Origin of the sequence: Kutzneria sp. NPDC052558 (assembly GCF_044547355.1) — a bacterium.
Taxonomy (GTDB): domain Bacteria; phylum Actinomycetota; class Actinomycetes; order Mycobacteriales; family Pseudonocardiaceae; genus Kutzneria.
The window spans coordinates 184307-240144 of record NZ_JBIUAG010000012.1 but is presented as its reverse complement, the minus strand read 5'-3'; the positions used below and the strand labels follow the sequence as shown (position 1 = coordinate 240144).

The window sequence follows — 55838 nt, the reverse complement described above, 5'->3', positions numbered from 1 at the left end:
ACGGCCCACAGTTGGGCGCGCGGGCCCCGGCCGCCGCCGCGCAGGCCGTCGCGGCGGACGATGTCCTGTGCTTCCAGGCGGGTCAGCAGCTGGGCGGTGGCCGGCTTGGACAGACCGATGATGCCTTCCAGTTCGGACCGGGTGAGCGGCCCGTTGCGCAGCAGCGCGTCGATCGCGGCGCGGTCGTTGATCTCGCGCAGCAGTCTCGGGCTTCCGGCTCGCACGGGGAACTCCTGTCTGTTAACTTTCCAGACGATTTCCGTGCCACGGTAGTGACCGTGCTCACCCAGGTCAATGGGTCGTTCACCGCGTATTCAGGTTGTAACGGTATGTGTAACGTACCCATTAGGTTTGCCTAACCTGGCAGGCTGGTGGGGTGATCGAGCGGGAAGAGACCTTCGCCCAGCTGCTCGGCGGGCGCGGCGCGGCCCTGGACGCGACGCTGCCCTCCATCGCCTTCGTGGCCGGCTGGCTGCTCACGGATCACTCGGTCGGGTGGGGCGCGCTGATCGCCGTCGCCGTGGCCGTGGTGGTCGGCGTGATCCGGGTGCTGCGGGGCGACAAGATCCGCGCCGTGCTGATCGGCGCGTTCGTGGTGTCGGTGGCCGCGCTGGTGGCCATGTACACCGGGCGGGCCATCGACTTCTTCCTGGTGCAGCTGCTCAGCAACGCGGCCAGCGGGCTGGCCTTCGTGGTCAGCTGGGCGGTCCGGTGGCCGCTGCTCGGCGTGATCGTCGGGGCGCTGCTGGGCCAGCGCACCGGCTGGCGGCAGGACCCGGACCTGGTGCGCGCCTACGGCCGCGCCACCCTGGTCTACGCCAGCCAGTACGTCGTGCGGGTCCTGGTGTTCGGCTACCTGTGGTGGCAGGACGACGTGGTCGCCTCCGGCATCGCCCGGCTGGTCCTGTCCTGGCCGTTGTACGTGGTGATGCTCGCGCCGACCTGGTGGGCATTCCGGGCAGCGCTGCCCTCGGACCACCCTGGTCCACGGCATCCGCGACGTAGACTGGCTGCCGATACCGACCCGGGGTAGGGGCATGGCGCGAGGCAGGTCCGAGGGCGCGGCGGCGCTGTTCGGCGGCGAGCTGCGGCGGCTGCGCCAGCAGCGCGGCCTGTCCCTGCGCGACCTGTCCAAGCTCATCGGCTTCACCCCCGGCTACCTGAGCAAGGTGGAGAACGGCCGCGCGCCCTCGCCGGAGCTGGCCCGCGCCTGCGACGACAGCCTGGTCGGCGGCGGCGCGCTGGTGGCGCTGGCCACCGCCGACGCCTCGGTCCGGCCGGCCCAGCTGCCCGCCGGCATCCGGCGCTTCGTCGGCCGTGGCGAGCAGTTGTCCCTGCTGCACACCGCCCGCGCCCAGGTGACGATCGTCGACGGGCCGCCCGGCAGCGGCAAGACGACGCTGGCGCTGCGCTGGGCCCATCACGCCATGGACCGCTTTCCCGACGGCCAGCTGTACGTGGACCTGCGCGGGCATTCCGCCCACGGCCGGCCGGTTGAGCCGCGGACGGCGCTGGCCGAGTTCCTCATCGCGCTGGGCGTGCCGGCCAGTGGAGTGCCGGAGGGCCTCGACCGCTGCGCGGCGCTGTTCCGTTCGGTCGTCGCGGACCGGAAGTTGTTGGTGGTGCTGGACAACGCCGCCGACGGCGATCAGGTGCGGCCGCTGCTGCCGGCCGCCCCGGGCTGCGCGGTCGTGATCACCAGCCGCGAACGGCTGTCCAGTCTTTCCGTGCAGACGAACGCGTTGCGGGTCACTCTCGGCCCGATGACGCCGGAGGACTCGAAGGCCCTGATCCGACGCGTCATCGGCGACCAGCGGGCCGACGCCGAACCGGCGGCGCTGGCCGAACTGGCCGCGCGCTGCGGTTTCCTGCCGCTGGCCCTGCGGATCGCCGCCGAGCGGGCGCTGGCCCAGCCGCACTACCTGATCCGCGACCTGGTCGACGAGCTGGACGCCGACGGCCGGCTGGAAGTGCTGTCCACCTTCGACTCCGTCGCGCTGCGGACCGCCTTCGAGTGGTCGTACCGCCGGCTGGACGAGCCGTGCGCGCACATGTTCCGGCTGCTCGGCCTGCACCGCGGGCCGCACATCGGCACCGGCGCCGCGGCCGCGCTGGCCGACCTGCCGATGGCCACCGCGCGCACGCTGCTGGAGCGGCTGGCCGGCTCGCACCTCGTGCAGGCCGTCGGCCGTGACCGCTACCAGCTGCACGACCTGCTTCGCGAGTACGCCGCCGAGCTGGTCACCGCCGAGGAGACCGGGCCGGCCGTGGCCCGCATGATCACCTGGTACCAGGCCACCGCCTACGCCGCCGGGCTCGCGCTGGCCCCGTTCCGCGTCGACGAGCTCGACCCCGATCCGGTCACGCCGCCGGTGATGGCCCTGGCCTTCGCCGACCACGACGCCGCCGTGCGCTGGTGCGACGCCGAGCTGCCCAACTTCGTGCCCGTCGTCCAGCTCGGGCTGGAACACCGGGCCTTCGGGCCGACGTGGAAGCTCGCGGTGGCGCTGTGGAGCTACTGGCTGCACCGCAAGCCGTGGACGATCTGGGTGCGGACCCAGCAGCTGGCGCTGACCGCCGCCGAACACACCGGCGACCCGCACGCCGAAGGCTGCGTGTCGATCAACCTGGCCGAGGCGTACCGGCGGATGGGCGACTTCGTCCAGTCCACCCAGCTCTACATGCGGGCCCTGCGGCTGCGGCAGCAGACCAACGACCGCCTCGGCGAGGCCTGGTCCCTGGCCGGCGCCGCCTTCCTGGCCGCCGACAGCGGCGACATGGTCCGCGCCGACGAGTTCGCCGCCCAGGCCCTTGCGCTGTTCCGGGAGTTCGACGACCAGGAGGGCGTCGGCCTCGCCCTCGTCACCATCGGCGACGTGCACCGGTCTCGTGGCCGCTTCGACGACGCCCTCGACGCCATGGCCGGCTCCCTGGCCGTGCAGGAAAGCCTCGGCGCTCGCGAGGCCCAGTCCTGGGTGCTGATGAAGATGGCCGCCGTGCACGCCGACCGCGGCCACCACGACATCGCCCTGCGTGAGCTGCGCCAGGCCCTGATCACCAGCCGCGGGGCCGGCGACCGCTGGGCCGAGGCCGAGGCCCTCTCCCGCATCGGCGACGTCCTCGCCGGCCTCGGCCGGCTGCCCGAGGCCCGCCCGGCCTGGGCCGCCGCCCAGGCCGTGTACGAGGCCATGGGCGACCCCACCCACGCGGCGGCCCTGCGCGCCCGCGCCAACCCCGAACCCCTGGGCGCCTGACCTTTCGCCACATGCGCTTCCCATGTGGGCTCAGACGCCACATGGGAAGCGCATGTGGCGTTTGCTCATGCGAAGGTGGCTGTGAGGCGGCACCCCTTTTTTTCACATGCGCTTCCCATGTGGCGTCTGGTGCCAAGTAGGAAGCGCATGTGGCGTATCAGGGGGTGAGGAGCTGGGGGCGGAGGGACAATGCGGCGGAGCCGAGCAGTTCCAGGGACGCCAGCCACGCGGCCCCGGCGGCGCCGTCGTTGGCCACGGACACCGGCCCGCCGCAGGCCTCGCCCAACGCCGCGAGCAGGCGTTCGCCCAGCACGCCGCCGGCCGCGGCGACGCTGCCGATGACCACCACGGGAGTCCGCTCACCGGCCGAGCGGGCGTCGCGGGCGGTGCGCACGAGCCAGTCCACGGCCTCCTCGACGATCTCGGTGGCGGCCGGGTCGTGGGCTTCGGCGGCCGCGGCGACCAGCGGGGCCAGCCGGGCGAGGTGGATCGGCGGCTCGGCGTTCACGGCGGTGATCAGGCGTGACACCACGGAGCGCCGCAGCATCGGATCACCGCTCACGTCCTGGATGCCCAGGGCGTTGGACAGCACGCTGCGGGCCAGGGCCCCGAGCGCCGCGCCGGTGGCGAGGGTCCTGAGCGTGGCTCGCACGGCCTGCCGCCCGAGCCAGAACGCCGAGCCCTCGTCGCCGAGCAGCCAGCCGAACCCGCCGGCGATCGCGACCTGGCGTCGGTTGACGATGCGTGCCGCGGCCGAGCCGGTGCCGGCGACCAGGACGGTGCCGTCGGACGACGCGGTGCCGGCGGCGAAGGCGGCCTCGGCGTCGGTGACGACTCGAAGCCCGCACTTGAGGCCGGCCCCGTGCCACGCGGCGTCGAACAGCGCGGCCACCCGGTCGTCGGCCAGCTTGCTGGCCCCGGCCAGCCCCAGCACGCCGGCCCGCACCCGGTCGGCCGGCACGGCGGCCGAGGCCAGCGCGGCGGCGATGGCCGCCGCCACCTGCTCGGCGGCCACCTCCGGCGGATGCGAGTTGGGGTTCGCGCCGCCGGCCCGCCCGGTGCCCACCCGGGCCCCGCCCAGGTCGGCCACGAGGGCCCGGGTCGTGGTCCCCCCGGCGTCCACGCCAACCAGGTAACCCTCGGTATTCGCCACAACCACCCCATGGAGTCATCGGATCAGTTCGGTCAATGTTCCCGCCGTGAGTCTGGACTTCCCCCGACTCAGCGGATATACATCGGATGTCTTTCGGTTCGAGCGAGGAGGAACCCTCCGTGCAGCTGCTGCGCCTCGGCGCTCCCGGTAGCGAGCGCCCAGCCGTCCGCACCGAGGAGGGCGTTGTCCACGACCTCCGTCCGGTGACGGCGGACATCGACGGAGCCTTCCTTGCCGGCGACGGCCTGGCCAGAGTCCGTACGGCCCTGAGCGCGGGGGAGCTGCCGGTCATAGACCCGGCCGACGAGCGCGTCGCGCCGCCGCTGGCCGGCATCGGCAAGATCATCTGCATCGGGCTGAACTACTCCGACCACGCCGCGGAGACCGGGGCCACCGCGCCGACCGAGCCGGTGCTGTTCCTCAAGACCCCGGACACCGTGGTCGGCCCGTACGACGAGGTCCTGGTGCCCCGCAAGTCCGTCAAGACGGACTGGGAGGTCGAGCTGGGCGTGGTCATCGGCAGGACCGCCCGCTACCTCGACACCCACGAGGAGGCGCTGGCCTGCGTCGCCGGCTACGTGCTCTCGCACGACGTCTCCGAGCGCGAGTTCCAGATCGAGCGCGGCGGCACCTGGGACAAGGGCAAGAACTGCGAGACCTTCAACCCGCTCGGGCCGTACCTGGTGCCCGCCGAGGATGTCGGCGACCCGCAGGACCTCGGCCTGCGGCTGTGGGTGAACGGCGAGCTGAAGCAGGACTCCTCCACCAAGAACATGATCTTCCCCGTGGCCGAGGTGGTGCGCTACCTCAGCCAGTTCATGGTCCTGCGCCCCGGCGACCTGATCAATACCGGCACTCCGGCGGGTGTCGCGCTGGGCCAGCCGGACCCCAAGCCGTACCTGCGCGCGGGCGACGTCGTCGAGTTGGAGATCGACGGCCTCGGCCGGCAGCGCCAGACCTTCGGGGCGGCCTGAGATGGCCCGTGTCGTCGCACTCGACGTGGTGGACATCCGTTTCCCCACGTCACGGGAGCTGGACGGGTCCGACGCGATGAACCCGGACCCGGACTACTCGGCCGCCTACGTCACCCTGCGCACCGACGACGGCCCCGACGGCTACGGCCTGGCCTTCACCATCGGCCGCGGCAACGACGTGCAGGCCGCCGCCATCCGCGCGCTGGCCCCGCACGTGGTCGGCAAGCCCGTGCCGCAGACCGCGGCCGACCTGGCGGCGCTGTCGGCGGAGCTGATCGGCGACTCGCAGCTGCGCTGGCTCGGCCCGGAGAAGGGCGTCGTGCACATGGCGATCGGCGCGGTGGTCAACGCCGCGTGGGATCTGGCCTCGCGCCGCGCCGGCCTGCCGCTGTGGCGGTTCCTGGCCGGCCTGACGCCCGAGGAGATCGTCGGGCTGATCGACTTCCGCTACCTGTCCGACGCGCTGACCCCGGACGAGGCGCTGGGCATCCTGCGCAAGGCCGAGCCGACCAGGGCCGGCCGCATCGCGCAGCTGACCGAGCAGGGCTATCCGGCCTACACCACCTCGCCCGGCTGGCTGGGCTACTCCGACGAGAAGCTGTCGCGGCTGGCCAAGCAGGCCCTGGCCGAGGGCTTCGACATGATCAAGCTCAAGGTCGGCGGCGACCTGCACGACGACGTGCGCCGGATGAAGCTGGCCCGCGAGGTCGTCGGGGCCGGCGTGCGGGTCGCGGTGGACGCCAACCAGCGCTGGGACACCGACGCGGCCATCCGCTGGATGCGGGAGCTGGCGCCGTACTCGCCGTACTGGATCGAGGAGCCCACCTCGCCCGACGACGTGCTGGCCCACCGGGCCATCGCCGACGCGCTGGCCCCGATCAAGGTCGCCACCGGCGAGCACGTGCAGAACCGCGTGGTGTTCAAGCAGCTGTTGCAGGCCGGCGCGGTCGACGTGGTGCAGATCGACGCCTGCCGGGTCGGCGGCGTCAACGAGAACATCGCGATCCTGTTGCTGGCGGCCAAGTTCGGCGTTCCGGTGTGCCCGCACGCCGGCGGCGTCGGCCTGTGCGAGCTGGTCCGGCACCTGTCCTTCTTCGACTACGCCGCGGTGTCCGCGTCCATGGACGGCCGGGTCATCGAATGGGTTGACCACCTGCACGAGCACTTCACGGATCCGGCCGAAGTGGTCGGCGGCCACTACCTCGCGCCGACCCGGCCCGGGTTTTCCGCGCAGCTGCGGGAGGAAACGCTGAGCCGGTACGTGTATCCGGACGGTCCGGTGTGGACGGAGAGTGTGGCATGACGGACTTCCAGGGGCTGGCGGCCATCGTCACCGGCGGCGCCTCCGGCATCGGGCGGGCGGCGGCGGAACTGCTGGCCTCGCGCGGCGCGCGGGTGGCGGCGCTGGACGTCAACCCGGACGAGGTCGCCGCGCCACTGGTCGCAATCCGTTGCGACGTCACCGATGACGAGTCGGTGCGGACCGCCGTCGCCGCCGCGGCCGAGCAGTTCGGCCGGCTCGACATCGTGATCAACAACGCCGGCATCGGGGCCCAGGGCGACGTCGCCGCCAACGACGACGAGCAGTGGCGCCGAGTGCTGGACGTCAACGTGGTCGGCATGGCCCGCGTCGCCCGGCACGCGCTGCCGTGGCTGCGCGAGTCGCCGTCGGCCGCGATCGTCAACACCTGCTCCATCGCCGCGTGGGCCGGGCTGCCGCAGCGCGCCCTGTACTCGGCGAGCAAGGGCGCGGTGTACGGGCTCACCCTGGCGATGGCCGCCGACCACGTGCGGGAAGGCATCCGGGTCAACGCCGTCGCCCCCGGCACCGTGGACACCCCCTGGGTCGGCCGGCTGCTCGACGCGGCGCCCGACCCCGCCGCCGAACGGGCCGCGCTCCAGGCGCGCCAGCCGTCCGGGCGGCTCGTTTCCGCCGGCGAGGTCGCACACGCCATCTGCTACCTCGCCAGCCCCCTGTCGGGATCGACCGCCGGCACCGTGCTCGCGGTGGACGGCGGCATGTACGGCCTGCGCCTTCGGCCGCCGAGCTAGACGAGAAACGAGGTACGATGGACAAGCGCAGCATCCTCACCGTGGCGGTGTGCGTAGCGCTCGCCGGCACGCTGGCCGCCTGCAACAGAGGTGACGCCGCCGGGGCCGGCGACAGCTCCGGCGTGGGTCCGATCGGCGTCGACTTCCCCCGCGCCGACTCGGACTTCTGGAACTCGTACAACAAGTACGTGCCGACCGAGGCCAAGGATCTGGGCATCAACCTGATGACCCCGACCAACTCCCAGAACGACGTCACCAAGCTGGTGTCCAACGTGCAGGCGCTGACCGCGCAGGGCGCCAAGGCCATCGTGATGGCGCCGCAGGACACCGGGGCCATCGCCAGCACCATCACCCAGCTCAACTCCCAGAAGATCCCGGTCGTCACGGTGGACACCCGGCCCGACAAGGGCGGCGCGTTCATGGTGGTGCGCGCGGACAACAAGGCCTACGGCGAGAAGGCCTGCAAGTACCTGGGCGAGCAGCTCAAGGGCAAGGGCAAGATCGTCGAGTTCGAGGGCGACCTGTCGTCCATCAACGGCCGCGACCGCTCCGAGGCGTTCGGCGACTGCATGAAGCAGAACTACCCGGGCATCACGGTGTTCGCCGAGCCGACCAACTGGGACGGGGCCAAGGCCTCGGCCGCGTTGCAGACCGACCTGACCGCCAACCCGGACATCAACGGCATCTACATGCAGGCCGGCGGCGTGTTCCTGGCCCCGACGCTGCAACTGCTCAAGTCCACCGGGCACCTGATCCCGGCCGGCCAGCCCGGGCACATCTCGATCATCTCCAACGACGGCATCCCGCAGGAGTTCGACGCGATCCGGCAGGGGCAGATCGACGCCACCATCTCCCAGCCGGCCGACCTGTACGCCAAGTGGGCGCTGTTCTACGCCAAGGCCGCCGTGCAGGGCCAGACCTTCAAGGCCGGCCCGACCGACCACAACAGCACGATCCTGGACGTCGGCGGCGGCCAGCTGGAGGACCAGCTGCCGGCCCCGCTGGTGACCAAGGACAACGTGGACGACAAGAGCCTCTGGGGCAACCAGGTAGCCAAGTGATGAACGCAGTCGAGGCCAGCGACATCACCAAACGCTTCGGGCAGACCGTCGCGCTCAACGACGTGCACATCACCGTCGCCGACGGGGAGACGCACGCGCTCGTGGGGCGCAACGGCGCCGGCAAGTCCACTCTGGTCTCCATGCTGACCGGCCTGAACCGGCCGGACAGCGGGCGGATCACGTTCCGCGGCGAGCCGGCGCCGGCGCTGTCCGACCGCCAGGCGTGGCGGACCAAGGTGGCCTGCGTCTACCAGAAGTCCACCATCATCCCCACGCTCACCGTCGCCGAGAACCTGTTCATCAACCGGCAGAACCTCGACGGCGGACCGGTGATCAACTGGTCTCGGCTGCGCCGCACCGCGGCCGAGAAGTTGTCCGAGTACGGCGTCGACGTCGATCCCAACGCCGAGGCGGCCACGCTCACGGTCGAGCAGCGGCAGCTGGTGGAGATCGCCCGCGCGCTGTCGTTCGGGGCCAAGTTCATCATTCTCGACGAGCCCACCGCGCAGCTGGACGGGCCGGCCATCGAGCGGCTGTTCGAGCGGATGCGCTCGCTGCGCGCGGCCGGCGTGACGTTCCTGTTCATCTCCCACCACCTCCAGGAGATCTTCGAGATCTGCCAGACGGTGACGGTGTTCCGGGACGCCCGGCACATCGTCACCAGCCCGGTGGCCGGCCTGTCCAAGGACCAGCTGGTGGAGGCCATGACCGGCGAGGCCGTCGGCCTCGGCGCCGGGGCCAGCCGCCCGCCGGTCGGCTCGGAGTCCATTTTGGACGTTCGGAACCTGGCACTGGACAAGCACTTCAGCGGAATCAACCTGTCGATCCGGCGCGGCGAGGTGGTCGGCGTCGCCGGCTCCGGCAGCAGCGGCAAGGTCGAGCTGGGCGAGGTCATCGTCGGGCTGCGCAAGGCCGACGCCGGAACCGTTGCCGTGTCGGGGAAAACCCTCAAGCCCGGCAGCGTGCCGGCCGCGCTGGCCGGCGGCGTCGGCTTCGTGCCGGAGGACCGGCACAAGGAGGGTTTTGTGCCCGGCCTGAGCATCGCCGAGAACGCCACCTTCCCGATCACCGGGCGGCTGGGCCGGTTCGGCGCGATCTCCGGGCGGCGGCGGACCGCCGTGGCCGAGAAGATGATCGGCGACCTGGCCATCAAGACCTCCGGGCCGGACCAGGACGTGGCCGACCTGTCCGGCGGCAACCAGCAGAAGGTCGTGATGGCGCGGGCGCTGTCCAGCGACCCGGCGCTGCTGGTGCTGATGGACCCGACCGCGGGCGTGGACGTGAAGTCCAAGGAGAACCTGTTGGACGCGGTCGACCGGGCGGCCACCGCCGGCACCGCGGTGCTGGTGATCTCCGACGAGCTGGACGACCTGCGCCCGTGCGACCGGGTGCTGGTGATGTTCCACGGCTCGGTGGCCGGCGAGTTCCCCGCCGGCTGGACCGACAACGAGCTGGTCAGTGTGATCGAAGGGATCGGGGAGAGCAGTGGTGAGTGACGTGTCCACCCCGATGGCGGCGGCCCGGCCGCGGTTGCAGGTCGCCAAGCTGCGCGACCTGGCGCTGCTGCCGGCGATCGTGGTGCTGCTGATCGTCGGCTTCATCGCCAGCCCGATCTTCCTGACCGGCGGCAACCTGCTCAACGTGGTGCAGCAGCAGTCCGAGCTGGGCCTGGTCGTGCTCGGCGAGGCGCTGGTGCTGATCGTCGGCAAGATGGACCTGTCGCTGGAGTCGACCCTGGGCTTCGCCCCGGCGCTGGCCATGGTGCTGGTGCTGCCGTCCTCCGAGCACGGTCTCGGCCTTGGTCTGCCCGAGTGGACCGCGCTGCCGGTGTGCCTGCTGGCCGGTGTGCTCATCGGCGCCGTCAACGCGTTCCTGGTGCTGCGGCTGCAACTGTCCGGCTTCATCATCACGCTGGGCATGCTGATCACCATTCGCGGCGTGCAGCAGGGCCTGACCGTCGGACAGTCCCTGTCCAGCACCGCCATGCCGTCCCTGTACTACCTGGGCAACGCCACCTGGCTCGGCGTGCACGCCTCGATCTGGATCTTCCTGGCCCTGTTCGTGGTGGCCATCGTGTTCGTCGGCTACTTCCGCCACGGCCGCTCGCTCTACGCCATCGGCGGCAACGAGGCCGCGGCCAAGGCCGCCGGCATCCGGACCACCCGCGTCACCGCCATCGTGCTGATCGCCGCCAGCGTGCTCGCCGCCCTGGCCGGCGCCATGATGGTCGGCCACTACGGCAACGTCACCGCCAGCCAGGGCTCCGGCTGGATCTTCAACGCCTTCGCCGCCGCCGTGCTCGGCGGCGTCAGCCTCAACGGCGGCAAGGGCACCCTGTTCGGGGCGCTGTGCGGCGTGCTGATGCTGGGGCTGGTGCAGAACATCCTCACCCTGGCCCACGTCAACCCGTACTGGCTCGGGGCCGTCAACGGGGCCATCATCATCGGGGCGCTCGTGCTCGCTCGGCTGACGACCGGAAAGGCCCAGGACTAGTGGAGACCGTCGCCCTGCACACCCGGCTCAAGGCCGGGCGGGAAGCCGAGTACGAGGCCGTGCACGCCGTGATCCCCGCCGAACTCGACGAGGCCCTTCGGGCCGCCGGCGTCCACTCGTGGCGGATCTGGCGCAGCGGCCAGGATCTCTTCCACCTCGTCGAGGTCGAGGACTACGCCCACATGCGGGCCTTCCTCGAGGAGCACCCCGCCAACGTGCCCTGGCAGGCGCGGATGGCCGAGCTCCTCGAGGTCCAGGACGACTACTCCGGCGCCACTCCCACCGCCGGTCTCGTCTGGGCCCTGCCGTGATCTCCGGCCTCGGCTTCGGCGGCGCGCCGATCGCGAACCTCTACACCTCCGTCTCCGACGCCGACGCCCGCGCCACCGTCGACGCCGCCTGGGACGCCGGGGTGCGCTACTTCGACACCGCCCCCCACTACGGCCTCGGCCTGTCCGAACGCCGCCTCGGTTCGTCGTTGGCGTCCAGGCCCCGCTCCGAGTTCGTCGTCTCCACCAAGGTCGGCCGGCTGCTGGAACCCGCCGACGGCGACGGATTCGACGACGCCGGCTTCCTCGTGCCCGCCACCCACCGCCGCGTCTGGGACTTCTCCGCCGACGGCGTGCGCCGATCGCTGGACGCTTCCCTGGAGCGCCTCGGCCTCGACCACGTCGACATCGTCTACCTGCACGACCCCGACAACCATTGGCAGCAGGCCCTTTCCGAGGGCTTGCCCGCCCTGCACGCCCTGAAGTCCGAGGGCGTCATCCGGGCGGTCGGCGTCGGCATGAACCAGTGGCAGATGCCCGAACGCTTCATCCGCGAGGCGTCCCTGGACTACGTCATGCTCGCCGGCCGCTACACTCTGCTGGAGCAGGAATCCCTCGCCAGCTTCCTGCCCCTCTGCCTGGAACGCGGCGTCTCGGTCGTCTCCGTCGGCGTCTTCAACTCCGGCCTCCTGGCCCGCCCCACCGTTCCCGCCGACGCCACCTACGACTACTCCGCCGCCCCCGCCACCGTCCTGGACCGCGCCCGCCACATCGCCGCCGTCTGCCAACGCCACGGCGCCGTCCTGCCCCAGGCCGCCCTCCAGTTCCCCTTCGGCCACCCCGCCGTCAAGGCCATCGCCGTCGGCGCCCGCACCCCCGCCGAGATCACCGAGAACGCGGCCCTCTTCGCCGACAAGGTCTCCCCGGACCTGTGGGCCGACCTGAAGTCCGAGGGCCTGCTGGACCCTGACACCCCGACCCCTTGACGCAAACCACCCGAGCGGCAGTCATCGGCCCCCGCGCGCCCTGGTCCGACCGTGTTCCTCGCCGGCGTCGCGGCTGGGTCCGGTTGCGTCTCGGGCGCCCGCGCCGCGCGGATGCCGACAGCCGTGCCCTGAACAACTGCCCACTTGAGCAGGGTTGGATCTTCCCCGCACCGGAAACCATCCCCCACCCATTCCCAGGGGGGCGTCCCCGACCCAGTCTACCCGCCCCCGCGTCTAGTCGATCTTGAAAGAGGGGTGCCTGTGGATAACCGGCGCCCTGTGGACAACCACGTTGGAGCAGGTCATGAGGGTTGACGCGCATCACCACATGTGGGATCTGGCCGTCCGCGACCAGCCGTGGACGGCGGAGCCGGGGCTGGCCGAGACGCTGCACCGGACGTTCACCCTGGACGATCTGGCCCCGCTGACGGCGGAAGCGGGGATCGAGGCCAGCGTGCTGGTGCAGACGATCACGGTGGCGGAGGAGACGCCGGAGTTCCTGGCGTTGGCGGAGGCGTCGCCGCTGGTGCGGGCGGTGACGGGGTGGACGGACCTGACGGCGCCGGATGTGGCGGAGGCCCTGCACGCGCTGAAAGAGGTCCCGGGCGGAAGGTGGCTGAAGGGGATCCGCCACCAGGTGCAAGGGGAGCCGGACCCGGAATGGCTGGTCCGGGAGGACGTGCTGCGGGGCCTGACGGCGGTGGGGGAGGCGGGCCTGGTGTACGAGCTGCTGACCCTGCCGAGCCAGCTGCCGGCGGCGATCAAGGCGGTGGCGGCGCTGCCGGGCACGAGCTTCGTGCTGGACCACTGCTCGAAGCCTCCGATCACCACGGGCGAACTGGAGCCCTGGGCGACGCAGCTGCGGCGGCTGGCGAGCCTGCCCAACGTGACGTGCAAGCTGTCGGGCCTGGTGACGGAGGCCAGCAAGGACTGGACGGTCGAGGACCTGAGGCCTTACACGGACGTGGTGCTGACGGCGTTCGGCCCGGAGCGGGTGATGTTCGGCTCGGACTGGCCGGTGTGCCTGCTGCACGCCACGTACGAGCAGGTCACGGAGGCCACGGAGCGGCTGGTCGAGGACCTGGGCGAACACGAGCGGGCGCAGGTCTGGGGCGGCACGGCGGCCAGGGTCTACGGGATCACGCCAGGTCTTTGAGCCACTGCTCGACGCCGGCGACGTGCACGGTCGACCACGAGCGGGCCAGCTCGGTCTGCCGGGCGGCCAGGGCGTCGACGATGGCGCGGTGCTCGGCGACGGTGCGGTCGACGGCGTTGGACTGGGTGATGCCCCGCCAGATGCGGACCCGCACGGTGGGCCCGGCCAGGGTGTCGAGCAGCTGGGCCAGGTAGGCGTTGCCGGAGGCCTGCACCACGCGGCGGTGGAACTCCAGGTCGTGCTCGACGAGCTCCTCGACGGACTCGGCGGCGGCCGCGGCGTCGCAGAGCTCCCGCAGGGCGGCGACCTCCTGCTCGTCGATGCGCTGGGCGGCCATGGCGGCGGCGGCCGGCTCCAGGATGCGTCGGACCTCCAGCACCTCCAGCACGGAGTCCTCGCCGCGGTGCAGGTCCAGCACGAACGAGAGCGCGCCGAGCAGGTCGTCGGCCCGCAGGCTGGACACGTAGGTGCCGTCGCCCTGACGCACGTCCAACACCCGGACCAGCGACAACGCCTTCACGGCCTCGCGCAGCGAGTTGCGCGACAGGCCCAGGCGCTCGGCCAGGTCCGCCTCGCGGGGCAGCCGGTCGCCCGGCTTGAGCTCCCCGGAGACGATCATCTCCTTCACGCGCAGGATCGCGTCGTCGGTGACTGCCACGACCGCCTCTAATCGTTTCGCCAGACCTCGGATGTTTCATGCCCAGTATGCGTCATGGCCTGCCCGATCGTGATCGTCGGGATGACTGCGGGGTGAACCGGTCCGCCGATCGGAGTATCCTGTCAGGAAATGACCAAAACTCAGGTCATTCGGTGGAGGATTGACTGGACGTTGACCGCCGGTGCCCGTACCGTCTAATGGTCTGGACCAATGGAGGGCAATTTGGACGCCGTAGTCGCAGCGCCACGAGCACTTGTCGACGGGGCCATCACCGGCCCGGTCGCGGTGCGGATCAAGGGCGGCCGTTTTGTCGACGTCGTCGACGGCCAGGCCGGCGCGACCGAGGTGCTATCCACCGGCCTGCTCACCGCGGGCCTGGTCGACGTCCAGATCAACGGCGCCTACGGCGTCGACTTCGCCGACGTGGACGCGGCGGCGCTGCGTTCGGTGGCCGAGTCGCTGCCCGCCACCGGCGTCACCCGCTTCCTGCCCACGCTGATCACGGCCCCGGTGCCGACCGTGCTGCGCCAGGCCCACGCCGTGGTCGCCGCGGCCCAGGCGCTGCCGGCCAGCGGCGTGGCCCGGCCGCTCGGCCTGCACCTGGAAGGTCCATTCCTGTCCCCGGTCCGGCACGGCGTGCACGACGCGGGCCTGATGGTGACCCCCGAGCCGGCCAACCTCGACCAGCTGCTGGCCGACGAAGTCGTCGCGGCGGCGCTGCGCATCGTCACCCTGGCCCCGGAGATGCCGGGCGGCCTGGACGCCGTGCGTCGCCTGGTGGACGCCGGCGTGGTCGTGTCGGTCGGCCACAGCAACGCGACCGCGGCGCAGACCATCGAAGCGGCCGACGCCGGCGCGTCGATGGTCACGCACCTGTTCAACGCGCAGAGCCCGCTGACGCACCGGGAACCGGGTGTGCCGGGCATCGCGCTCACCGACAGCCGGTTCACCCTCGGCCTGATCGCCGACCTCGCGCACGTCGCCGGCCCGATCTGCAAGCTCGTGTTCGCCGCCGCCGGCCTCCGGGTCGCGCTGGTGACCGACGCGGTCGCCGCGGCCGGCATGCCGCCCGGTCACTACCGGCTCGGCGGGGCCGACGTGATCCTCACCGAGGCCGGCGTCCCGCGCTCGCCCGACGGCACCATCGCCGGCAGCGCCCTGACGCTGGACCGCGCGGTTCGCAACATCGTCTCGTTGGGAGTGTCCGAACGGGACGCCCTGATCGCCGCCACCCGCACCCCGGCCGACGTCATCGGCGAGAAGTGGTTGGGCCGCATCGCCCCCGGCGCGGTCGCCGACCTGGTGTGGTGGGACGACGACCTGCGCCCCCGCAAGGTCTGGGTGGACGGCGAGGTCGTCTTCGACGCCGAGGTCGACGACTACGCCGAACTCGCCACCGCCGGAAACTGAGCCGGCAGCCGAACCGGCGACAAGTGAGGCCCGCCCCGAAAGGGCGCGGACCTCACTTTTGGTCGAATGCTTCAGCGAGTCTTGGTCACCTTGTTGAGGCCGCGGGGGCTGTCGGGGTCGCCGCCGCGGGCCAGGGACAGGCCCAGCGCCAGGCTCTGGATGGGCAGAACCTCCAGCACCGGCGCGACTTCCTCGGCGGTCTCGGCCACCGGGACGCGCAAGGCGGCGGAGACCCGGGAGCTGGCCGAGCCGACGGCGAAGACGTCGGCCCCACGGGAGTGGATGACGTCGAGCACCTCGCTCATCGCGGCTCCGCCCTTGCCGGCGCTGGTGATGGCCAGCACGCCGGTCTCGGCGTCGACGGCGGCGACCGGCCCGTGCAGCAGGTCGGCCCCGCTGTAGGAACGGGCCGAGAGGTAGCTGGTCTCGGCCAGCTTCAGGGCGGCCTCGGCGGCGGTGGCCGACGAGTAGCCCCGGCCGGTGGTGAGCACCCGGTCGACGAAGCGGAACCGCTGCACGGCTTCCTGCACGGCGGCGGCGGAGTCGTCCAGGGTCCGCTGGGCCAGCTCGCCCAGCGGCGCGGCGTGCTCGCCGGCGCCGCCCCGCACGGCGTCGATGAGTAGGTAAAGCGCCAGCAGGGTCGCGGAGTACGTCTTGGTGGCCGCGACGGCCAGCTCGGGGCCGGCGCCGACGTCCACGGACAGCTCGGCGGCGTTGTTCAGCGGCGAGTCGGGCGTGTTGGTGACGGCCACGGTGAGCGCACCACGGGCCCGCGCCGACTCGGTGACCTCCAGCAGGTCGGGCGAGCCGCCGCTCTGGCTGACCGAGATCAACAGCACGTCGGTCAGGTCGGGCTGGGCGCCGTAGAGGGTGGTCGTGGACGGCGACACCAGCCCGGCCGGCAGTTGCAGCAGCACCTCGATGAGGTACTTGGCGTACAGCGCCGCGTGGTCGCTGGAGCCGCGGGCGGCCAGCAGGGCGAAGCGAGGCCGCCGCGCCGACACCTGCGCCGCGATCTCCGCGATCTCGCCGCGCCGCGCGACGAGATCCGCGAAGATCTTGGGCTGCGCGGCGACCTCGGCACTCATGTGCTGCCCGGCCGACGGTTCGGTCTGGCGGGTCATCGTGCTCCTTGAGTTCTGGGTCCTGTGGCGGCGGCCCAGGTCCGACGTGGTCTCGACGGTAGCCCATCGGCGACGGTCAGGGGCCGGTCAACCGGCTCAGCCCTTGACCGCGCCCGCGGTCACCCCCGAGACCAGATTGCGCTGCACGGCCAGGAAGAAGATCAGCACCGGCACGGTGAACACCGTGGACGCGGCCATCGCGCCGCCCCAGTCCGTGCCGAACACCGACACGAAGCTGGACAGCCACACCGGCAGCGTGACGTTGTTGGTGTTCTGCATGAACGTCAGCGCGTACAGGAACTCGTTCCACGCGGTGACGAAGCTGAACACCGAGGTGGCGACCAGGCCGGGGCCCAGCAGCGGCAGCGTGACCCGGCGGAACGCCGCCCACCGGCCGCAGCCGTCGACCATGGCCGCCTCCTCCAGGTCCACCGGGATGCCCTTGACGAAGCCGCGCAGCGTCCACGCGGTGAACGGCAGGGCGGCCGCGAAGTAGACCAGGAGCAGCCCGGGCAGGGCGTTGAGCAGGTCGAACGAGCGGATCATCAGGAACATCGGGATGAGCAGCGCCTCGAACGGCGCCATCTGGGCCACCAGCACCAGCAGCAGGAAACCCTTGCGCCCGCGGAACCGCAGCCGGGCCAGCGGCACCGCCGCCAGCAGGCCGGCGACCAGCGCGAAGGCCACCGCGACCAGCGCCAGGATCAGGCTGTTCTCCAGCGAGTTCAGGAAGCCCGGCTTGGTGACGCCGTCGATGAAGTGCTGGACCGTCAGGCCCAGCGGCACCAGGTCGTAGCGGTCGGACAGCAGCTGGTTGGCCGGCTTGAGCGCGGTCGTGACCATCCAGTAGATCGGGAACACGAAGAGCACCGCGACCAGCAGGCCGACCACCGAGGCCAGGCGCTTCTTGGTCCGCCCCATGTCAGTCCACCTCCTCGGTGCGCAGCATCAGCCGCAGGTTCTGGGCGGTGAGCAGGACAAGGGCCAGGATCATGATCACGCTGACCGCCGCCGCCGCGCCGAAGTGGCTGGTGGCGATGCCCTTGAGGTACTGGAGCGTGGGCAGCGTCTGGCTGCCGCCGTCGGGACCGCCCTGGCGGATGGCCCACACCTGGGTGAACACCTTGAAGTCCCACAGCAGGGACAGGAAGATCACCACGTTGACCAGCGGCCGCAGCGCGGTCCAGGTGACCGCGCGGAAGGTCTGCCAGCTGCTCGCGCCGTCCAGGCCCGCGGCCTCGTACAGGTCCGCCGGCACTCCCAGCACGCCGGCGTACAGGGTGAAGGCCACGAACGGGATGCCCTGCCAGCTGATCAGGATGACGATCACCGCCATCGTGCTCAGCCCGGTCTGGAACCACGAGTAGTGGTAGAAGCCGGTGAGGCCCAGCTGGACCAGCGTCTTGTTCAGGATCCCGTAGTTCTGGTCGAACATCCACTGGAACACCGTGGTGGCGGCCAGGATGGGCATCGCCCAGGCCAGCACCAGGGCCAGCTGCAACGCCACCCGCACCCAGCTGTGCACGTGCTTCATCAGCAGCGCCACCAGCAGGCCGCCGCCGACCGTGCAGATCACACAGGCCGCGGTGAACAGCACCGTCCGCAGCGCGATCTGCCAGAACTCCGGGTCGGAGAAGATCCCCTGGAAGTTGGCCAGGCCGACCCAGACGACCTCGCCGGTCCTGAGCTGGCCCAGGTCGAGCTTCTGGAAGCTGGTCAGGATCACCGACAGCACCGGCCAGCCGAGCATCACCAGGATGGTCGCCGTGGCCGGCAGCAGCAGCAGGTACGGCAGCGTGCGCTGGCTGAACAGCCGGCGCGCGAACGGGCCGAGCCCGGATCCGCCGCCCGGGACAGTGGAACGCGGTGCCGGCGGAGTGTTCCCCGCCGGCACCGCGGCCTTCGTCGTCACCGACACCAGATCAGCTCGCCGACTGCAACGTCTTGTTGATGGCGGCGTCCGCGTCGCTGACGGCCTGGTCGACGCTCTTCTGACCGGTCAGGAACGCGGTCAGCGCGGCCTTGATCGGGTTGTCCGCCTCGACCGCGGCCCACTTCGGGGTGATCGGGGTGCCCTTGCCGTTCTTGGCGCCCGCGGCCATCGCCTTGCCGGTCGGGGTGCTGTCCAGCGCGCTGGTGTCGGACGAGGTGCCCGGCACCGAGCCGTTGGCGGCCAGCTGCGACTGGTACTTGGCGCTGGTCTCCAGCTTCAGCCAGTCCTTGGCCAGGTCGGCGTTCTTGCTGTTGGCCGGGATGGCCAGGTCGGAGCCGCCGAGGAAGACCGGCGCGGTCTGGCCCGCGGTCTTGGACGGGATCGGGAACGCGGCGAACTTGCCCTTCAGGTCCGGGTTGGCCTTCTCCACCGCGGCCAGCTCGTAGCCGAAGCCGATGAAGCTGGCGGTGGTGCCCTTGGCGACCACGTCGGACTGCTGCGGGGTGGCCTCGTCGGCGTCCTTGGGGGCGGAGGTGCCGGAGGTGTCGCCCAGCTGCTTGTAGAAGGTGAAGGCGGCCTTGGCGGCCGGCGAGTTGATCGCCGACTTCCAGTTGGCGCCGCTGCCGGTGGCCAGGTCACCGCCCTGGTCCCACAGGAACGACAGCCACACGTACCAGTCCTGGCCCGGCAGGTAGAGCGGGTCGACGCCGGACAGGCCCTTGAGCTTGGTCAGGTCGGCCAGCCACTCGTCGTTCGAGGTGGGCGGCGCGGTGATGCCGGCCTGCTGGAACAGGTCGGTGCGGTAGATGACCACCCGGTTGGCGGCGTAGAACGGGACGCCGTACTGCTTGCCGTTCCAGGCGCCCTCGTCCTTGAGCGCCGGCAGCCACTGGCTGCCGTTCAGGTCGTTCACCGAGCCGCTGATGTCCAGCAGGGTGTCCTGCGAGCTGTAGCCGGCCACCTGGGTGTTGCCCAGCTCGATCACGTCCGGGCCGGTGCCGGAGTTGCCGGCCAGCGCCGTGGTCAGCTTCTGGCCGATGCCGTTCCACTGCTGGACCTGGTAGTCGACCTTGACGCCCGGGTGCGCGGCCTCGAAGTCCTTGTTGATCGCCGACACCGTCGCGTCCGGAGCGGAGCCGCTCATCAGCCACACGGTGAGGGTCTTGCTGTCGCCGCTGCCACTGCTCGCGCCACCGCCGCAACCGGCTGCCAGCATCGACACCGCGGCGACGCCCACCGCCGCCACGATCCACTTTCTCCGCAGCCCACTCTTACGCAGCACGGTTTCCGCCCTTCCACCCCGGCTCACCTGCCGGACGAGCTTGTCTGGTGCAGACCAATTTGGTGTAGACCAATGAGGAAAAAGGGTGTGCCGTGCCACACTCGATGTCAAGGTCGTTGCGAGACCGTTGCAAAGTCATCGGACGAATGACCGGGGGTGTGATCGCACAGGCAGCGGTTGACAAGGCATCCTGTTCGCTGGGGAGTGGGCGGAGTTAGGAGGAGGCCATGCTCGAAACCTCACCGGCCGGCGGCGGTGACGCCGGGTTGCGGTCGCGTGCGCAGCGTGAGCCCAAGTACTGGGGTCTCAAGCGGCATCTGCTCGACCTGCTGCGGTCCATGCCGCCCGGGTCGCCGATACCGACGGAGCGCTCGCTCGCGGCCGACTTCGACGTCTCGCGCACCACGGTCCGGCAAGCGCTTGCCGAGCTGACCGTGGAAGGCCGGTTGCTGAGGGTGCAGGGCAAGGGCACCTTCGCCGCCGAACCCAAGGTGGCGCAGCGGTTGCAGCTGTCTTCGTACACACAGGACATGCTGGCCCAGGGCCGCCAGCCGTCCTCCCGGCTGCTGGAGGCCTCCGAGGAGGCGGCCGACGCCGAGCTGGCCCGCTACCTCGGCGTCCGGGCCGGGGCCAAGGTGCTGCGGCTGCACCGCCTGCGCCTGGCCGACGGCGAGCCGATGGCCCTGGAGACCACCCACCTCGCGTTGGGGCGGTTCCGCGGCCTGCGGCGCTACGTCAGCTCCGGCGGCTCGCTCTACCAGGTGCTGCGCGAGCGCTTCGGGGTGGAGATGGGCCACGCCGAGGAGACCATCGAGACCGCGCTGGCCACGCCCGAGGAGGCGGAGCTGCTCGGCGCCGACATCGGCCTGCCGATGCTGCTGCTGTCCCGGCACTCCTTCGACACCGAGGGCAACCCGGTGGAGTGGGTGCGCTCGGTCTACCGGGGCGACCGCTACAAGTTCGTGGCCACCCTGAACCGGCCCAGCGACTGACGTCCATCAGTGGTTCCCGGGTGGCACGGGCGCGCCTGAGCCACCGACCAGGAAGTCCAGGTCGGCGCCGCGGTCGGCCTGGCCGACGTGGTCCACGTACAGCCGCACCCAGCCCCGCTCGGACGCGCGGGGCGGCGGCGTCCACGCCGCCTTGCGGGCGGCGAGTTCGTCGTCGTCCACGGCCAGGTGCAGCCGGCGCGCGGCCACGTCCAGCTCGATCAGGTCGCCGTCGCGGACCAGCGCCAGCGGGCCGCCCACCGCGGACTCCGGGGCCACGTGCAGCACCACCGTGCCGAACGCGGTGCCGCTCATCCGGCCGTCGGAGATGCGCACGGCATCGTCCACACCGGACTCCAGCAGCGTGCGCGGCAGCCCGAAGTTGCCCACCTCGGGCATGCCCGGAAAGCCTCGCGGGCCGACCCCGGTCAGCACGAACACGCTTTCCCGGTCGCATTCGACGGTGTCGATGCGGGCGTGCAGGTCCTCGACGCCGTGGAAGACCACCGCGCGGCCGGTGTGGCGCAGCAGCGACGGCGAGGCGGCGGCCGGCTTGATGATCGCCCCGTCCGGGGCCAGGTTGCCGCGCAGCACCGCCAGCCCGGCGTCCGTCCGCAGTGGATCGGACGCGGTCCGTATCACCTCCCGGTCGAACACCTCGGCGTCGACCACGTTCTCGGCCACCGTGCCGCCGGTCACGGTGATCGCGTCCGGGTGCGGCAGCAGATCGCCCAGCTCGCGCAGCACCGCCGGCAGGCCGCCGGCGTAGCAGAAGTCCTCCATCAGGAACCGGCCCGCCGGCATCAGGTCCACCAGCAGCGGCACCGACCGGCCCAGGCGGTCCAGGTCGGCCAGGTCGAAGTCGACGCCCAGCCGGCCGGCCAGGGCCAGCAGGTGCACGGCGAAGTTGCTGGAGCCGCCGATAGCCGCGTTCACCACGACCGCGTTCTCCAGCGCCTGCCTGGTGGCGATCGAGGACATCCGCACGTCCTCGCGCACCAGCTCGACGATCCGGATCCCGGTCACGTGGGCCATCGCCTTGCGGCGCGAGTCCACCGCCGGCAGCGCGGCCATGCCGGGCAGCGACAGCCCCATCGACTCGGCCCAGCAGCCCATGGTGGACGCGGTGCCCATGGTGTTGCAGTGGCCGGACGAGCGGGACATGCAGGCCTCGGCGGCGTTCATGTCGGCCTGCGACATCGCGCCGGTGCGGCGGGCGTCGGCGAACCGCCACACGTCGGTGCCGGAGCCCAGCTGCTTGCCGCGGAACCGGCCGTTGAGCATCGGGCCGCCGCCCACCACCATCGTCGGCAGGTCCACGCTGGCCGCGCCCATCAGCAGCGCCGGCGTGGTCTTGTCGCATCCGGTCAGCAGCACCACGCCGTCCAGCGGATTGGCCCGCAGCGTCTCCTCGACGTCCATCGAGACCAGGTTGCGGAACAGCATGGTGGTCGGCCGCATCAGCACCTCGCCCAGCGAGGTCACCGGGAACTCCATGGGCAGCCCGCCCGCCTCGTACACGCCCCGTTTGACGTGCTCGGCGATCTCCCGCAGGTGCGCGTTGCACGGCGTGAGGTCGCTGGCGGTCTGGCAGATGCCGATCACCGGCCGGCCGTCGAAGGCGTGGTCGGGATGGCCCTGGTTGCGCAGCCATGAGCGGTGGGTGAAGCCCAGCACGCCCTGGTCGCCGAACCAGGTGTGGCTGCGGAGTGCTCGCGTTTCGGCCATGGGGCGGACGCTAGTCACCGCCGGACCGGGCTGGGAAGGACGAATCCAGCGAGGGCGGGGAAATTCCCGCTGTGGGCAACGAAGGCGGCCTTCGTGTCATCCAGCTTGCGCCGGACCGGGCAACGGGAGCACGGTGCAGCCATGACCACCATGGGCTATCCGTCGACGGGTGTGCGCTGGGGCAGCGCCCAGGCGCGCGGCGTGCTCGCCGCCACCGTCTGCGGCTCGGGCATGGCGATGCTCGACGGCACCGTCGTCAACGTCGCCCTGCCCAGGATCGGGGCCGAGTTCGGAGCGTCGGTCACCGGCCTGCAATGGGTGCTTGACGGCTATCTGCTGGCGCTGGCGTCGCTGATCCTGGTGGCCGGCTCGCTCGGGGACCGCTACGGCCGGCGTCGCATGTTCGAGCTGGGAGTGGTCTGGTTCGGCCTGGCCTCGGTGCTGTGCGGCCTGGCGCCGACGACCGGGGTTCTGGTGGCCGCCCGGGTGCTCCAGGGCGTTGGCGGGGCTCTCCTGACCCCGGGTTCGCTGGCGATCCTCCAGTCGGCCTTCGCCCACGACGACCGGGCGCGGGCCATCGGGGCGTGGTCGGGGCTGGGCGGCGTGGCCACCGCGGTCGGGCCGCTGGTCGGCGGCCTGCTCATCCAGGCCTGGTCGTGGCGGCTGGCGTTCCTGATCAACGTGCCGGTCGCGTTCCTGTGCGTCTACCTGTGCCGGCGCTACGTGCCCGAGTCCCGGGACACGACCATGACCGGCCGCCCCGAGCTCACCGGCACGGTGCTGTGCGCGGTCGGGCTGGCCGGCATCACCGGGGCGCTGGTCGAGGGGCCGGCCCGCGGCATGGGCGACCCGGTCGTGCTGGTCGCGCTGGTGCTCGGCGTGCTGGGGCTGGCCGGGTTCTGCGTGCTCCAGGCGCGTGAGCGCAATCCGCTGGTGCCGCCGGACCTGTTCGCCAACCGCACGTTCACCGTGGCCAACCTGCTGACGTTCCTGCTCTACGCGGCGCTCGGCGGCGTGATGATGCTGATGGTGATGCAGCTACAGGTGTCCCTGCACTACCCGCCGGTGCTGGCCGGACTGGCCGGGCTGCCGATCACGGTGATCATGCTGCTGCTGTCGGCGCAGTCGGGGAAGCTGGCCCAGCGCATCGGCCCGCGGCTACAGCTGATCGTCGGGCCGATCCTGGTCGGCGTGGGCATGCTGATGCTGCGCTGGGCCGTGCCGGGGGCCTCCTACCTGACCGGCGTGCTGCCCGGCGTCGTGGTGTTCGGCCTGGGGCTGCTGTGCGCGGTCGCGCCGGTGACGGCGACCGTGCTCGCCGCCGCGCCCGACCGGCACGCCGGCGTCGCCTCCGGCGTGAACAACGCGGTGGCCCGGACCGGGTCGCTGCTCGCGGTGGCCGTGCTGCCGGCGGCGGCCGGCATCACCGGCGAGAAGTACTCCGATCCGACCGCCCTGACCGCCGGTTGGCAGATGGCGCTGCTGATGTGCGCGATAGCCGCGGTGGCCGGCGGTGTGATCGCGTTTTTCATCGACAACAAGGTTCTCGGCCAGCCGTCGTCGCCGGCGGTTGTCGAGGATTCCCCGCATCCGGGCGATTGCCTGCACTGCGGAGTGGAAGGGCCGCCCACCCACGTGCATCCGCGGCGGCCGTCCATAGTGGACTGAAGGGGGTGTTCGTGCTCACCATCGCCCAACCCCGGGAGTGTTCGCCACGTCTAGTGCGTTGGTAGTGCGGTAGGGGATTGGGAGCGATGAGCGAGCACAAGGACCACAAGGACAAGGAGAACGGCACGAATCGGCTGGACATCAAGCCGACGCAGGTCGCGGCGGGCGCGCTGGCGTCCGTGACCGCGGCCGTACTGGGGTCGAAACTGGGGGTCGCCGGCACCGTCGCCGGGGCCGGGCTGGCCAGTGTGGTCGGCACCGTCGGCGCCTCGCTGTACGAGCGATCGATTCATGCCGCCAAGGACCGGGTCACTGCCCGGATCAAGCAGGAGGAGCCGCCGGTCGGCGCGTCCCATGACGCTGAGACCGTTCGGCTCATGGTCGCACCGCCGAAACGGGAGGCCGGCAAGCGCCGGTGGCCGATGCTGGCCGCCGCGACCGCGGCCGCCTTCGTGCTCGGCATGGGCGTGCTGACCGTCGTGGAACTGCTCGACGGCCAGGCCACTTCCGGCAACGGCCAGCGCACCACCGTGGGCGCGCTGTTCGGCCAGCCGGAGCAGACCAGCGCGCCGCATCCGACCAGCGCGCCGCCGCCGACCAGCACATCCACGTCGACCACGACCACCACCGCGCCGACCACCACCTCCAGCACGCCGCCGTCGTCGACCACGACAACCGAGCCGACAACCACCTCGTCGTCGTCGACGACCGTCACCACGACGACCCAGCAGCAGCCGATCGGCACCACCGGCGGCCCGCCGCCCGGTGCGAGCTAGCGTCTGCCGACGGTCCGCGCCAGGGGCCAGCCCGGCTGCCGCCGTAAAGATCAAGCATGCTGCGGCCGGACGGCGCAGCGGTCACGGCGGTGTCCGGACGGGCAACTGGTCGCGGCCGGCGGTATGGAACAGGAAATCCGCGTGACGTTACTTAAACGTCAACTGTTAACCGCTACTCGTCGTACCCAGGCGGGCGGCGGGTGTGACACGCTTTGCGCCCGATCGGACTGTTCGTCGAACAACGTTCGGCAACACGTCATGTGTGGGGGAGGGATTGATGGCGGCGGTCACTGAACCCCGGAGAACCAGAGGTGGGGGGAAGGTGGGGCGACCCCTGCCGCCGCCCCACCACCCGTCCCCCTAAAAGGCTCGGGAAGGGGTCCCTGCAACCGCCACTCCCGAGTCCCCGCATCCGAAGATGAGGGAGACGTCTGATGAACCGCACTGATGCGGCTCGCATTACCGGCGCTGCCCTGTTGTCCATCGGCCTCGCCGCTACTGTCAGCGTACCGGCAGCCGCGAGTTCTGCGCCCGTCTCTGTCGATACGTCCACGAATGGTGTGGTCATATCACCCGATGTAGCGAGCGCGCTGCAACGGGATCTGGGTCTATCACCCGGTCGGGCGAGGGATCTGTTCGCCCAGCAGGATCGCGCCGAAGCGCAGGTAGCAACCCTGCGCACAGGGCTTGGGTCGATCTTCGCCGGATCCTGGTTCGACGCCACCGCCGGCCGGGCCGTTGTGGCGGTGACTGACATCACATCGGTTCCGAGGCTGGTCGCGGCGGGTGTTGAGGCAAGGGTTGTCACCCGAACGGACGCACAACTGGCCGCGGTGGCCGACGGGCTGGGATCCCGTCCGGTGCCCGCCGGGGTTGTCGGATGGTATGTCGACCTGCCGACCGACCAGGTTGTGGTTCAGGTTCTGGACCGTTCGCCGGCCACCGACGCCTTCGTCGCCACCGCCGGCTCGGCCGCCCGCGTCGAGACCGTGAGTGAGCGCCCGCGCCCGCTTTACGCCGTCCGTGGCGGCGACGCCTGGTACGGCTCGAACTTCCGGTGCTCGGTCGGATTCAGTGCCACCGATGCTTCTGGCGGCAAGCACTTCGTGACCGCCGGGCACTGCACCGCCGGCGGCGGTAGTGCATTCGGGTACAACCAAGTTTCACTCGGTCGGCTCAACGGCAGCCATTTCGGCACTGGCGGGGACTACGGCCGCGTCGACGTGACCAGCAGTCAGTGGACATTGTCCGGGGTTGTGGTCAACGGCGGCGGCACCGTGGCCGTCAAGGGCTCCACCGAGGCGGCCGTCGGCGCCGCGGTCTGCCGGTCCGGCTCCACCACCGGCTGGCACTGCGGCACCATCCAGGCCAAGAACCAGACCGTGGTCTACGCCGAGGGCACCGTCACCGGGCTGACCAGGACCAACGTCTGCGCCGAACCCGGCGACTCCGGCGGCTCGTGGATCAGCGGCAACCAGGCCCAGGGCGTCACCTCCGGCGGCTCCGGCAACTGCACCAGCGGCGGCACCACCTACTTCAGCCCCGTCAACCCGGCGCTGAGCGCCTACGGACTCCGGCTCGTCACGAGCTGATGCCCGGGTGGGCTCCCCCTGCAAGCCCACCACCCCGCCCCGGCGGCCGGCCCCCTCCCTGCACAGGCCGGCCGCCGGGGTGTTTTTCAAGCCCTCAAGGCTGTGAACGGTCCGTTCACGGCGGGTTCAAGCGGCGTTGGGCATGACGGGGTCACAGGCGGGACTTCAACGCCTCGGCGGCGGCGCGCGGGTCCTCGGCGGCGGTGATGGCCCGGACCACCACGATCCGCTGGGCGCCGGCGGCCAGCACCTCGTCCAGCCGGCCGAGGTCGATGCCGCCGATGGCGAACCAGGGCCGCTGCGACCGAACGTGCCGCACCAGGTCCAGGCCGGGGGCCGGGCGGCCAGGTTTGGTGGGGGTGGGCCAACACGGACCCGCGCAGAAGTAGTCCACACCCGGCTCCGCGGCGGCGGCGTCGGCCTGTGCGAAGTCGTGGGTGGAGCGGCCGATGGCGATGTCGTCGCCGGCGATGCGGCGGGCCAGCGGCACCGGCAGGTCGTCCTGGCCGAGGTGCAGCACGTCGGCCCCGGCGGCGACGGCGATGTCGGCCCGGTCGTTGACGGCCAGCAGCGCGCCGTGGCGGGCGCAGGCGTCGGCGAGGACCTCCAGCGCGGCGAGCTCGGGTTTGGCCTCCATGCCCTTGTCCCGCAGCTGAATGACGTCCACGCCGCCGGCGAGCGCGGCGTCGGCGAAGGACGCGAGGTCCCCGGTGGCGGTGCGGGCGTCGGTGCACAGATACAGCCGTGCGTCGGCGAGCCGCTTCCTGATCTGATCTCCATCCAGTCCTGGCACGGGTGCTACGGTAGATGCCAGTGGTCCGCACGGGAGCCTGGAGGAACCGGGCTGAGAGGGAGCTTGCCAGCTCTGACCGTCGAACCTGATCCGGGTCATGCCGGCGCAGGGAGCGTGATGTGTCTTGAAGATCGCCGTTGTCGGTGGTGGGGTCGTCGGTCTGTCGGTCGCGTGGGCGGCCGCCGAGGACGGGCACCAGGTGCAGTTGATCGACGCCGCGCCGGGGTCGGGCGCGTCCTGGGTGGCGGGCGGCATGCTCGCGCCGGTCACGGAGGCGTGGCCGGGCGAGGAACATGTGCTGGCGCTGGGCAGCGCGTCGCTGGACCGCTGGCCGGATTTCGCCGCCCGCCTGGACAAACGGGGTGGCCTGCGCACCGAGGGAACGCTGGTGGTGGCGGTGGACGCGGCCGACCGCGAGGAACTCGAGGGTGTGGCCGACTACCTGGCCCGGCTCGGCCGCGAGGTGGAACGAGTCACCGCGCGTCGGGCCCGTCAACTGGAGCCGTCGCTGGGCACGTCCGTCCGAAGTGGACTGTTGGTGCCCGGGGATCTGGCCGTGGACAACCGGGTGCTGCTGTCCTCGCTGCGCAAGGCGGCGGTGGACGCCGGCGCGCAGCCGATCGCCGTCGCGGCGAAGAGCGTCAGCGCCGGGGAAGTGCTGCTGGCCAACGGGTCCACCGTCGAGTGCGACACGGTGGTGCTGGCCGCCGGGGCGTGGAGCGGCGGCCTGTACGAGGGGCTGGCCAAGGTCGTCCGGCCGGTCAAGGGCGAGGTGCTGCGGCTCAAGGCCCGTGACGGCGCGCTCGATCCGCCGACCCGGACCGTGCGGGCCCTGGTCGAGGGCCGGCAGGTCTACCTGGTGCCGCGCGACGGCCGCGGCCTGGTGCTCGGGGCCACCCAGTACGAGGCCGGCTTCGACACCGAGGTCACGGTCGGCGGCGTCCGGGACCTGCTGCGCGACGCCGAGCGGGTGCTGCCGGGCATCGGCGAGTTCGCGGTGGTGGAGTGCGCCGCCGGGCTGCGGCCGGGCAGCCCCGACAACCTGCCGCTGCTGGGCTGGCTGGAGCCGGGCGTGCTGGCCGCCACCGGCCATCACCGCAACGGGATCCTGCTCGCCCCGATCACCGCCGAGGCGGTGGTCGACCTGCTCGCCGGACGTGAACCACCGGAGCCGGCGCGCGCCGCCGACCCGGGCCGACTGCTCGCCGTGACGAACGGGGGAAGCTGAATGCTGGTCGTGGTCAACGGAACCGAGCGCGAACTGGCCGACGGGGCCACCGTCGCCGACGCGCTGGCCGCCATCGACGCCCCGCCCCGGGGCATCGCGGTCGCGCTGGACGGCGAGGTCGTGCCGCGAGCCGGCTGGACGGAAACGCCGCTGCCGCCGGGCGGTCGCGTCGAGGTGCTCACCGCCGTGCAGGGAGGCTGAGGTGGACGATCCGTTTGTCATCGCCGACCGCGAGTTCGGCTCGCGGCTGGTCATGGGCACCGGCGGGGCGGCCAACCTGGCCGTTCTGGAGCGGGCGCTGCTGGCCGCCGGCACCGAGCTGACCACGGTGGCCATGCGCCGGATGGACGCCGCCGGCGGCACCGGCGTGCTGGACCTGTTGCGCCGCCTGGGAATCGAGCCGCTGCCCAACACCGCGGGCTGCCGCACCGCGGCCGAGGCGGTGCTCACCGCCCGGCTGGCCCGCGAGGCCCTGGAGACCAACTGGGTGAAGCTGGAGGTGGTGGCCGACGACCGCACCCTGCTGCCCGACTCGGTCGAGCTGCTCGACGCCGCCCAGCAGCTGGTCGAGGACGGCTTCGTGGTGCTGCCGTACACCAACGACGACCCGGTGCTGGCGCTGCGGCTGGAGGAGGCCGGCTGCGCCGCGGTGATGCCGCTGGGCTCGCCCATCGGCACCGGCTTGGGCATCCGTAACCCGCACAACATCGAGCTGATCGTGTCCCGGGCCTCGGTGCCGGTGATCCTGGACGCTGGCATCGGCACCGCCTCGGACGCCGCGCTGGCCATGGAGCTGGGCTGCTCGGCCGTGCTGCTGGCCACCGCCGTCACCCGGGCGCAGGATCCCGAGCGGATGGCGGCGGCGATGCGATGGGCGGTGGATGCCGGCCGTTCGGCCCTACTTGCCGGGAGAATTCCGCAACGCTTCTGGGCGCGGGCGTCCAGCCCGCCGCGCTGAGTCATCATGAACGGTAGGTGCCACCTACCTGAGGAGTGAGTGTCGTGGCGATGTCGACGACGACGGCCACGGTCGACGAGACCACGCGGCTGTACCTGGCGGTCGGCCGGCTGTCCCGGATCCTGCGCCGCAGCGGGTCGCCCGGCCTGGGGCAGGGGTCGATCTCGGCCCTGGCCACCCTGACCTATCAGGGCCCGATGCGCCTGGGCGACCTGGCCGCCCGTGAGGGCGTGGCCCCGCCCACGCTGTCCCGGATCATCGCCGCGCTGGTGGAGTCCGGCTTCGTGCTGCGGGAGGCCGACCCGCAGGACGGCCGGGCCTCGCTGGTGCGGGCCACGGCCGAGGGGGAGCGGATCATGGCCGGGGTCCGTTCCGAACGGCTGCACGAGCTGCACAACCGCCTGGAGCGGCTCACCGACCAGCAGCGGGCCGCGATCACGGCCGCCCTGCCGGCGCTGGAGGAACTGGTGGCCGAGGACGTCTGACTCACGACACTGAGCGGCCGGCCCTGGGGGAACCGGCCGCTCAGCGGGTGCGGGCGTCAGTTGCCGGCGACGTCCAGCACGAGCTTGCCGGTCAGTTGGTTGGCCGCGCCGATCTCGTGGGCCTTGCCGGCCTCGGCCAGCGGCAGCACCTGGTCCACGCGGACGGTCAGCTTGCCGGCGGTGATCAGGTCCAGCAGGCCGAGCAGGCCGCGCTGGTCGGGCTCGACGAGGATGCCGGTGGCCCGCACGCCGTGCTGCTTGGCCTTGGCCGCCAGCGTGTCGTCGACGCCGCCGGGCACGGCGAACACGGTGCCGCCGGGCTTGAGCACGTCGACCGAGCGCAGGGCGTTCTCGCCGCCGATCAGGTCGAAGACCACGTCGACGTCCTTGGCCACCTGGGTGAAGTCGGCGGTGGTGTAGTCGATGGGCTCGTCCACGCCGATGCCGCGCAGGAAGTCGTGCTTCACGGCGCGGGCGGTGCCGTAGACGTAGGCGCCACGGGCCTTGGCGATCTGCACGGCCAGGTGGCCGACACCGCCGGCGGCGGCGTGCACGAGCACCTTCTGGCCCGGCCGCACCTCGGCGTCGTCGACGAGGGCCTGCCAAGCCGTGAGGCCGGCCAGCGGCAGCGCGGCGGCCTCGAAGTGGCTCAGGCCGGCCGGCTTGCGCACGAAGTGCCGGGACGGGGCGACGACGTACTCGCCGTAGCCGCCGACCTCCTTGGGGAACGCCGGCATGCCCAGCACCTCGTCGCCCGGCTGGAGCCAGCTGACCCCGAAGCCGACCTGCTCGACCGTGCCGGAGACGTCCCAGCCCAGCACGAACGGCGGCTGCCCGAGGAACACGCCGTGCTCCCGGGTCTTCCAGTCCACCGGGTTCACGCCGGCCGCGTGCACCCGGACCAGGATCTCCGTCGGCCCCGGCTCCGGACGGGCCACGTCGACCACCTGCAGCACCTCGGGCCCGCCCAGTTCGGTCTGGCGCACGACTCGCATGTCGATCTGTCCCTTCCCTTTGAACGGTTGTCAGGCCATCCTGTGGGAGCTGGTACACATCCGCTAGTAGGCACAAATTTGTAAAGTAGGTACCTGATGGAAACCGCCTGGGACGTCTACCTCCGGGCCTGCCCGTGCCGCGACGTGCTGGATCTGGTGGCCAACAAGTGGACCGCGCTGATGTTCGGGGTGCTGGCCCGGCGGCCGCACCGGTTCGGTGAGCTGCGCCGCGAGGTGGCCGGCATCACACCCAAGGTGCTCACCCAGAACCTGCGCAGCCTGGAGCGGGACGGCCTGATCAGCCGCACCGTCTACCCGACGACCCCGCCGAGCGTGGAGTACGCCCTCACGCCGCTGGGCCGCAGCATCAGCGCCATCCTGATCGCCCTGAACAACTGGACCCAGGACAACTTCGACGAGATCCGCACCGCCCGCGAGGCCTACGACGCCACCGCCGACGCCCTACCCCAGCCAGTGAGCTGACGCCACCGCCGACGGGGTTGGAAGGGGGCTTTCCTTCACTCCGAGTGGAGGAAGGCCCCCTTCCACACTTGAGCAGCGCTCAGATGGGGTTGTCGGAGAGGCGCCAGAAGTTGGAGACGGGGCCGGTGCCGGCGCCGAGGGGGTAGGCGTTGCGCACGGCGTGCACGATGAAGCGCTTGCCGAACTCGGCCGCCGCCGGCATGGTGGCGCCCTTGGCCAGGGCCGAGGTGATCGACGAGGCCAGGGTGTCGCCGCTGCCGTGGGTGTGCTGGACGTCGAAGCGCGGCCCGGGCAGCTCGATGACGGCCACGCCGTCGTAGAGGATGTCCACGCACTCCGGGTCCGACCGCAGGTGGCCGGCCTTGATCAGCACCCACTGCGGCCCGAGGTCGTACATCGCCTTGGCCGCGTCCAGCATCATGTCCCGGCTGGTCACGTCGATCCCGGTGAGCAGCCGCACCTCGTCCAGGTTGGGCGTGACGAGGGATGCTCGCGGGAACAGCAGATTCTTCAGGCCGGCCAGGGCGTTGTCGTGCAGCAGCTGGTCGCCGTGCATGGACGCGGACACCGGGTCGACCACGAACGGGATCGTTCGGTCCCGTCCGATGCCGACCTTGTCGATGGTCGCGGCGATCGCCTCGATGATCGCCGCCGAGGCCAGCATGCCGGTTTTCGCCGCCGTGACACCGATGTCCGACACCACGGCCTCGATCTGCGCGGCCACCACCTCGGGCGGGATCTCGTGGAAACCCGAGACCCCGACCGAGTTCTGCACGGTGACCGCGGTGACCGCGGTGGTGGCGTGCACGCCGCAGGCGAAGAACGTCCGGCAGTCGGCGTGCACGCCCGCGCCACCGCCGGAGTCGGTGCCGGCGATGGTCAGTGCCCTGGGGGGAGTGGAATTCGTCACCGATCACCCCGCGGGTTCGCGCCGGTCTCTGGAGCCGTGGGCCGGGAAAATCGCATCTGTTCAGCGGTTTTTCCGGCCAAGGCGAAGAGACCGGTCACGAGCGAACTCGCCCCGCGCGGCATGAGCACAGCCCCCATTTACCCCTCCACAACCGGCAGGTAGACCTGCTTGCCGTGCGACGCGAACTCCGCCGACATCTCGGCCATGCCCGCCTCGATCGCTTCCACTGAGGACAAGTTGTGCTCCTCAGCGTACTTGCGCACGTCCTGGGTGATGCGCATGGAGCAGAACTTGGGGCCGCACATGGAGCAGAAGTGGGCGGTCTTGGCCGGCTCGGCCGGCAGGGTCTCGTCGTGGTAGGCCCGCGCGGTGTCCGGGTCCAGCGACAGGTTGAACTGGTCGTGCCAGCGGAACTCGAAGCGGGCCTGGGACAACGCGTCGTCGCGCTCCTGGGCCTTGGGATGCCCCTTGGCCAGGTCGGCCGAGTGCGCGGCGATCTTGTACGTGATCACGCCGACCTTCACGTCGTCCCGGTTGGGCAGGCCGAGGTGCTCCTTGGGCGTGACGTAGCACAGCATCGCGGTGCCGGCCCAGGCGATCTGGGCGGCGCCGATGGCCGAGGTGATGTGGTCGTAGGCCGGCGCGATGTCGGTGGCCAGCGGGCCGAGCGTGTAGAACGGGGCCTCGCCGCAGACCTCCTCCTCCAGCCGCACGTTCTCCACGATCTTGTGCATCGGCACGTGGCCGGGGCCCTCGATCATCACCTGCACGTCCTTGGCCCGGGCGATGTGGGTGAGCTCGCCCAGCGTGCGCAGCTCGGCGAACTGGGCCTCGTCGTTGGCGTCGGCGATGGACCCGGGCCGCAGCCCGTCGCCCAGCGAGAACGTCACGTCGTAGGCCCGCAGGATGTCGCAGAGTTCCTCGAAGTTGGTGTAGAGGAAGCTTTCCGTGTGGTGGGCCAGGCACCACGCGGCCATGATCGAGCCGCCGCGGGAGACGATGCCGGTGACCCGCTTGGCGGTCAGCGGCACGTAGCGCAGCAGCACGCCGGCGTGCACGGTCATGTAGTCCACGCCCTGCTCGCACTGCTCGATCACGGTGTCCCGGTAGATCTCCCAGGACAGCTTGGTCGGATCGCCGTTGACCTTCTCCAGCGCCTGGTACATCGGCACGGTCCCGACCGGCACCGGCGAGTTGCGCAGGATCCACTCCCGCGTCTCGTGGATCCGCTTGCCGGTGGACAGGTCCATGATGGTGTCCGCGCCCCAGCGGGCCGCCCACACCATCTTGTCCACCTCCTCCTCGATCGAGGAGGAGACGGCCGAGTTGCCCATGTTGGCGTTGATCTTGACGAGGAACTTCTTGCCGATGATGGCCGGCTCGGACTCGGGATGGTTGCGGTTGACCGGGATCACCGCCCGGCCGATCGCCACCTCGCTGCGCACGAACTCGGGGTCCACGCCCTCGCGGGCGGCGCAGAAGGCCATCTCCTTGGTGATGATGCCGGCCTTGGCGTAGGCCAGCTGCGTCACCGCGCCGTTCACGGGCTCGCGTTCGGCGACCCAGGGCGCGCGCAGCTTCGACAGTCCACTGTGGACGTCGATGACGGCGTCCGAGTCGGTGTAGGGGCCGGAGGTGTCATACAGGTCAAGGTGTTCGCCATTGCTGAGCTCCACCCGGCGCATCGGGATCCGGGTGTCGTGCGGGCCGTCGACGTAGACCTTGCGCGAGCCCTGGATGGGCCCCGTGGTCACGGTGGGCCGGACACGGTCGTCAAGCGACGTCATGGCGATTCCTCCCTACGCTGGCATTACCCAGTCAGGTTCAGGCGGTCGGCGGCACCGGGTCCGGATGACCCAGCCGCCCTCTCAGCCCGCTTCCAGCGCGAGCTCCCGCGGTGTTCAGTTGTCGGCATCCCGACGCTAGCGAATGCCGGCGCTTCCTGCCAGCCTCGGTCGCGTACCTTGTGCCGGTGGCCGACGATCAACCGTTTCCACCGGGCGCCCGGCGGGCCGTTCGGCCCACGGCGGTCATCGACTGCCCGGCCTGCGGCGAGCTGGCCGGCCGCGGCTACCCGATGTGCCAGGTGTGCGCCGAGCTGGTCGACCAGTTCTGGACCCTGGACTGGCGGCCGCTGGTGGAGGTCTCCGGCATCCCGGAGCTGGAACTGGCCGAGCTGGTGCTGCTGGAGGACGTCGGCAAGCTGCCGTGGACCTGCACCGACGTGGCCATGACGCTGCTGCGCTGCCCGGCCTGTGGGGCCGAGCTGGGCACCGGGGACCTGCCCTGCCTGCGCTGCCGGGTCGCCGACGAGCAGCGCTGGGCCTGGGACCACATGGGCTACCCGGACCGGATGACCGGCAACGAGCACGCCATGCGGGTGGCCCGGATGGTGCTGCGGGCCCCGCACCGCCACCGCGAGACCGTGGTCCAGGGCTGGCGGCTGACCATGCCGTTCCTGCTGCTGGGCGAGCTGCCCACGACCTCGCAGGCCCAGCGGATCCGGGCCCACGTGCTGGCCGAGCGCTACGACGAGCTGGTGCGCTGCCGGTCGTTGCGCGAGCTGGCCGGCTTACCGAGCGTGCCCTGGCGAAAAGAGGTTTGACCTCGAGCGCGCTCCATCCTGTTGGATCGGGTCCATGGTGAGTCTGGGCATCGGCACGTGGGCGATGGGCGGTCCGTTCTGGGCCGGGACGCAGGCGGTCGGCTGGGGGCCGACCGACGACGAGGAGTCGGCGCGGGCGCTGCGCCGGGCTGTCGAGCTGGGGGTGACGCTGTTCGACACCGCCGACGTGTACGGCACCGGGCACGCCGAGGAGCTGCTGGGCCGGGTCTTCGCCGGCCGGCGGGACGAGATCCGCATCGCCACCAAGTGGGGCAACGTCTTCGACCCGGCCACCCGGCAGCTGACCGGCGGCGACGGCAGCGTGGCCTACATGCGCAAGGCGCTGACCGAGTCGCTGCGGCGGCTGCGCACCGATCACGTCGACATCTACCAGCTGCACCTGGGCGACCTGCCGTTCGACCAGGCCGCCGAGCTGCGGGCGGCCTGTGACGACCTGCTGATGGAGGGGCTGATCCGGGCCTACGGCTGGAGCACCGACGACCCGGAGCGGGCGGCGGTGTTCGGCACCTACGTGCAGGCCGAGATGAACGTGCTGCACGACCGGCCGGACCTGTACCCGGTGCTGGAGATCCAGGACATGACCATGCTGTGCCGCGGGCCGCTGGCCATGGGGCTGCTGACCGGCCGCGACTGGGCCACGGCGGCGCTGCCCGAGGACGACGTGCGCAACAAGGTTCCGGAGTGGATGCGGTTCTTCTCCGACGGCAGGCCGACGCCGGAGTTCGTCAAGCGGGTCGAGGCCGTGCGCGAGGTGCTGACCTCGGAAGGACGGACGCTGGCCCAGGGGGCGCTGGCCTGGATCTGGGCCCGGTGCGACCGGGCGGTGCCGATCCCCGGCTGCCGCACCGTCGCCCAGGTCGAGGAGAACGTGGGGGCGCTGGAGTTCGGGGCGTTGACGCCGGCCCAGCTGGCCGAGGTGCAGCGCCTGCTGAGCTGACGTTCTGTACTTGCGGGTCCATTTTTGCCGGCTTAAGTTCGATGCCATGCGAACAATTCACATCGACCGGCACGGTGGGCCCGAAGTCCTGGCCTGGGCCGAATTCCCCGATCCCACGCCGGGCCCCGGCCAGGCCGTCGTCACGCCGACCGCCATCGGCGTGAACTACATGGACATCGGCGCCCGCGAGACCGGCATGGCCGGCTGGGGCGCGCCGGTGACGCTGGGCGTGGAGGGCGCGGGCCGGGTGGTCGCCGTCGGCGACGGGGTGCCCGACCTCGCCGTCGGTGACAGGGTCGCCTGGTTCTACGTGCCCGGCAGCTACGCCGAACTGGTGCTCGCGCCGGCGGAGTCGCTGGTCAAGCTGCCCGACGACATCGCGGACGAGACCGCCGCCGCGGTGATGATGCAGGGCCTGACCGCCAACCACTTCACCACCGAGACGTACGCGATCAAGCCCGGCGACGTCGCCGTGGTGCACGCGGCGGCCGGCGGGGTCGGGCGGATGCTGACCCAGATGATCCGGGCCCGCGGCGGCACGTCGATCGGCCTGGTGTCCCGGCCGGACAAGGTCGCGGCAGCGCAGGCCGACCACGTGCTGGTGTCCAGCGGCGGCGGCTTCGAGGACAAGATCCGCGAGCTGACCGGCGGCGAGGGCGCGCACGTCGTCTACGACGGCGGCGGCGCGCCGACCTTCCGCTCATCCCAGCTTTCCCTGCGGCGGCACGGGGTTCACGTCTACTACGGGCCGTTCATGGGCGTGCCGACGCTGACCCCGATGGACCTGCCCAACAGCATCCTGCTGTCGTACTCGGCCGTCGCCGACCACGTGCCGACGCGGGAGGCGCTGATCCGCCGCACCGGCGAGGTGTTCGACTTCGTCCGCAACGGACAGCTCACCGTCCACATCGGCGGCCGCTACGCCCTGAAGGACGCCGCCCAGGCCCACATCGACCTGGAATCCCGTGCCACCACGGGAAAGCTGTTGCTAGTCCCGTAGGCACGACGAGACGGCGTCGGCGATGCTGCCCAGGGCGTCCAGCCGCGCGTACTCGGCGGCCAGCCGCCGGGCGTTGCCGCGATAGGTCGGGTCGGCCAGCACGATCCGCACCGCCTGCTCGATGTCGTCGTCCGAGGGCTTGTCCGTGGCCAGGTACAGCGCCGCCCCGGTGGCCGCGACCCGGGTGTTGCCCTCCAGCTGGTCGGCCGAGCGGCCGGTCAGCACCAACGGCTTGGCGTGCCGCAGCGCCCGCTGCACGGTGTCGAAGCCGCCGTCGCTGATCACCACGTCGTCCTCGCAGTGCGGCGACGGCAGCGTGCCCACGAACCGCACGTGCGACGGTGTGTCGCTGCGCCGATAGCTCAGTTCCTCCACCGACAGCTGGAGAAACCGGTCCGCCGCCAGGATCGGCGCGTCCAGCACGAACGGCAGCGGGTCGTGGGTGACCCCGACCGACCGCATGGCCTCGACGAACTCCTCCTGCACGCCGCCGAGCGCGTCCCGGACGTACTCGTAGGCCCGGCGGTTGCGCTCGCGGCCGGCGGCCGTGCGGTCCGGCGGCAGGCCGAATCCCGCCGGCGCGGTGTCGATGCTGCTCAGCGAGAACGGCTCGGTGCCGATCAGGATCAGCGCCGCCGGCTTCGGGCCCGGGGCCCCGTAGCTCAGCGGCAGCGTGCCCTGGAACGCGACGTCGCCCACGACCACGGTCGGGACGTCGGACTCCGACAGCAGCCGGCACAGCCGCCGGTGCTGGTCGACCAGCGAGCGCCCCGTCGGCGGCTCCAGGCCGGTGATCAGCTCGACCTCATGGCCGCGGCCGGTCAGCGAATCGGCGATCGTGCGCATCGCACTGCGGTGGGTGGTGGTGGCCGTGACGACGACCCTGCCCATGGCTCTGGTCCTCCCAGGAGTGGCGCCTTACGAGAGGAAGACGTGCGATCGGCCGCGATGGATCAACGCGCGGCCGAACGGGCACCCATTGCCGCCCCCGCCCACCGCGACCGCTGCCAACGCCGGCACGCCGCCCAGACAGTGCCGGATCCCACGACGTCGACGCGGATCAGGGACCGCGGCCCGGTATCGCCACAGGTCAGCCAGACCGTCGGAGGTCAGTGGAGGCAGCGTGGTCAGGGCGGTGGGTGATGACACAGCAGGCACGACATCCCTGGCAGGTCATGGCTTCGACAACCACATGATCAATTCGACAACCACATGATCAACCTGGGGGTTGCGCCTGCTTCCCATTCAGCCCCACGACTTTTGCACGCCCCCACCCAACCTCAGGCCCCCACCCAACCCTGGGGGCCGGCCCCGCTGCCAGCCTACCGGCGGCAAGCCCTAGTTGATCTTGCGACAGGGCTGTCTGTGGACAACTCCCGGCCTGTGGACAACCCGGCCACGGGACCGCCGCTAGTCCTCGTCGTCCTCGTCGGCGAACGGGTCCGGCTCCACCGCGGGGTCCCAGGACAGGCCGGGCACGCCCCAGCCGTTGCGCTTGAGCATCTTCTTGGCCGCCCGGGCGTTGCGGCCGACCAGCCGGTCCAGGTAGAGCAGGCCGTCGAGGTGGTCGGTCTCGTGCTGGAGGCAGCGGGCGAAGAAGCCGGTGCCCTCGACCTCGACCGGTTCGCCCTGCTCGTCCACGCCGGTGACCTTGGCCCAGTCGGCCCGGCCGGTCGGGTAGGTCTCGCCCGGCACCGACAGGCAGCCCTCGAAGTCGTCGTCCGGATCGGGCATGCCCTCCGGCCGGTCGGAGGTCTCCAGCTTCGGGTTGACGACGACACCCTTGAACCGGTTGCCCTGGTCGTCGGGGCAGTCGTAGACGAATACCCGCAGGTCGACGCCGATCTGGTTGGCCGCGAGACCGACGCCGTTGGCCGCCGCCATGGTCTCGTACATGTCCGCGACCAGAGTGCGCAGGCCCTCGTCGAACTCGGTCACCGGGCGGGTCGGGGTGCTCAGCACCGGGTCGCCGACCACGCGGATGGGGTGAATCGCCATGGTCCCGACCCTAGGGGCCGGTTCGGCAAGATCAATGTCAGGGGTGGTCGGTAAGGTTGCCGATCCGGGACGCGCCGAGGTCGGGCACGGCCGGGATCAAGATCACGTGATTGAATGGTCGCCTGGAATCACACGCGTGTGATTCCTGCGACCGCAGGGATCCGCGACCGTGAGGGGCGAGGAACCAGATGGACGCCGCAAAGGCCATCACGCAGGTGGACGAGCCTGCCGACGGCCTGACCCGACGAGAGCACGCCATCCTGGCGTTCGAACGTCAGTGGTGGAAGTACGCCGGAGCCAAGGAACAGGCCATCCGCGAGCTGTTCGACATGTCCTCGACCCGGTACTACCAGGTGCTCAACGGCCTGATCGAGAAGCAGGAAGCGATGGCCGTCGACCCGATGCTGATCAAGCGGCTGCGCCGGCTGCGCGCCGGCAGGCAGCGCGCCCGCGCCGCGCGCAGGCTGGGGTTCGAGCTGCGATGACCACGCCGGAAACCCCCAGCGGCGGCCCGGCCCGGCCGGCCCGCATCGCCGGCATCGTGTTGCTCGTGGTCGCCGGGATCGCCCTGGTCATGGGCATCGTCAGCCTGCTGCCGCTCGGCGGCGGCAGCAACGAGGCCGGCGCCACCACCACGACCACGGCCGCCCCGACCACCACCTCGTCGTCCACCTCGGCCAAGCCCACAACCACCACCGCCGCGCCGACCACCACCACGACCGCGCCGCCGCCGGCCACCACGACGACCGCGGCGCCGCCCCCGGCCAACAACCCGCAGTCCGTGCCGGTGCGCGTCTACAACAACGGCACCATCCAGGGCTACGCCCAGAAGGCCGCCGACGACTTCAAGGCCGCCGGCTGGAACGTGACCACGGTCGCCGCCTACTCGCAGGGCATCATCGCCACCACAACCGTGTACTTCACGCCCGGCACCGACGAGGAAGCCGCCGCCAACCAGCTCGGCCAGGCCTTCCACATGCGGGTCATGCCCCGCTTCGACGGCATCCAGTCGGCCTCGCCCGGCGTCATCGTCATCATCACCAACGACTACAACCCACCCGCCAAGGGCTGACCGACCGCCCCGCCGAAACGCCTTTCCTGTCATCAAGGAGCGGGTCAGCGCTGGCGGGAGTCGGCGTAGGCGGCGAGGGCGGCCAGCTGGGCGGGGTCCAGGGACGGGCGGACGGCGGTGCGGGCCCGCGCCAGGTGGGCGGCGGTGACCTCGGCCGCCGACAGGGACTCGCGCATGGCGGTCAGGGCTGCCTCCCGGACCAGGCCGGCGCAGTCGGCGGCGGAGTAGCCGTCCAGCTCGGCGGCCAGCGCGGCCAGGTCCACGTCGGCGGCCAGCGGCATGTTCCGGGCGGCCGAGCGCAGGATCTCGGCCCGGGCGTCGGCGTCCGGCGGCGGCACGTAGATCACCCGTTCCAGCCGGCCGGGCCGCAGCAGGGCGGGGTCGAGCAGTTCGGGCCGGTTGGTGGCGCCGACGACGATCACGTCCCGCAGCGGCTCCACGCCGTCGAGCTCGGTCAGCAGGGCGGCCACGACGCGGTCGGCGACGCCGGAGTCCGAGGACTGGCCGCGGCGCGGGGCCAGGGCGTCGACCTCGTCCAGGAAGACCAGGGCGGGCGCGGCCTCGGCGGCCCGGCGGAACAGCTCCCGCACGGCCCGTTCGGACTCGCCGACGAACTTGTCCATCAGCTCCGCGCCCTTGACCGACAGCACGTTCAGCCGCCCGCTGCCGGCCAGGGCCCGCACCAGGAAGGTCTTGCCGCAGCCGGGCGGCCCGTACATCAGGACCCCGCGCGGCGGCTGAACCCCAAGGCGGGCAAAGGAATCCGGGTACTGAAGCGGCCACAGCACGGCCTCGGTGAGCGCCTGCTTGACCTCGGCCATGTCGCCGACGTCGTCGAGGGTCAGCCCGCCGGTCCGCAAAGTGTCCGAAGTGGACATGGAAATCGGGCGCACGGTCTCCAACGCGCCCAACAGGTCCTGCTGGCTGACCTGGAGCACGCCGTCGGAGTGCCGCATGGCCGCCCGCAGAGCCGCTTCCCGGCGCAGCGCGGCCAGGTCGGCAGCGACGAAACCGGGCGTGCGGTCGGCGATCGCGCCGAGGTCCACATCGGACTCCACCGGCACCTCGCGCAGCAGCACCCGCAGCAGCTCGACGCGAACCTTGCTGTCGGGCAACGGAAGCGACAGCGTGCGGTCCACCAGCTCCGGGGCCCGCAGCCGAGGATCGACCGCCTCGGGATGGGCGCTGGTCACGGCCAGCGCCAGGCCTTCGCCGCGGACCGCCGAACGCAGCGTGTCCAGCACGATCGTGGCCACCGGCGGGGGAGTCGAGGCCGGCAGCAGGGCGTCGATGTCGGAGATCAACAGCACCGATGGCTTGGTGGCCTTGGCGATCGTCGCCGACAGCTGCTGCGCGGCGGCGTTGGCCTCCAGCGCGGCGATGCTCGGGGCCGACAGCTCGACCACCGCGGCCCCGACGGAGTGGGCCACCGACCGCACCAGGGTCGCCTTGCCGACTCCCTCCGGCCCGGTGACCAGCACCCCCAGCTGCGCCGACGCGCCCAGCTGGGCCAGCAGCTCCGGCCGGTGGAAGGTCAGGTCCAGCCACTCCGCCAGCAGCTTGGCCGAGTCCTGCTGGCCGACCAGGTCGGCCACCGGCACCGGCGGCACCGCCGGCGCCTCCACCGGGGCGACCACCAGCTCGGCGACGGGTTCCGGCTCGACCACCACCTCGGTGCCCCGCCAGTTCAGCACGCTGCTCGGGCCGACCGTCACCGGACCGGGCGGCTGCGTCGCCGTCACGGTGATCAGCTCGTTGGTCCACGTCGTGCCGATGGCCAGCGACAGCTGCCGCCGGGCCTGCGAGACGTCCGACCCTGGCGGCGGCGCCAGGTCCTGCGGCAGCAGCGACACCGCGTCGCCGGTGGTCAGCACCTTGCCGGTCAGGGCCAGCCGCAGCGTGTCCGGGTGCACCGACGCCGAGGCCAGCCGGGAGCCGGACACCACGACCGACCGGGCCTGCGCCACCTCGACCGGCGCGATCACGATCTCCGAGCCCTCGACGATGCCCAGATTGGACAGCGTCACGTCGTCCACGTAGACGAAGCCGTGCGGGCTCTCGCCGTCGTGGGCGGCGGCCAGGGCCGCGCTGACCCGAGCCCCGGTCAGCTTCACCGCGTCCCACGGGCGCAGGCCCAGCGCGGCCAGCACCTCGGGATGCAGGCGGACGACACCTCGCCGGGTGTCCAGCGCGGACGGTGACAGCCGGGCGGTCAGCGAGATCACGACCGCCAGCTTAGCCACGGGCCGCGAGGCTCAGCGGCGTTCCTGACGGCGCAGTCCCAGCTGCCGCCAGCCCCGGCGGCGACCGTCGCCGTTGGCGCGGCCGTTGGTGGACGGCTCGCCGCGCCGCGGCAGCCGCACCTGGCTGATCCGGCTGGCCGCGCCAGCCACCCGGCGGCGCAGCGGCGGCCGCAGCCCGAACCGGCGGGCGGCGCTGCCGGCCCTGCGGATGGCCCGCCGCTCCCGCGACGGCACCGACCAGGCCTCCGGATGCCGGGCCAGCCAGTAGTAGCGGTACACGGCGTACGGGATGTGGCCCAGGTAGATCAGCATCGCCGCGACCAGCGCCCACAGCGGGTACAGCAGCACGGTCGCGGCCACCAGCACCACGCCGACCAGCAGCGGCGCCACCACCCGCGGCGGCACCTTGATCGTCTTCAGCGACAGCGTGGGCACCCGGCTGATCATCAGCGCCGCCACGAACACCGTCCACACCGCGACCACGATCGGCGAGGTCCACCAGCCGTTGCCGGCGGCCAGCCACAGCACCATCGGCAGCAGGGCCAGCAGCGCCCCCGGCGGGGCCGGCACGCCGACGAAGAACTCCTTGGTGAACGGCGGCTTCTCGGTGTCCTCGAGCAGCGTGTTGAACCGGGCCAGGCGCAGCACCATGCAGGCGGCGAAGATCAGCGAGACGATCCACTGCCCGTTGTCCGAGCCGTGGCTCCAGATGTAGAGCATCAGCGCCGGCGAGACGCCGAAGGAGATGGCGTCGGCCAGCGAGTCCAGCTCCGCGCCCATCTTGCTGGTGGCGTCGAGCAGCCGGGCGATCCGGCCGTCCAGGCTGTCCAGGACCGCGGCCGCGCCGATCGCGCCGATGGCCACCTCGTAGTTGTTGGTGAGCACGAACTGCACGCCGGACAGGCCCGCGCACATGGCGAGCACCGTGATGGCGTTGGGCAGCAGCCGGACGCCGGGACCCGATGGCATCGGGGTCAGCCTCCGAGTTCGGCGAGCACGGTCTCCCCGCCGATGGTCCGCTGGCCCGGCTCGACCAGCACCTTGCTGCCCAGCGGCACGTAGAGGTCGACGCGGGAGCCGAAGCGGATCAGGCCGTAGGTCCGGCCGGCCAGCGCCGGGTCGCCGGCGTTGACCTCGCACACGATGCGCCGCGCGATCAGGCCGGCGATCTGCACCACGACCAGGTCGTGGCCCTGCTCGGTGCGGATGGCCAGCGAGTTGCGCTCGTTGTCCTCCGACGCCTTGTCCAGGTCGGCCGACAGGAACTTGCCCGGCCGGTAGTGCACGGCGGTGATCTCGCCGGAGGCCGGCAGCCGCTGCACGTGCACGTCGAAGATGTTGAGGAAGGTGCTGATCCGCAGCATCCGGCCGGACAGGCCCAGCTCGGCCGGCGGCTCGACCACGACCACGTCGGCCACCGTGCCGTCGGCCGCGGCGACCGCGATGTTCGGGCGGCTCGGCGTCACCCGGGCCGGCTCCCGGAAGAACCAGGCGCACCAGGCGGTGGCCAGGAAGCCCAGCAGACCCAGCCGGCGGTTGAGCAGCCGCAGCACCAGCGCCCCGACGGCGAAGCCGGCCACGATCGGCCGGCCGCCCGGGTGCATCGGCGGCACGGTCTTGCGGGCCAGCTCCAGGAAGTGGCTAACGGAGAACCCGGCAGGTTCGGGCGAGTTGGCGTTCATCGCGGCACACGATAGGGCACCCGCCGGCCGAGCCCGCGTGCGCTACCGGCGGCGGCCCGCGCCCTGGATCAGGCGCAGCACCGCCAGCAGGATCACCGCGCCGACCAGTGCGATGCCGAAACTGCTGAAGTTCCAGCCGAAGTCCTGCGGATGCCCGGTGGCCAGCTGGAACAGCCAGCCGCCGAAGAACGCGCCCACGACGCCGACCAGGATGCTGACGATGCAGCCCTGCGGCCGGCGGTCCCGGCCGCCGACGACCAGGTTGGCCGCCCAGCCCACGATCGCGCCCAGCACGATCCACCCGATGAGTCCCACGACACGACTCTACGCATCCAGCGAGACCACCGTGACGGTGTCACCAGCGGCGACCTCGCCGACACCCTCCGGGACGATGATCAGGCAGTTGGCCACCGCCAGCGCCCGCAGCAGGTGCGAGCCGGGGCCGCCGACCAACCGGACCGTGCCGGCCGCGGGGTCGTAGCGACCGCGTCGGAACTGCCGGCGGCCGGGCGGCGAGTGCAGGCCCTCGTCGATCACCGCGGTCCGGGTCGGCCGCTGGATCACCGTGTGCCCCATGGCCGAGCGCAGCGCCGGGCGCAGGAACACCTCGAACGACACCTGGGCGCTGACCGGATTGCCCGGCAGCGTCACCACCGGCACGCCCCGGTACTTCCCGGCCCCTTGCGGCATGCCCGGCTGCATGGCCACCTTGTGGAACTCGACGCCGTTGCCGGTGAACGCGTCCTTCACCACTTCATAGGCGCCGGCGCTCACGCCACCGGAGGTGACGATGAGATCGGCCGATTCCAGCCGGTCGGCCAACGCCTTGTGAAAGGCCTCGACATCGTCGGGCACGAAGGTGAGCACCTCGGCCAGCGCGCCGACGGATCGAATAGCGGCGGCCAGCATCACGCCGTTCGATTCGTAGATCTGCCCCGGCAACAAGGGATTCCCCGGCGCGACGAGTTCGGATCCGGTGGACAGCACCAGAACCCGCGGGCGACGGCGGACCGGCAGCTCGCCCGCGCCGACCGCGGCGGCCAGCCCCAGCTGCGGCGGCCCGAGCTCGGCCCCGGCCCGCAGCACCACGTCGCCGACCCGGACGTCCTCGCCGGCCCGCCGGATGTGCGCGCCCGGCTCGACCTCGCCGTTGATCAACACCCGCTCGACGCCGCCGTCGGTCAGCTCGACCTGCACGACGGCGTCCGCGCCGGGCGGCACCGGGGCTCCGGTCATGATCCGCTGGGTTGTGCCGGGCGCGAGCGCGGACAGCTCCACCTTGCCGGCGGGAATGTCGTCGGTTACTGGGAGTTCGACCGGGGCGTCCCTGATGTCTCGCGCCCGAACGGCGTAGCCGTCCATCGCCGAATTGTCGAACGGGGGCAGGTCGACCGGGGATCGCAGGTCCTCGGCGATGGCCAGACCAAGGCAGTCCGCGAGCGGAATGCGTTCTACCGGCGTATTGCCGACCAGGTCCAACACCGTTGACAGGTGTTCGTCGACGCTGGCCAGCCGAGTGGCTGAAGTGGACACGCGACCCATCCTCCCGCATACCCGCCGGTGTCGGCGGTACCGCCGTTCGAGTCATCAGAAATTGCTGTGCGGCAACGATCCTGTCGCATGAAGAGCACCCAACAAGCAGATGGCGAGAGGGCTTGCCGCCGCTAACGTTGTCGTGAGATCCATTCGGCGCTCCCAGCGCCGTGCGCCACATCTCAAGGAGGACGCCGTGGCAGTCGGCACGGTCAAGTGGTTCAACTCGGAAAAGGGCTACGGCTTCATCGCTCAGGACAGTGGTCAGGACGTGTTCGTCCACTACTCGGCGATTCAGATGGACGGATTCAGGGCACTGGCAGAGGGCGACCGGGTTGAGTTCGAGGTCCAGGCCGGCCGTGACGGCCGTAGCCAGGCCGCGGACGTCCGCAAGGTCTGATAACCGCAAGTCGACGGCGGCGGCCCGCGCGGCCGCCGCCGTTTTCCCGCCAACCGGACGCGAGCCGAAACTTGCGGACGTTACGCTGACCGCGTGTCGGACGACTTGACCGGAAAGCGCCTTGGCCACTACCGCATCGACGCGGTGCTCGGCCGCGGCGGCATGAGCGTCATGTACCGGGCGACGGACATGAGGCTGGGCCGCAAGGTCGCGCTGAAGGTCATCTCCGAACATCTCACCGAGGACCCGGAGTTCCGCGAGCGCTTCGTCGACGAGGCGCGCAACACCGCGGCCATCGACCACTCCAACGTGGTGCCGCTGTACGACTTCGGTGAGCTGGACGGCCTGCTCTACATCGCCATGCGGCTGGTGGACGGGTCGGACCTGGCCAGCCTGATCAAGGACGGCCCGCTGCCGCCCTCGCGCGCCCTGATCCTGGTCAGCCAGGCCGGCGAGGCGCTGGACATGCTGGCCGGCCGCGGCCTGGTGCACCTGGACGTCAAGCCGGCCAACATGCTGGTGACCAGCCGCGAGTCGGCGGGTGAGCACGTCTATCTGGCCGACTTCGGCCTGACCCGGCGCGGGGCCACCGGCCACCGCACCCGCGGCGGCGACTTCCTCGGCTCGCCCACCTACGCCGCCCCCGAGCACTTGCGGGGCGAGCCGGTGGACGGGCGCACCGACCTGTACTCCCTGGCCTGCGTGCTGTTCGCCTGCCTGACCGGCCGCCCGCCGTACCAGGGCGGGGTGTCCGAGGTGATCCAGGGCCACCTGGGCAGCCAGCCGCCGTCGGTGACCAAGCTGGTGCCGTCGCTGCCGGCCGGCATCGACGACGTGATCCGCAAGGGCATGGCCAAGGACCCCAAACAGCGCTACGCCAACTGCCGCGAACTGGTCGCCGCCGCCCGCTCGGCGCTGGTCACCGTGGCCACTCCCGGCGCGCCGGTCGCGCAGCAGCCGACCGTGCGGACCGAGCCGGCCAGCGGGCCGGCGCCGGTGCAGCCCGCGCCGGTGGCCTCGCCGCTGAGCCCGGCCTCCCAGCCGTTCCCGAGCCAACCCCAGCCGCGCCCGTACCAGCCGCCGGCCCCGGCCCAGCCGCAGTACGGCGGCTACCCGCCGCAGAGCGACCAGCCGGTCCGGCTGCGCCCGCCGACGCCGATCAACGCCACCGCCTTCCGTGAGGACGGCGGCGTGGCCCGGTGGGCCCTGCCGGTGCTGGCCGGCACCGCGCTGCTGGTCCTGCTGGTCGTGTTGATCGTGTGGCTCACCGCCTGAGCGGTGTTTGCTTGCACTCGCCGCGTCCGAGTGCTAAACACGAACTAGCACTCGGGCACTACGAGTGCCAACACGTTAGGTCGGGACGGTGAGGCCGGCCGGGTGAACCCCGGTGGGTCGTCCGTCGCGGGCACCGAGCCTGGCCGAGCACCGTGTCATCCATATTCCGGAGGACCACACCGCAATGGCCAAGATGATCGCGTTCGACGAGGACGCCCGCCGCGGTCTCGAGCGCGGGATGAACACCCTCGCAGACGCCGTCAAGGTGACGCTCGGCCCCAAGGGTCGCAACGTCGTGCTGGAGAAGAAGTGGGGCGCCCCCACCATCACCAACGATGGTGTCTCCATCGCCAAGGAGATCGAGCTCGAGGACCCGTGGGAGAAGATCGGGGCCGAGCTCGTCAAGGAGGTCGCCAAGAAGACCGACGACGTCGCGGGTGACGGCACCACCACCGCGACCGTGCTGGCCCAGGCGCTGGTGCGCGAGGGTCTGCGCAACGTCGCCGCCGGCGCCAACCCGCTCGGTCTCAAGCGCGGCATCGAGAAGGCCGTCGAGGCCGTCGCCGAGCAGCTGCTCAAGACCGCCAAGGAGATCGAGACGAAGGAGCAGATCGCTGCCACCGCGTCCATCTCCGCCGCCGACTCCACCATCGGCGAGCTCATCGCCGAGGCGATGGACAAGGTCGGCAAGGAAGGCGTCATCACCGTCGAGGAGAGCAACACCCTCGGGCTCGAGCTGGAGCTCACCGAGGGCATGCGCTTCGACAAGGGCTACATCTCCGGTTACTTCGTGACCGACGCCGAGCGTCAGGAAGCGGTCCTCGAGGACCCGTACATCCTGCTGTTCGGCTCCAAGATCAGCTCCGTCAAGGACCTGCTGCCGCTGCTGGAGAAGGTCATCCAGGGCGGCAAGCCGCTCCTGATCATCTCCGAGGACGTCGAGGGCGAGGCCCTGGCGACCCTGGTGGTCAACAAGATCCGCGGCACCTTCAAGTCCGTCGCCGTCAAGGCCCCGGGCTTCGGCGACCGCCGCAAGGCCATCCTCCAGGACATCGCCACCCTCACCGGCGGCCAGGTCATCTCCGAGGACGTGGGCCTGAAGCTGGAGAACGCCGACCTGTCCCTGCTGGGCAAGGCGCGCAAGATCGTGGTCACCAAGGACGAGACCACCATCGTCGAGGGCGCCGGCGACGCCGAGCAGATCCAGGGCCGCGTCAAGCAGATCCGCGCGGAGATCGAGAAGTCCGACTCGGACTACGACCGCGAGAAGCTCCAGGAGCGCCTGGCCAAGCTGGCCGGCGGTGTCGCCGTCATCAAGGCCGGCGCCGCCACCGAGGTCGAGCTCAAGGAGCGCAAGCACCGCATCGAGGACGCGGTGCGCAACGCCAAGGCCGCCGTGGAGGAGGGCATCGTCGCCGGTGGCGGCGTCGCCCTGCTGCAGGCCGCCGAGGCCGCGTTCGCGGGCCTGACCCTGTCGGGTGACGAGGCCACCGGCGCGAACATCGTCAAGGTCGCCGTCGAGGCGCCCCTGAAGCAGATCGCCGTCAACGCCGGCCTCGAGGGCGGCGTCGTGGTGGAGAAGGTCAAGGGTCTCAAGGCCGGCGAGGGCCTGGACGCCGCGACCGGCGAGTACAAGGACCTGGTGGCCGCGGGCATCATCGACCCGGCCAAGGTCACCCGCTCGGCGCTGCAGAACGCCGCGTCGATCGCCGCGCTGTTCCTCACCACCGAGGCCGTCGTCGCCGACAAGCCGGAGAAGAACCCGGCCCCGGCCGGCGCCCCGGACGCCGGCGGCATGGACTTCTGAGAGAAGTCGGCCCTGGGCGGCCCCTGTTCGCGGAAAGCGCGAACAGGGGCCGCCTTCGTGTCTTGAGGGGGCCTGGCCCCCACGCCCCCACGCCGGGGCTTCGCCCCGGACCCCGTCACGGGTTGCCATCCTCGACGTTTCGGGCCATGAGCCGGATGAACTGCCCCTGCCCGGCCCGGCCCCCTTGCGTGCCCCACCCGCCCGCCGCTGAACGGCGTGGTGGGCTCGTCTAGTTGCTCGCGCCTAGGCAGATGAAGGGGCGGCGGAAGGGGTCGGCGGCGGTGGCGTCGGCCAGGGCTACGGCGGGGCGGGCGCCTTCGGCTACGCGGCGGTGGTAGAAGGCCATGCTCTCGGCGGCGGTGTGGTCGCCGACGCGGGAGACGGCGGCGGTGACGGTGCGGACGCCGGTGGCCAGCAGGGCGCCGGCGAAGCCGAGGGCCTCGTCGCCGGGGCGGATGCGGCTCATGGCGAGTTCGCACGCGGCCAGGACGACCTGCTCGGGCGGGCGTTGCAGGCGGGCGGTCTCGTGGGCGAACAGGCCGCCGTCGACGAGGTCGAGGCGGGAGAACAGGGCGTTGCCGGGCTCGTGCACGCCATGGGCGGCGACATGGGCCAGCTGAGCGCCGTCGAGGGCCTCCAACACGGCCTCGACGGTGGCCTGAGGACCGTGCAGCACCTGGGCGCCGGGCAGGTAGCGGGTGAGCTGGGCGACCTCGCCGACGGCGGCGGGCAGGTCGGGACCGCCGACGAGGACGCTGCGGCCGGTGCCGGGCAGTTGCTGGTCGGCGGAGGCGGAGAGCCAGGCGGTGGCGGACGGGGCGACGACGACGGGCCGGCCACGCAGGGACGGCAGCGCGCCCCAGGCGATGGGGTAGAGGGGAGCGGTGGGCACGATGACGAGCTCCCGGTCGCCGATGACCGCGGCCAGCGGCCGCAGCAGCTGCTCGTCCAGGGACTCGGCCCGCCGACGGGCCGAGGAGGACACGACCTCGACCAGGGCGGCGGGCAGGTGGTCGGGGGCCAGGGCGTCGAGGTCGGCGTGCAGCATCTGGGCGGCCTGCTGCGCGTCGGCGACGCGACCCAGCCGCACCAGCCGCGGCCGGCCGTCCACGATGACCACGGCGACCAGGGCGTCCTCGACCGCGGCGAAGCTGATCATCGCCCGGTCCTCCAGCCGCTTGCCGACCTCGGCCAGGTCGGCCACCGGCCGCGGCCGGCCCCACACCGTGGTCTGCCAGCCCAGCCGGGTGACCTCCTGCTGCAACGCGGCCTGCCGGGCGGCCATCTCCCGCACCGACCGGCCCTCGGCCTTGGCCAGCTGCATGGACCGGGTGAGGTTGCGGATCTCGCTGACCCGGTCGGCCAGCTCGGGGTCGTCGATGGAGGGCTGCGGCTCGTACCGGTACACCTGGGCCCGGGTCCGCTCCAGCCAGCCGAACAGCCGCCGCGCGTTGGCGGCGGAGCGCCCGCCGTCCAACACCAGCCGCACGGCCAGCACGCCGAGTTCACGCCCGTGCACGGCGGTGCCGGACACCAGCTCCAGCCCGCCCATGCGGTCCCGGGTGCGCCCCAGCTCGGCGAACCCGACCCGGGCCTGGCTGAAGGCGGTGCGGCGGTCGCCGGTGGCCACGGCCACCTCGGCCCGGACCAGCCGGCGGAGCATGCGGTGGTCGATGGAGGTGAAGCGCCGGGGCGCGGGCGTCTCGGCCAACAGCCGGGTGGCTTCCTCGACCTCGCCCCGCCGCAGCAGCACCCGCACGGCCAGCAGCTTGGCGACGGCGGCCTCGTCGGTCTTGGCCACCCCGCCCATCTGCTCCGACAGCTGCAAAGCCTGGCGTACCAACGACTTCGACGGCTTGCGAGGGCCGCTCAGCGCAACGGCGACGGCGGCGTGCAGCCCGGTCAGCGAGGCCAGCCAGGCCAGCACCGGACGCTCCTGCCGCAGGTGCCGACGCCGGGCGAGGGCGGCGAACGCCCGCGCGGCGGCGTAGTCGCCGGCCATCACGGCGGCGGCGGCCCGCAGCGTCTCGGCCTCAGCCAGGTCCCGGTTGCTGCCCTGCGCCCGCAGGCTGGCGAAGGACTCGTCCAGCGCGTTGGCGGCCTCCTCGGCCAGCCCGGCGAACAGCAGCACCTGCGCCCGGTCGGACCGCACCTTCGACACGGCGGTCGGCGCGACGCGCTGCATCAGCCGCTCGGCTTCCTCGTAGTAGCGCAGCGCCGTCGGGGCATCGCCCATCCGGTAGTGCATCTCGCCGAGGTTGGTGGTGGTGATGGCCAGCGTCAGCGGCGCGTGATAGGTGTGGCCCAGCCACAGGCAGCGACGCAGGTCGTCGCCGGCCGAGGTGGGATGGCCCATGGCGATGTTCACCAGCGCCCGGGCGGTCAGCGCGCTGATCAGGCCGTTCTCCACCGGCGCGCCGGAGGCCAGCGCCTTGTCCGCGGCGACCACGGCCTTGTCCAGCACGGCGCGGGCCTCGGGCAGCCGGCCGGCCCGCCACAGGATGTTGCCGTGCTGGCGCTCGATCAGGCCCTCCAGCGCCATCCGCTGGGAGCCGACCGGCATCGACGACACCAGCCGGCCGGCCAGGTCCAGCGACGGCATGCCCTCGCGGATCCCGTACGCCTCGGAGTCGGTGTGCGCGAGCGAGGCCAGCACCCGGACCCGCAGCGTCTGCTGGTCCGGGTCCTCGGCCGGCAGCCGGTCCAGCATCCGCAGGCCCCGGCGGTTGAGCCGGGACGCCTTGACGTACTGCTGGGACAGGGCGATCTGGTGGGCGTCGGCGTGCAGCCTGGTCACCCGGTCCAGCACCTGCGCGGCGACGCCAGGGCGCGCGGCAGCTGCTGGGGACGACGGAGGCACCCGTACATACCAGCACACCCCGCCGGCAGTGTGGTGTCCACCGTCCGGGGAAAGATCGAGAGTCGCCTACAGCATGAGCGTCGGCGTCACGATCGTCCGGGGCCGTGAGCCCGTTCCGTTGGCCAGGTGCACCACCAGCTGCGTGGTCCCCTTGGGCACGTCGTCCACCGCGAACCGGCCGCCCTCGTCGGCCTCCGCGGTGGTCGAGGAGTGCCCGGCCACCCGGACCTCGACGGTGTGCGGACCTCCGGGCACCAGCCAGCCGTCGAACCGGTACCCGGCACCGGCCGGGGCGAAGCTGACCATGATGGTCAGGTCTTCCACGGTGAAGGTGACGGTGTTCGGGCCGGCGCCCCGGACGCCGGCCAGCTCCTCGGCGCGCTCCCAGCGCGCGACCTCGACGTCGAGGTCCTCCAGCGCGATGGCGAACTGCACGCGCTCGACCAGGTCGGCCGGCACCGGGTCGACCTTGTCGAACAGCACGTCGAGCTCGGCGAGCAGGAGCAGGTCCTGCTCGGTCAGGTTGTCCATGTCCAGACCGGCCTCGTCGAACTCGTCCTCGTGATCGGCGCTCACTGCGGCCCCCCTTCTGCGTCCAGCAGCTCGCGCAGGGAGATCAGACAGCGGCCCCGGGTCGGGCCGATGCTGCCGCGCGGCATCTCCAACGCCTCCGCGACCGCGTCGTACTGGGCGCGGCCCGACAGCACGGTGAGCGTGAGCAGTTTCTGACAACGGTCGGTGAGCTGCTTGAACGCGGCCCACAGCCGGCGGTCCCGGTCGTCGCGCAGCGCGTGCTGCTCGGGGCCGTCCACCTGGGTCGGGATGTCGACCAGGTCCTCGGCGGCCACCGGGGTCTCCCGGTCGTAGCCGGTGGCCTTGGCCCGCTGGGCCTCCCGGCGGGCGGTCACGATCAGCCACGCCGCCAGCGCCTTGGGCTGTTGCAGCCGGTCCAGGTGGCGCAGCAGGGCCAGCCAGACGGTCTGCACGACGTCCTCCGCGTGCACCTTGTCCAGGCCCTGGCTGCGCGTGACGTGCCAGACCAGCGGCGTCAGGTCGGCCACCAGCACGTCCAGCGCCCTGCGGTTGCCGCCCCTGGCCGCGACCAGACACGCCGCGTGGCGGTCATGACCGGTCAGCCCCTCCCAAGGGTCATGGCCGGTCAGCCCGTCCCACGTGTCAACGGCCATTCGAAGCACCTCCGGGTCTGAGGCACGCAGGCGCGTCCCGGTCCCCCCACCCCGGGGACGCACCCCGTGCCTGCATCCTGCCCTACCTGGTGTAGTCGTCCACAGCCAGTCGGGCCAATCGTGCTCGATGACGGCCACGCCCCCCGGCGTGTTCCCGTGTGCTGCCACCGCCGCCCCATTCACTCCCGCGGGCCCCCGGACGGGCCCGACGTGATTAAGAGCAGCCAACTGGGGCTCAGATACTCACGAATTGATAACGACGCGGTCGGGCCGGGCGGCGGGAGCCGTTACCGACCCGACCGGGTGACACTCCTCAGTGCACGACCTCGGCGTGGCCGATGCCGCCGTGCGGCTTGGCGATCCCGTCCGGCTTGGGGCCCTCCGGGTGACCGATGCCGCCGTCGGCGGTCGGCGGGACCGGGCCGGGCTGCGGGTCCTCCGGGTGGCCGATGCCGCCGGTGGCGGGCTGCACGAGAGCGACCGGCTGGACGGTCTCGGCGTGGCCGATGCCGCCGTTGGGCTGGGCGACCCCGCCGCCCTGCACGCCGTCCAGCGCCTGCTCGACCTCGGCCACCGTCGCGGGGTCGAGAGTCGCGTCCGGCGTGCTGGTCGACGTGGTGTCGTCAGTGGTGCTCATGATGTCGTCCCCTCTGCTGTTCCCCGGTGACGCCGCCGCACCTTGTCGTTCCCCCGTGCGGCGGCGTCCTGTCGTGGAGCAACATGGCCCGCCGGCCCCACCCGGCTCACCATGCGTGCTTATTGTGCCGCCGAGTCACCTCGAACAGCGCAACGATTTAACAAGGGATCGCTCGAACGGACCAGATACACGTCGGCGTGTGATCAACACGGGGTTGGCCCGAGGACGCGAAAGGGCCGGAGGCGGCTGTGGCGGTCCGGCGTCGGGTCTCCCCGTCCGACGCCGGCGCCCTGCGCCTCCGGCCCGGACCCTTCACACCCCCGCTGACGTGAAGGGTCCTTCACGCGCGGCGCCCGCCTTCCCGACGACCGAACCGATGCCCCCTCGACACCGGGCCGGTCGGCACCCCTGCCATGCGGGCGCCTGCCGCGCGTTCCGACCTGGTGGAACCCCTCCCCCGAGGCCGCTCCACCACCCCCGACCGGCGCCTGTGGACGCCCGGTCCGCCTTGCCGCTCGCCCGTGGTTCGGGTGAACGAGCCAGACACCAGGACAGGAGTGGTGCCGGTGACAGCAGATACACGCTCGCGAAAAATTTCTCGAAGTTTTCGATCTTGGCTGATCGGCGGTGGTGATCACGGCCCCGTTGGCCCTATGGTCTAGACCATGCCGGACTTGCTGCTGGAAGTCATCGCGCTCGACGCCCGGGACGCGCACGCCGCCCAGGAGGGCGGGGCCGACCGGCTCGAACTCGTCAGCGACATGGCCGCGGACGGGCTGACCCCCGCCGTCGCCACCGCGCGGCGGGTGCTCGCCGCCACCGACCTGCCCGTTCGGGCGATGTTGCGCGACAGCGCCGGCTTCGCCCCCTGGTCGCTCGACCAACTGCGGGCCGAGGCCATCGCGCTGCGGGACATCGGCATCACCGAGTTCGTGCTCGGCTGGCTCACCGAGGACGGCGCCGTCGACGTCGACACCTGCCGGGCGGTCATCGCCGAGCTCGACGGCTGCCGGTTCACCTTCCACCGGGCGCTGGACCATTCCGCCGATCCGCTGGCCGCGTGGAAGGAGGTGGTCGGCCTCGGCGCCGACACCGTGCTGGCCGCCGGGGCCGGCGGCGGGGTCGCCGACGGGCTGCCGGTGCTGCGCAAGCTGGCCGCCATGCAGGAGGCCGACGGCCTGGCCGTGATGGCCGGCGGCGGCCTGCGGGCCGACCAGGTCCCCGGCCTGCGGGCCGACGGCGTGCGCCGCTTCCACGTCGGCAGCGCCGTGCGCCCCCAGGGCTGGGACTACCCCGTCTCCGCCGCCGCCGTCGCCACCTGGGCGGCGTTGATCCGCGCCTGACACGGCCAACGCAGGAGACCGCGAGGCCCCGCCGGTGCTTCGCGCGGTTGCTGGATTTCGCCCGCCGCCACCCGACGCGCCCACCCACCCGAGCCGAAGGCGGCGCCAAAAACACAGCTGGTCTGGACCTGTTGCTTGACATAGCATCCGGGCGTGCCGGGATTCGAGAGCCTGCTGCCCCGACCGTCGCGAGTGGACGCCACGGGCGGACGGCTGCCACTGGACGAGAACACGACGCTGGACGGCGATCCGGCGGCGGTGGCGTGGCTGCGGGAGGTGCTGGCCCCGGCCACCGGACTGCCGCTGCGGCCGGCGGCCGATCCGACGATCCGGTTCCGCATCGTGTCCTGGCTGGACGGCCACCTGATCCGGGTGTTCCCGGACGGCGTGCTGGTGGAGGCCCAGAACGAGGAGGCGGCCTTCCACGCGGCCCAGACGATCCGGCAGCTGCTGGGCCCGGCCGCGTTCCGGCGCGCGCCGATCGGGCCGGGCGACTGGTCGCTGCCGTGCGGTGTGGTCGAGGACCGGCCCCGGTTCGGCTGGCGGGGCGCTTTGCTCGACGTGGCAAGGCATTTCATGCCCAAGGACGGCCTGCTGCGGTTCATCGACCTGCTGGCCGCGCACAAGATGAACCGCCTGCACCTGCATCTGACCGACGACCAGGGCTGGCGGTTCGAGGTCAAGCGCTACCCGAAGCTGACCGAGATCGGCGGCTGGCGCGAGGGATCCCGGGTCGGCGTGCGCACCGACGACGCGACCGACGGCCGTCCGCACGGCGGCTTCTACACCCAGGACGACCTGCGCGAGGTCGTGGCCTACGCGGCGCGG

General features: G+C 71.8%; 54 protein-coding genes and 2 riboswitches (2 of these 56 running past the window's edge). Of the genes, 31 read left to right on the top strand and 23 right to left on the bottom strand.

Translation table 11 applies throughout. The features are described 5' to 3' along the window. On the bottom strand, window positions 1-224 hold the start of the coding sequence (locus ACIG5F_RS23055; RefSeq protein WP_396520556.1) for an ROK family protein. The gene continues 973 nt to the left of window position 1, outside the view; the window shows 224 of its 1197 coding nt (coding positions 1-224); it begins with the start codon at window positions 222-224; its stop codon lies beyond the left edge, outside the window. Between the two features lie 152 nt (window positions 225-376). On the opposite strand from ACIG5F_RS23055, the gene ACIG5F_RS23050 reads away from it, so the two are divergent. Further along, entirely contained in the window at window positions 377-1033 is a 657-nt protein-coding gene (locus ACIG5F_RS23050) for a DUF3159 domain-containing protein (protein WP_396520554.1), read from the top strand. Window positions 1034-1037: 4 nt separating this feature from the next. Then, complete coding sequence (locus tag ACIG5F_RS23045; RefSeq protein ID WP_396520553.1) at window positions 1038-3254, top strand: ATP-binding protein; 2217 nt, start codon at window positions 1038-1040, stop codon at window positions 3252-3254. A gap of 157 nt (window positions 3255-3411) precedes the next feature. Here ACIG5F_RS23045 and ACIG5F_RS23040 read toward each other — a convergent pair whose 3' ends face one another. Next, window positions 3412-4377, bottom strand: coding sequence for an N-acetylglucosamine kinase (locus tag ACIG5F_RS23040; protein ID WP_396520551.1), 966 nt, complete (start codon window positions 4375-4377; stop codon window positions 3412-3414). Window positions 4378-4526: 149 nt separating this feature from the next. Between ACIG5F_RS23040 and ACIG5F_RS23035 the strand changes: the two genes are divergently transcribed. From ACIG5F_RS23035 to ACIG5F_RS22995, 9 genes are all read left to right on the top strand, one after another. Further along, entirely contained in the window at window positions 4527-5381 is an 855-nt protein-coding gene (locus tag ACIG5F_RS23035) for a fumarylacetoacetate hydrolase family protein (protein WP_396520549.1), read from the top strand. A 1-nt stretch (window position 5382) separates the two neighbouring features. Further along, complete coding sequence (locus tag ACIG5F_RS23030; protein ID WP_396520547.1) at window positions 5383-6684, top strand: enolase C-terminal domain-like protein; 1302 nt, start codon at window positions 5383-5385, stop codon at window positions 6682-6684. Further along, complete coding sequence (locus ACIG5F_RS23025) at window positions 6681-7433, top strand: SDR family NAD(P)-dependent oxidoreductase (RefSeq protein ID WP_396520545.1); 753 nt, start codon at window positions 6681-6683, stop codon at window positions 7431-7433. The genes ACIG5F_RS23030 and ACIG5F_RS23025 overlap by 4 nt, the downstream gene beginning before the upstream one ends. A gap of 17 nt (window positions 7434-7450) precedes the next feature. Next, entirely contained in the window at window positions 7451-8494 is a 1044-nt protein-coding gene (locus ACIG5F_RS23020; protein WP_396520544.1) for a sugar ABC transporter substrate-binding protein, read from the top strand. Next, complete coding sequence (locus tag ACIG5F_RS23015) at window positions 8494-9990, top strand: sugar ABC transporter ATP-binding protein (RefSeq protein ID WP_396520542.1); 1497 nt, start codon at window positions 8494-8496, stop codon at window positions 9988-9990. Before ACIG5F_RS23020 ends, ACIG5F_RS23015 begins: the two co-directional genes overlap by 1 nt. Then, on the top strand, window positions 9983-10987 hold the full coding sequence (locus tag ACIG5F_RS23010) for an ABC transporter permease (RefSeq protein WP_396520540.1): 1005 nt from the start codon (window positions 9983-9985) through the stop codon (window positions 10985-10987). The genes ACIG5F_RS23015 and ACIG5F_RS23010 overlap by 8 nt, the downstream gene beginning before the upstream one ends. After that, window positions 10987-11298 (top strand): L-rhamnose mutarotase, encoded by a 312-nt coding sequence (locus tag ACIG5F_RS23005; protein WP_396520538.1) that lies wholly within the window; start codon window positions 10987-10989, stop codon window positions 11296-11298. The genes ACIG5F_RS23010 and ACIG5F_RS23005 overlap by 1 nt, the downstream gene beginning before the upstream one ends. Continuing rightward, a complete protein-coding gene (locus ACIG5F_RS23000; protein ID WP_396520536.1) occupies window positions 11295-12242 on the top strand; it encodes an aldo/keto reductase in 948 nt (315 codons plus the stop codon). The genes ACIG5F_RS23005 and ACIG5F_RS23000 overlap by 4 nt, the downstream gene beginning before the upstream one ends. Window positions 12243-12546: 304 nt before the next feature. Next, the gene (locus tag ACIG5F_RS22995) at window positions 12547-13398 is read left to right on the top strand and encodes an amidohydrolase family protein (protein ID WP_396520534.1); all 852 of its coding nucleotides are present in this window, start codon (window positions 12547-12549) and stop codon (window positions 13396-13398) included. On the opposite strand, the gene ACIG5F_RS22990 is transcribed toward ACIG5F_RS22995, so the two are convergent. After that, window positions 13382-14056 carry a FadR/GntR family transcriptional regulator gene (locus ACIG5F_RS22990; RefSeq protein WP_396520532.1) on the bottom strand — a complete coding sequence of 225 codons (675 nt, stop codon included), beginning with the start codon at window positions 14054-14056 and terminating at the stop codon, window positions 13382-13384. The genes ACIG5F_RS22995 and ACIG5F_RS22990 overlap by 17 nt on opposite strands. A gap of 222 nt (window positions 14057-14278) precedes the next feature. Between ACIG5F_RS22990 and nagA the strand changes: the two genes are divergently transcribed. Beyond that, a complete protein-coding gene (gene nagA, locus ACIG5F_RS22985; protein WP_396520530.1) occupies window positions 14279-15466 on the top strand; it encodes an N-acetylglucosamine-6-phosphate deacetylase in 1188 nt (395 codons plus the stop codon). A 71-nt stretch (window positions 15467-15537) separates the two neighbouring features. On the opposite strand, the gene ACIG5F_RS22980 is transcribed toward nagA, so the two are convergent. The 4 genes from ACIG5F_RS22980 to ACIG5F_RS22965 form a co-directional block, all read right to left on the bottom strand. After that, window positions 15538-16590: an SIS domain-containing protein gene (locus ACIG5F_RS22980; protein WP_396520528.1), complete on the bottom strand. Its 1053-nt coding sequence runs from the start codon at window positions 16588-16590 to the stop codon at window positions 15538-15540. Window positions 16591-16686: 96 nt separating this feature from the next. Further along, window positions 16687-17511 (bottom strand): carbohydrate ABC transporter permease, encoded by an 825-nt coding sequence (locus ACIG5F_RS22975; protein WP_396520526.1) that lies wholly within the window; start codon window positions 17509-17511, stop codon window positions 16687-16689. 1 nt (window position 17512) lies between these two features. Continuing rightward, the gene (locus tag ACIG5F_RS22970) at window positions 17513-18508 is read right to left on the bottom strand and encodes a carbohydrate ABC transporter permease (protein WP_396520524.1); all 996 of its coding nucleotides are present in this window, start codon (window positions 18506-18508) and stop codon (window positions 17513-17515) included. A 4-nt stretch (window positions 18509-18512) separates the two neighbouring features. After that, complete coding sequence (locus ACIG5F_RS22965; RefSeq protein WP_396520678.1) at window positions 18513-19739, bottom strand: extracellular solute-binding protein; 1227 nt, start codon at window positions 19737-19739, stop codon at window positions 18513-18515. Window positions 19740-20032: 293 nt separating this feature from the next. Here ACIG5F_RS22965 and ACIG5F_RS22960 point away from each other — a divergent pair, with 293 nt between their 5' ends. Continuing rightward, window positions 20033-20797, top strand: coding sequence for a GntR family transcriptional regulator (locus ACIG5F_RS22960; RefSeq protein WP_396520522.1), 765 nt, complete (start codon window positions 20033-20035; stop codon window positions 20795-20797). A 6-nt stretch (window positions 20798-20803) separates the two neighbouring features. Here the strand turns inward: ACIG5F_RS22960 and ACIG5F_RS22955 are convergent, their stop codons facing one another. Then, entirely contained in the window at window positions 20804-22522 is a 1719-nt protein-coding gene (locus ACIG5F_RS22955) for an IlvD/Edd family dehydratase (RefSeq protein ID WP_396520520.1), read from the bottom strand. 141 nt (window positions 22523-22663) lie between these two features. Between ACIG5F_RS22955 and ACIG5F_RS22950 the strand changes: the two genes are divergently transcribed. The 3 genes from ACIG5F_RS22950 to ACIG5F_RS22940 all read left to right on the top strand — a co-directional run bounded on the left by ACIG5F_RS22950 (window position 22664) and on the right by ACIG5F_RS22940 (window position 26558). Beyond that, on the top strand, window positions 22664-24190 hold the full coding sequence (locus ACIG5F_RS22950) for an MFS transporter (protein WP_396520518.1): 1527 nt from the start codon (window positions 22664-22666) through the stop codon (window positions 24188-24190). Window positions 24191-24276: 86 nt separating this feature from the next. Further along, window positions 24277-24966, top strand: a complete 690-nt coding sequence (locus ACIG5F_RS22945) for a hypothetical protein (protein ID WP_396520516.1) — start codon at window positions 24277-24279, stop codon at window positions 24964-24966. Between the two features lie 434 nt (window positions 24967-25400). Next, on the top strand, window positions 25401-26558 hold the full coding sequence (locus ACIG5F_RS22940; RefSeq protein ID WP_396520514.1) for a S1 family peptidase: 1158 nt from the start codon (window positions 25401-25403) through the stop codon (window positions 26556-26558). A 151-nt stretch (window positions 26559-26709) separates the two neighbouring features. Here the strand turns inward: ACIG5F_RS22940 and thiE are convergent, their stop codons facing one another. After that, the gene (gene thiE, locus ACIG5F_RS22935) at window positions 26710-27351 is read right to left on the bottom strand and encodes a thiamine phosphate synthase (RefSeq protein WP_396520512.1); all 642 of its coding nucleotides are present in this window, start codon (window positions 27349-27351) and stop codon (window positions 26710-26712) included. A 19-nt stretch (window positions 27352-27370) separates the two neighbouring features. Then, a riboswitch (TPP riboswitch) is annotated at window positions 27371-27480 on the top strand. On the opposite strand from thiE, the gene thiO reads away from it, so the two are divergent. The 4 genes from thiO (at window position 27476) to ACIG5F_RS22915 (ending at window position 30022) form a co-directional block, all read left to right on the top strand. Next, a complete protein-coding gene (gene thiO, locus ACIG5F_RS22930) occupies window positions 27476-28579 on the top strand; it encodes a glycine oxidase ThiO (protein WP_396520510.1) in 1104 nt (367 codons plus the stop codon). (Overlaps the previous riboswitch by 5 nt.) Continuing rightward, on the top strand, window positions 28580-28780 hold the full coding sequence (gene thiS / locus ACIG5F_RS22925) for a sulfur carrier protein ThiS (RefSeq protein WP_396520508.1): 201 nt from the start codon (window positions 28580-28582) through the stop codon (window positions 28778-28780). It begins immediately after the preceding gene. A 1-nt stretch (window position 28781) separates the two neighbouring features. Next, entirely contained in the window at window positions 28782-29537 is a 756-nt protein-coding gene (locus tag ACIG5F_RS22920) for a thiazole synthase (protein ID WP_396520506.1), read from the top strand. Between the two features lie 50 nt (window positions 29538-29587). Continuing rightward, window positions 29588-30022 (top strand): MarR family winged helix-turn-helix transcriptional regulator, encoded by a 435-nt coding sequence (locus ACIG5F_RS22915; protein WP_396520676.1) that lies wholly within the window; start codon window positions 29588-29590, stop codon window positions 30020-30022. A 56-nt stretch (window positions 30023-30078) separates the two neighbouring features. On the opposite strand, the gene ACIG5F_RS22910 is transcribed toward ACIG5F_RS22915, so the two are convergent. After that, complete coding sequence (locus tag ACIG5F_RS22910; protein ID WP_396520504.1) at window positions 30079-31017, bottom strand: NADP-dependent oxidoreductase; 939 nt, start codon at window positions 31015-31017, stop codon at window positions 30079-30081. Between the two features lie 96 nt (window positions 31018-31113). On the opposite strand from ACIG5F_RS22910, the gene ACIG5F_RS22905 reads away from it, so the two are divergent. After that, window positions 31114-31500 carry a winged helix-turn-helix transcriptional regulator gene (locus ACIG5F_RS22905; RefSeq protein WP_396520502.1) on the top strand — a complete coding sequence of 129 codons (387 nt, stop codon included), beginning with the start codon at window positions 31114-31116 and terminating at the stop codon, window positions 31498-31500. 79 nt (window positions 31501-31579) lie between these two features. On the opposite strand, the gene thiD is transcribed toward ACIG5F_RS22905, so the two are convergent. Next, on the bottom strand, window positions 31580-32410 hold the full coding sequence (gene thiD / locus ACIG5F_RS22900) for a bifunctional hydroxymethylpyrimidine kinase/phosphomethylpyrimidine kinase (protein WP_396520500.1): 831 nt from the start codon (window positions 32408-32410) through the stop codon (window positions 31580-31582). A gap of 137 nt (window positions 32411-32547) precedes the next feature. After that, window positions 32548-34197: a phosphomethylpyrimidine synthase ThiC gene (gene thiC / locus ACIG5F_RS22895; protein ID WP_396520498.1), complete on the bottom strand. Its 1650-nt coding sequence runs from the start codon at window positions 34195-34197 to the stop codon at window positions 32548-32550. Beyond that, a riboswitch (TPP riboswitch) is annotated at window positions 34190-34316 on the bottom strand. It overlaps the preceding gene by 8 nt. A gap of 66 nt (window positions 34317-34382) precedes the next feature. Here thiC and ACIG5F_RS22890 point away from each other — a divergent pair. Genes ACIG5F_RS22890 through ACIG5F_RS22880 form a run of 3 tightly spaced genes read left to right on the top strand, consistent with a single transcriptional unit; the run spans window position 34383 to window position 36973 of the window. Further along, on the top strand, window positions 34383-35015 hold the full coding sequence (locus ACIG5F_RS22890) for a hypothetical protein (RefSeq protein ID WP_396520496.1): 633 nt from the start codon (window positions 34383-34385) through the stop codon (window positions 35013-35015). A gap of 34 nt (window positions 35016-35049) precedes the next feature. Then, window positions 35050-35973, top strand: coding sequence for an aldo/keto reductase (locus ACIG5F_RS22885; RefSeq protein ID WP_396520494.1), 924 nt, complete (start codon window positions 35050-35052; stop codon window positions 35971-35973). A 46-nt stretch (window positions 35974-36019) separates the two neighbouring features. Then, entirely contained in the window at window positions 36020-36973 is a 954-nt protein-coding gene (locus ACIG5F_RS22880; protein WP_396520492.1) for a quinone oxidoreductase family protein, read from the top strand. Here the strand turns inward: ACIG5F_RS22880 and ACIG5F_RS22875 are convergent. Both ACIG5F_RS22875 and ACIG5F_RS22870 read right to left on the bottom strand, forming a co-directional pair. Further along, window positions 36962-37864, bottom strand: a complete 903-nt coding sequence (locus tag ACIG5F_RS22875) for a glycosyltransferase (protein WP_396520490.1) — start codon at window positions 37862-37864, stop codon at window positions 36962-36964. The two genes, ACIG5F_RS22880 and ACIG5F_RS22875, sit on opposite strands and share 12 nt — an antisense overlap. A 519-nt stretch (window positions 37865-38383) precedes the next feature. Then, a complete protein-coding gene (locus tag ACIG5F_RS22870) occupies window positions 38384-38971 on the bottom strand; it encodes a peptide deformylase (RefSeq protein WP_396520488.1) in 588 nt (195 codons plus the stop codon). A gap of 188 nt (window positions 38972-39159) precedes the next feature. On the opposite strand from ACIG5F_RS22870, the gene ACIG5F_RS22865 reads away from it, so the two are divergent. Together ACIG5F_RS22865 and ACIG5F_RS22860 are read left to right on the top strand one after the other, a co-directional pair. Beyond that, window positions 39160-39456 (top strand): DUF3263 domain-containing protein, encoded by a 297-nt coding sequence (locus ACIG5F_RS22865; protein ID WP_396520486.1) that lies wholly within the window; start codon window positions 39160-39162, stop codon window positions 39454-39456. Beyond that, on the top strand, window positions 39453-40043 hold the full coding sequence (locus ACIG5F_RS22860; protein WP_396520484.1) for a LytR C-terminal domain-containing protein: 591 nt from the start codon (window positions 39453-39455) through the stop codon (window positions 40041-40043). The genes ACIG5F_RS22865 and ACIG5F_RS22860 overlap by 4 nt, the downstream gene beginning before the upstream one ends. Before the next feature lie 44 nt (window positions 40044-40087). Here ACIG5F_RS22860 and ACIG5F_RS22855 read toward each other — a convergent pair whose 3' ends face one another. From ACIG5F_RS22855 to glp, 5 genes are read right to left on the bottom strand one after another with little or no spacing between them, the layout of a single operon-like run. Next, entirely contained in the window at window positions 40088-42277 is a 2190-nt protein-coding gene (locus tag ACIG5F_RS22855) for an AAA family ATPase (RefSeq protein WP_396520674.1), read from the bottom strand. Between the two features lie 21 nt (window positions 42278-42298). Continuing rightward, a complete protein-coding gene (pssA, locus tag ACIG5F_RS22850) occupies window positions 42299-43255 on the bottom strand; it encodes a CDP-diacylglycerol--serine O-phosphatidyltransferase (RefSeq protein WP_396520482.1) in 957 nt (318 codons plus the stop codon). 5 nt (window positions 43256-43260) lie between these two features. Next, a complete protein-coding gene (locus ACIG5F_RS22845; RefSeq protein ID WP_396520480.1) occupies window positions 43261-43968 on the bottom strand; it encodes a phosphatidylserine decarboxylase in 708 nt (235 codons plus the stop codon). 42 nt (window positions 43969-44010) lie between these two features. Then, window positions 44011-44283 carry a GlsB/YeaQ/YmgE family stress response membrane protein gene (locus ACIG5F_RS22840; RefSeq protein ID WP_396520478.1) on the bottom strand — a complete coding sequence of 91 codons (273 nt, stop codon included), beginning with the start codon at window positions 44281-44283 and terminating at the stop codon, window positions 44011-44013. Between the two features lie 9 nt (window positions 44284-44292). Continuing rightward, a complete protein-coding gene (gene glp / locus ACIG5F_RS22835; protein ID WP_396520672.1) occupies window positions 44293-45480 on the bottom strand; it encodes a gephyrin-like molybdotransferase Glp in 1188 nt (395 codons plus the stop codon). A gap of 217 nt (window positions 45481-45697) precedes the next feature. Between glp and ACIG5F_RS22830 the strand changes: the two genes are divergently transcribed. From ACIG5F_RS22830 to groL, 3 genes are all read left to right on the top strand, one after another. Beyond that, on the top strand, window positions 45698-45901 hold the full coding sequence (locus ACIG5F_RS22830) for a cold-shock protein (protein ID WP_025354171.1): 204 nt from the start codon (window positions 45698-45700) through the stop codon (window positions 45899-45901). Window positions 45902-45994: 93 nt separating this feature from the next. Further along, the gene (locus tag ACIG5F_RS22825; protein WP_396520475.1) at window positions 45995-47176 is read left to right on the top strand and encodes a protein kinase; all 1182 of its coding nucleotides are present in this window, start codon (window positions 45995-45997) and stop codon (window positions 47174-47176) included. A 184-nt stretch (window positions 47177-47360) separates the two neighbouring features. Then, a complete protein-coding gene (gene groL, locus ACIG5F_RS22820) occupies window positions 47361-48983 on the top strand; it encodes a chaperonin GroEL (protein WP_396520473.1) in 1623 nt (540 codons plus the stop codon). A gap of 229 nt (window positions 48984-49212) precedes the next feature. Here the strand turns inward: groL and ACIG5F_RS22815 are convergent, their stop codons facing one another. The 4 genes from ACIG5F_RS22815 to ACIG5F_RS22800 form a co-directional block, all read right to left on the bottom strand. After that, complete coding sequence (locus tag ACIG5F_RS22815) at window positions 49213-51780, bottom strand: CHAT domain-containing protein (protein ID WP_396520471.1); 2568 nt, start codon at window positions 51778-51780, stop codon at window positions 49213-49215. A 129-nt stretch (window positions 51781-51909) separates the two neighbouring features. Further along, complete coding sequence (locus ACIG5F_RS22810) at window positions 51910-52374, bottom strand: hypothetical protein (protein ID WP_043730413.1); 465 nt, start codon at window positions 52372-52374, stop codon at window positions 51910-51912. Window positions 52375-52415: 41 nt separating this feature from the next. After that, entirely contained in the window at window positions 52416-53030 is a 615-nt protein-coding gene (locus ACIG5F_RS22805; protein ID WP_396520469.1) for an RNA polymerase sigma factor, read from the bottom strand. A 313-nt stretch (window positions 53031-53343) separates the two neighbouring features. Continuing rightward, window positions 53344-53667 (bottom strand): hypothetical protein, encoded by a 324-nt coding sequence (locus ACIG5F_RS22800; RefSeq protein ID WP_396520467.1) that lies wholly within the window; start codon window positions 53665-53667, stop codon window positions 53344-53346. 665 nt (window positions 53668-54332) lie between these two features. Between ACIG5F_RS22800 and ACIG5F_RS22795 the strand changes: the two genes are divergently transcribed. Continuing rightward, a complete protein-coding gene (locus ACIG5F_RS22795) occupies window positions 54333-55010 on the top strand; it encodes a copper homeostasis protein CutC (protein ID WP_396520465.1) in 678 nt (225 codons plus the stop codon). Window positions 55011-55163: 153 nt separating this feature from the next. Then, a protein-coding gene (locus ACIG5F_RS22790; protein WP_396520463.1) for a beta-N-acetylhexosaminidase crosses the window boundary here: on the top strand, window positions 55164-55838 show its beginning. It continues 906 nt past the right edge of the window; only the first 675 of its 1581 coding nucleotides appear in the window; its start codon is at window positions 55164-55166; the stop codon falls past the right edge of the window.

Excerpts from the sequence above, each read along its gene's own strand:
- ACIG5F_RS22975 (WP_396520526.1), bottom strand. The coding sequence starts at position 17,511 with ATGGGGCGGACCAAGAAGCGCCTGGCCTCGGTGGTCGGCCTGCTGGTC.
- ACIG5F_RS22870 (WP_396520488.1), bottom strand. The coding sequence starts at position 38,971 with ATGGCGATTCACCCCATCCGCGTGGTCGGCGACCCGGTGCTGAGCACC.
- ACIG5F_RS22860 (WP_396520484.1), top strand. The coding sequence starts at position 39,453 with ATGACCACGCCGGAAACCCCCAGCGGCGGCCCGGCCCGGCCGGCCCGC.
- ACIG5F_RS22905 (WP_396520502.1), top strand. The coding sequence starts at position 31,114 with ATGGAAACCGCCTGGGACGTCTACCTCCGGGCCTGCCCGTGCCGCGAC.
- ACIG5F_RS22950 (WP_396520518.1), top strand. The coding sequence starts at position 22,664 with ATGACCACCATGGGCTATCCGTCGACGGGTGTGCGCTGGGGCAGCGCC.
- ACIG5F_RS22885 (WP_396520494.1), top strand. The coding sequence starts at position 35,050 with ATGGTGAGTCTGGGCATCGGCACGTGGGCGATGGGCGGTCCGTTCTGG.
- ACIG5F_RS22940 (WP_396520514.1), top strand. The coding sequence starts at position 25,401 with ATGAACCGCACTGATGCGGCTCGCATTACCGGCGCTGCCCTGTTGTCC.
- ACIG5F_RS22800 (WP_396520467.1), bottom strand. The coding sequence starts at position 53,667 with ATGAGCACCACTGACGACACCACGTCGACCAGCACGCCGGACGCGACT.
- ACIG5F_RS23025 (WP_396520545.1), top strand. The coding sequence starts at position 6,681 with ATGACGGACTTCCAGGGGCTGGCGGCCATCGTCACCGGCGGCGCCTCC.
- groL (WP_396520473.1), top strand. The coding sequence starts at position 47,361 with ATGGCCAAGATGATCGCGTTCGACGAGGACGCCCGCCGCGGTCTCGAG.
- thiC (WP_396520498.1), bottom strand. The coding sequence starts at position 34,197 with ATGACGTCGCTTGACGACCGTGTCCGGCCCACCGTGACCACGGGGCCC.
- ACIG5F_RS22980 (WP_396520528.1), bottom strand. The coding sequence starts at position 16,590 with ATGACCCGCCAGACCGAACCGTCGGCCGGGCAGCACATGAGTGCCGAG.
- ACIG5F_RS22795 (WP_396520465.1), top strand. The coding sequence starts at position 54,333 with ATGCCGGACTTGCTGCTGGAAGTCATCGCGCTCGACGCCCGGGACGCG.
- ACIG5F_RS23045 (WP_396520553.1), top strand. The coding sequence starts at position 1,038 with ATGGCGCGAGGCAGGTCCGAGGGCGCGGCGGCGCTGTTCGGCGGCGAG.
- ACIG5F_RS22965 (WP_396520678.1), bottom strand. The coding sequence starts at position 19,739 with ATGCTGGCAGCCGGTTGCGGCGGTGGCGCGAGCAGTGGCAGCGGCGAC.
- ACIG5F_RS22805 (WP_396520469.1), bottom strand. The coding sequence starts at position 53,030 with ATGGCCGTTGACACGTGGGACGGGCTGACCGGCCATGACCCTTGGGAG.
- ACIG5F_RS22875 (WP_396520490.1), bottom strand. The coding sequence starts at position 37,864 with ATGGGCAGGGTCGTCGTCACGGCCACCACCACCCACCGCAGTGCGATG.
- thiS (WP_396520508.1), top strand. The coding sequence starts at position 28,580 with ATGCTGGTCGTGGTCAACGGAACCGAGCGCGAACTGGCCGACGGGGCC.
- ACIG5F_RS22955 (WP_396520520.1), bottom strand. The coding sequence starts at position 22,522 with ATGGCCGAAACGCGAGCACTCCGCAGCCACACCTGGTTCGGCGACCAG.
- ACIG5F_RS22995 (WP_396520534.1), top strand. The coding sequence starts at position 12,547 with ATGAGGGTTGACGCGCATCACCACATGTGGGATCTGGCCGTCCGCGAC.
- ACIG5F_RS22845 (WP_396520480.1), bottom strand. The coding sequence starts at position 43,968 with ATGAACGCCAACTCGCCCGAACCTGCCGGGTTCTCCGTTAGCCACTTC.
- pssA (WP_396520482.1), bottom strand. The coding sequence starts at position 43,255 with ATGCCATCGGGTCCCGGCGTCCGGCTGCTGCCCAACGCCATCACGGTG.
- ACIG5F_RS22865 (WP_396520486.1), top strand. The coding sequence starts at position 39,160 with ATGGACGCCGCAAAGGCCATCACGCAGGTGGACGAGCCTGCCGACGGC.
- ACIG5F_RS23020 (WP_396520544.1), top strand. The coding sequence starts at position 7,451 with ATGGACAAGCGCAGCATCCTCACCGTGGCGGTGTGCGTAGCGCTCGCC.
- ACIG5F_RS22960 (WP_396520522.1), top strand. The coding sequence starts at position 20,033 with ATGCTCGAAACCTCACCGGCCGGCGGCGGTGACGCCGGGTTGCGGTCG.
- ACIG5F_RS22910 (WP_396520504.1), bottom strand. The coding sequence starts at position 31,017 with ATGCGAGTCGTGCGCCAGACCGAACTGGGCGGGCCCGAGGTGCTGCAG.
- ACIG5F_RS23030 (WP_396520547.1), top strand. The coding sequence starts at position 5,383 with ATGGCCCGTGTCGTCGCACTCGACGTGGTGGACATCCGTTTCCCCACG.
- ACIG5F_RS22810 (WP_043730413.1), bottom strand. The coding sequence starts at position 52,374 with ATGGACAACCTGACCGAGCAGGACCTGCTCCTGCTCGCCGAGCTCGAC.
- ACIG5F_RS22945 (WP_396520516.1), top strand. The coding sequence starts at position 24,277 with ATGAGCGAGCACAAGGACCACAAGGACAAGGAGAACGGCACGAATCGG.
- ACIG5F_RS22915 (WP_396520676.1), top strand. The coding sequence starts at position 29,588 with ATGTCGACGACGACGGCCACGGTCGACGAGACCACGCGGCTGTACCTG.
- ACIG5F_RS23015 (WP_396520542.1), top strand. The coding sequence starts at position 8,494 with ATGAACGCAGTCGAGGCCAGCGACATCACCAAACGCTTCGGGCAGACC.
- ACIG5F_RS22880 (WP_396520492.1), top strand. The coding sequence starts at position 36,020 with ATGCGAACAATTCACATCGACCGGCACGGTGGGCCCGAAGTCCTGGCC.